Below are 57,671 nucleotides of genomic sequence, written 5' to 3'. Positions count from 1 at the left end.
AGCTTACATTATACAACGTGTTGGGAGCCCAGGTAGCGGATCACACCCTAGATCGAAACGAACGAAAAGTCCGGATTATTACCCGGGATATGAACTCCGGCCTGTATTTCTATCAGCTATCACTCGACGGCAAAAAGATTGTCACGAAAAAGCTGATGGTTAGTCACCAATAAAAAGATTACCTTTACAACAAGCAGTAGACAGGGCTCTGTTTACTGCTTCTTTTTTGCACACGATCTTCCGCTGATTCTGCACTATTTAAGCGTAGTAATCGTTACTCTTAGAGAGATTTTTATTAATTTTGCAATCTATGCAGTATAGTTGGAAAGCAGGTCTTTGGGTAGTTGCGTTGCTGATGTTTTTTGCATCATGCAGTCCGTTTCAGAAATTACAGAAAACGGGCACGGACGAACAAAAATACCAGGCGGCCGTAGCCTATTTCAAGAAAGGTGAATTTTACAAGGCAGGCTTGTTGTTTGAAGAGTTGATTCCTATTCTGAAAGGAAGTACAGAGTCTGAAATGGCCCAGTTCTACCGGGCTCACTGCGAATACCAGCAGCAGAACTATCAGCTTTCGGCGTTTCATTTCAAGCAATTTTACGAAACTTTTGCGCGGAGCGATTATGCCCACGAAGCGATGTATTTTTATGCGCTTTCCCTGTATAAGGATTCGCCCAACTATAACTTAGATCAGTCCAATACGCTGACGGCGATGGCCGCCCTTCAAGATTTTATCAATGCCAACCCGCAGAGCCCTTTCCGTCAGGAATGTACGCAGTATATTACCGACCTGCGCAACAAACTCGAACTGAAGGCATACGACAAGGCGAAACTGTATTACAAAACCAGCGCAGCCAACATTGCCAATTACCGTTCTTCGGTGGTGTCGATTACCAACTTCCTGCGCGAATACCCAGACTCGAAATTCAATCAGGAACTGGCCTATCTCCGGGTTGATGCTCAATATAATCTGGCCAAAAACAGTTTTGCAGATAAGTTAAAGGAACGCCACCAGGAAGTGGTCACGTATTACCTAGCGTTGGTCGATAAATTCCCGCAAAGTCCGGACATTAAAAAAGCCGAACGGATGTATGAAGACAGCCGGAAAGAGCTGGAAAAAATCGCCGAGCAGGAAAAAGAAAAACAAAATCAACAACAAAAGCCCGCAAAAGTTACTGCAACAGCCGCTAACTAAACAATCTGTACAGCTAGCAGGCGCGTCTGTAACGAACGGCATTCGTTCATAAAACAAAGAAAACTATGGCAAGTAATCCTTCTCTCATCACCCGCGATACCGATAAGATTGCGGCAGCAACGGGTAATCTGTATGAATCCGTGTCGATTATTTCGAAGCGGGCCCGGCAGATTTCGAGTAAAATGAAAGAAGAACTCAGCAATAAATTATCGGAATTTGCTTCGGCAGTCGACAATTTAGAAGAAGTGTTTGAAAACCGGGAGCAGATCGAAATTTCGAAGTATTACGAGCGTCTTCCCAAACCGACAACCGTAGCTACGGACGAGTTTCTGGAGGGTAAACTGCAATGGCGGACGGTCGACGAAGAGGCCTCTAACACCCTGTAATTCTATCGTAATACCAGGAACCGGGGAAGCACAGAGCTCACGGAGAAACGCCATCAGCGCCCTCTCTTTGTGATCTTTGCGCTTCCCCGGTTCGTTTTGTGTCTCTATCGATCGAAAGGATGTCTACTTTAAGCGGAAAAAAAATTCTTCTGGGTGTTACCGGAAGTATTGCGGCTTACAAATCGGCCTTGTTAATCCGATTGTTAGTCAAACTCGGAGCGGAGGTTCAGGTCGTCATGACCCCGGCCGCCAGGGATTTTATTACTCCGCTGACACTGGCAACCTTATCAAAACGGCCGGTTTATTCAAACTTTTTTAACACCGGTTCGAGTAGCCAGGGCGACGGCCAGTGGAACAACCATGTCGAACTGGCCCTTTGGGCCGATTTGATCGTAATCGCCCCCGCATCGGCGCATACACTGGCCAAACTGGCCCACGGTTTTTGCGATGATCTGTTGTCAGCCGTTTACCTATCGGCCAAATGCCCGGTTTTTCTGGCTCCGGCGATGGACCTGGATATGTACCGCCATCCCACTACACTGGAAAATCTTCGCCGGCTTGAATCGTTCGGCAACCAGCTTATTCAGGCCGAACACGGCGAATTGGCAAGCGGTCTGGTGGGAGAAGGACGATTGGCTGAGCCGGAGCATATTATCCAGGATTTAGAACGGCATTTGTCCCAGCGCCCTCTCTTCAGGCATAAGCGTGTACTCATCACCGCTGGTCCGACGCAGGAAGCCATTGACCCCGTTCGGTTTATTAGCAATCATTCCAGTGGTAAAATGGGCTACGCAATTGCCCGCGCATTTGCTCACGCTGGCGCTGAAGTGACGCTTGTAAGCGGTCCTACGGTATTGCCCCTCCCCGACCCAACCGTTCGGCGGGTTTCGGTGCGCTCGGCCCAGGAAATGTACGAAGCAACCGCGAAGGAATTTAGCCGGGCCCATGTGGTCATTCTGGCTGCTGCCGTGGCCGACTACACGCCCTTGCGCCCGGCCAACCAGAAAATAAAAAAGAAAGAAACGGCTTTTGCGCTGGAAATGACCCGGACGGTTGATATTGCCGCTACACTGGGACACCAGAAACGACCAGACCAGATTACGGTGGGTTTCGCCCTGGAAACCAATGATGAGTTGGCCAATGCTACGGCAAAACTTCAGGCGAAGAACTTCGATTTTATTGTTCTGAATTCTTTGCGTGATCAGGGGGCTGGGTTCGGACACGATACCAACAAAATTACCGTTATTGATAAAGAGGAACGGGTTTATGAGTTTGATCTGAAATCCAAGGACAAAGTGGCCGAAGATTTGCTAAACCTCGTTCAGGAACAGCTCTCGATGGTATGAAATTTCGAATAATAATTCTGATTTTGGTGGTTATAAGCGGCTTCTCGCCCCGGGTCGGTCTGGCGCAGGAACTCAACTGCCAGGTAACCGTTAATTTTAACCAGGCCCAGTCGACCCAGGTAACCGACCGCCAGATTTTTCCGCAGCTCCAGGCGTTTATTACTGATTTTTTGAATAACCGGCGCTGGACCAGTGACGCCTTTAATCCGGAAGAACGCATCAACTGCAAACTGATCATTGATATTCTGAAAGTACCCGCTCAGAATTATTATGAAGGACGCGCTCAGGTAATCGTTACCCGCCCGGTTTACGGCAGTAATTATGAGACGGTTACGCTTCGATACATTGATAATGCCTTTAATTTCCCGTATCGGCTGAGTGACCCCATGTATTTCAATGAGAACTCGTATTCAAACGAACTCACTTCGCTGCTGGCTTTCCACGCGCTGATTATGCTGGGCGTCGATTACGATTCGTTTAGCAAACAGGGCGGCAAGCTCTTTTTCCAGCGAGCCTACAACATCATGTCGCTGGCGAATCAGAGCGCCGTTGGTGGGGGCGCCTGGGGGGCGCAGGGAGACATCCGGAATCGATACTGGTTGATTGAGAATCTTCAAAGTCAGCAATTTGTTCCTTATCACGAAGCGTTGTATACTTACCACCGTCAGGCGCTGGATAACTTTACGGCCAATCCCGCCAACTCGCGGCAACAGGTTCTGGACGTTTTGACGACGATCCGGCAGGTCAGCCAACAGCGGCCTAATTCGGTGGTTATCAATACTTTTTTTGACGCGAAAGGAGAAGAATTGTTCAACATCATGAACGAAGGCTCCCGCGAAGATCGGCAAAAGGCCTTCACCCTGTTGTCGACACTTGATCCGGCTAAAACCGAAGTGTATCGAAAGCTACTCCGATAACTCATGGGGAAACGTTTAATTCGCGTTCGGGCGACGGAAATTCTAAACGATCGGTTGGCCGAACGAGTTACCAAATTAGTAAATGCCGAAGTAGATGTTGTTTTCATCGACGGCCGGACGCTCCACGGTCGACTCCTCGGTATTCAGGGCGTTGAGTTGTCGGTGCGTGACAATCGAGGGCACGGGCATACCGTTCCGATTGAAACCGTCGACGAAGTCATTCTGGACGAAAAAGCTCCTTTTTAGAACGTTGTTATGCTTTCGCATTTATTGATAAAAAATTACGCCCTGATCGAGCAGCTGGAAATGGATCCCGATACCGCGTTGAACATCATCACAGGTGAGACGGGGGCCGGAAAGTCCATTATGCTCGGCGCCATTGGTTTGCTGATGGGGAATCGGGCGGATACCAAAGTACTGTATAACCCGGCTGAAAAATGCGTTATCGAAGGCATGTTCGACGTGTCGGGCTACGTTATTGAAAATTTATTTGAGGAGATTGACCTCGATTACGATACAACCTGCGTGGTCCGGCGGGAAATCAGTCCCAGTGGCAAATCCCGCTCATTCGTCAATGATACCCCCGTCACGCTCGATCTTCTCCGGCGGGTTACGAGTCAGTTGATGGATATTCACTCGCAGCACGATACTATTTTGCTGGGTTCTAACGAGTACCAGTTACAAATTGTTGACACCTACGCCCAGAACGACAACCTGCTGCGTCAATACCGTACCGATTACCGGGAATACCGGCTTCAGCAGGAAACGTATGAGCAACTGCTGAAGGAGACAGCCAGCATGAAAAAGGAGTTTGACTACAACAGCTTTCTGTATGAAGAACTTCATAAACTCGAATTGCAGGCCGACGAACAGGAGTTACTGGAGCAGGAACTGACGATTCTGGAGAATGCCGAGGACATTAAAGAACGACTCCAGTTGTCGTCAGATTACCTGGACAACGCCGAACAGTCGGTGGTAGTGTACCTCAAGAACGTCGTTAATAATCTGAATTACGTCACGCGTCTGGCCGAACGATTTAATCAGCTTCGTGACCGGGCTCAGAGTTCCCTCATCGAATTGCGGGACCTAGCCAATGAAATCAGTAGTGAAGAAGATAGCATCGAGACCAACGATTTGCGGGCCGAAACCATCCGCGAACGCTTGAACCTGATCTATCAGCTTCAGACCAAACACGCCGTCAAAACCGTTGCCGAATTGCTGGAGATTCAGGCAGACCTGGAGAAGAAAGTCAGTAAAATCCTGAACTCGGACGAAGAACTGGCCACGGCCAAAGCCGCCAGCGAAGCCGCCCTGCAACAACTGATGCAAAGCGCTCAGGCCCTGTCGGAGTCTCGTCAGACCGTGCTTGTCCAGATCGAAAAACAAATCGACGGGTTACTGACCGACCTCGGTATGCCCAATGCTTCACTGAAAATTAACCTGGAGACTGGCAAGCCCACGAGCACCGGCATTGACACGGTGTCATTCCTGTTCAGCGCCAACAAGGGTGTGAAGCCGCAGCAGTTGAAAAATGTTGCTTCGGGGGGTGAGTTTTCCCGTCTGATGATGGCGATCAAATACATTCTGGCCAGCAAGCGCTCGCTACCCACAATCATTTTTGATGAAATCGATACGGGCGTTTCGGGCGAAATCGCGATTAAGATGGGAAATATGATGCGAGACATGGCTCATAATCACCAGATTATCGCCATTACGCACCTCCACCAGATTGCTGCCCAGGGTAAGGCCCACTATTTTGTTTACAAAGACCACTCGGGCAACCGTACCGTCAGCCGGGTTAAAAAGCTTAGCCAAAGCGAGCGGATTCAGGAAATTGCCCAGATGATTGGCGGTAACAACCCGTCGGCCAGCGTACTGAAAAACGCGAAAGAGCTTCTGTCGCAGAAAGCCTAGTAAAGAATAAGATCAATGTAGTATTGCCTATTTCCACAAACATTCATGAAAAGCAACCTCCTCTCCACCGTACTAGTTAGTTTACTTGTTACTGCCTGCCAGCAGTCCGACGACAAAAAGGAAATCCAGCAGATTCAGGATCAGGTGATGGCTGTTCACGACGAAGTGATGCCCCATTCGGACGAATTGATGGACTTGAAAGAGAAGATAAGCAAACAAATTGATAGTCTGTCGAAGGTTACGCCCGCAACGGCCAGCCTGAAAAGCCGTCAGCAGGAAGGAATCGCTATTAATCAATCACTGACCGAAGCGGATAGTCTGATGTACGACTGGATGAATCACTACCGGGCTGATACCTTAACCGGGATGGATGCCGCACAGGCGAAAATATACCTGGATCGGGAGCTGGCAAAAATTACCGTCGTGAAAGAGAAAATAAACAGCGGAATTACAGAAGCCAAGAAATTCTTAGGCCGGTAGGCGTGTTGAATACGTAGAAGAAACTATTCAATAAACGCGTTTCAATTCTTTGATTTCCTCTTAAAAAGTATGCATTCCGTTCTTAAAAATAGTGTTTGGGTCACGGTACTGGCCCTTTTTGCCGCTTGTTCTTCATCCGAAAACCGCTTGCCCATTTTCGGCGAACGCGACACCGTAACCAAAGTCGTCGACGGAAAAACCGTAACCGACACGGTTTACTATAAAATACCGCCATTTCAGTTTGTCAATCAGGATAGTTTGCCCGTTAGCGACAAAACCTACGACGGTAAAATTTATGTAACCGACTTCTTTTTCGTTACCTGCCCGACAATTTGTCCAAAAATGAAAACCCAGATGAAACGGGTTTACGATAAATTCAAGGGCAATCCAGATGTAATGTTTCTGTCTCACACGATTGATCCCCGGCACGATACGCCCGCCGTTCTAAAAGAATTTGCGAGCAGTCTGGGCGTTACTGGCACCCAATGGCAGTTTGCCACCGGCCCCAAGGAAGAAGTCTTCAAGACCGGAAAAAGCTACATGGTGGTTGCGCAGGAAGATGCCGGTGCGCCGGGCGGATTGCTCCATAGCGGGCACTTTGTTCTGGTGGACAAGGAAAAGCACGTCCGGGGTATGTACGACGGCACAACGGAAGAAGGAGCGGATAAACTCATGGCCGACATTGACCGGCTGCTGGCTGAATATAAAAAGCAATGAAAAGAGTATTGATCGGACTGGCGGTATTGTTTCTGTTTTTTCAGACGGCCTGCCAGAGCCAGGAAGAGCTAAAAAAGGAGAAGTATTTTGTAGAAGGATATCAGCTTTACACCGAACACTGCGCGAATTGTCATCAAACCGACGGTAAAGGACTTGAAGCGCTTTATCCACCGATCAACGGTTCTGACTACCTGAAGAATAAAGAAAAAGTGATTTGTCTGATTCGCTTTGGGCAGAACGAACCCATTACCGTAAATGGAAAACGGTTTTCACGGCCCATGCCGGCCAACCCCCAACTGACGGATATTGACGTGGCCGCCATTACGACGTACATTTACAACAAATGGGGTGACGAAACCGTCATTTCTGACGTGAAAGAAGTCAGCAGAGTGCTGGACGTGTGCCGGGATCAGCAGAAACCGTAACGCTTACGGATTCCCTTCAGCCAGACGGAAAATGCCCGTAGGCTTACGAATGAAATAGTGTGAGAACGACTGATCGGTATCCAGTCCGATTCCTTCCAACCGCTCGTTGGTGGCTTTGCTAAGGATTTTAACCGGCTTTTCGGTATAAACCTTCTTGGTAGTCGGGTTCCAGTTAAGTTCCGGCGTGTATAGGTCCTGATTCTTTTTCTTGTTCACTACGACCACATTGCCCATTACGCGGTAGAAGTTCTGGGCGTGCACGTAGCGTCCGGAGTCCGCCCGTAATGTAGTTTCCACCTGACCGTCAGGCCCGTAAAACTCAATGTTGACGGTTTTGGGATAAACCCGGTCGTTGGTCTGGTATTTATACTGCAACGGCGTGGTCATTCGGACCTTCAACTGAGCCGCTTCGCTGTACAGCACCTGCACGTCGTTGATTTCCTCTAATGGACCGGTATACGGTTGTGAGTTTTTAGCCGCTGGCTCATCCTTACAACCGCTCAAGCCTATGCTGATCAAGCCAAGGCATAAAACCGCAGTAATACGCTTACGAATCATTGTTTTGTTGTGTACCATTCTGACGTTAGAACACCAGTCTAAACGACCTGGTTCACCCGTTTGAGTAAACGGTAACGAAATGGGCCAGCCAGCACTAATCAACCTTGTACCGTACGAACCATTGCTGATTGAGCGAAAAGCCAAGTCCTATTTTAAAATACCGCTCACGAATTTGCCCTTCCGTGACGGTTCCACGCTGTCCGCCGATCAGGGAGAGTGTCATTGAATTAACAAATTGTCCAACGGGCAGAGAAAGACCAAGACTGACATTCATATCGGTCGGCTGTTTCCCACCAATTGAGTACGGCAACGTAGCGTAGTTAAAACCCAGCCGGTAAGGAATCAAATCAATATAGCGGCTCGAACGGATTTTTGGCGTATACTCCAGCCCCGCCCCAATGGAATAACTGTCTTTCAAACCGCCCGACGTGCCACCCAGATTGGTAAACTTTGACCAGGGTTGGTAGCCGAATTCAACTCCGACAGCCAGCTTTTGTGATTTTTCAAGCACGATACCACCCCGGAACTGCGTCGGCAAGGTAATCGAACCCTTACTCTGGGTACTCACCGTGTCCGGGTTTGAGATCAGGGTGCCCCCCGCGTCGATTTGCTGATACGTATCGACCGAACTTCCGCTGAGCTTCGTCATGGGATCGATCGTTGCACCAATGTTGAGGAACCAGTCTTTGTTTAGTTTAGGCCGCCAGGCTGCTCCCAGGCGCCATAGAACGTCGCCATAACTATTCAGCGTCGAACGCTTGACCGTAATATCGTCGCCACCAATCAGCAAGCGCGAGTCCGAATCGTTGGTGATGTTACCGAAAATAAAAGAGGCATCCACACCGACAAAAAGGTTTTTGGTCAGGCTAAACCCGTTCGTCAATGTTGCTTTGTTGAGCCCACCCCGTCCGTGGTAGATGTATTCAGCTTCATAAATTGTACCGGGTATACGCTGATACTGCGTCGTCTGGTAGTCAACGTAGCTATAAGGCCGTAAGCCGATGCCCGCCGACCAGAATTTCGTAACCGGAAACGCCAGCGTCAGGTAACTCAGGTTTCCACCGAAATCCTGCTGGTTCTGGCCACGGTTATCCGACAGCTTTTTGCTTTGTCCCAACAAGCCCACTTCAAAAATGGTAAACCGGTTCCGAACCAGTAAGGCCGGGTTGGCGCTGTTGAGAAAAAAACCGTTGGCATAGGCTGTTCCCAGTCCCCCCATCCCCAGGTTGGTGATATTATTGTTTCCGTGGACTTCGCCAATACCGAGCGACGAATAAGGAGAATTGCCTAAACCCTGTGCCTGAGCAGTTAATTGGGCTACGCCCAGGAGTAAAAGGCCGGTAAATAAGACGGATTTGAGTCCGTTACGAGAGGTAGACATTATGTTGTAAAATACGATTCAATCCAATCAGCACTAGTTCCGGAACTACAAAGATGGGAGGTTTCAGGCTACTTTCAAAAAAAGGAGCGTCCCCCCCACATATTAACACCTTTATGTTGGGGCGTTCCCGGCGGTGTGCGTCGATAATTCCGTTTAACTCAGCCAGTAATCCGTTGATAACTCCCGATTGCATGGCCTGTCGGGTATTTTTCCCTAACAACGTGGGCCGGGGTTCTTCGGGTTCAACCAACGGTAGTCTTTCTGTAAACGAATGCATGGCCCGGAATCGCATACGAAAGCCGGGAGAAATCATCCCGCCGTGAAAAACGGAATCCGCATCGACGTAATCGTAGGTCACGCAGGTACCCATGTCAATCACCAGACAATCTTCCACCGGAAAACGAACCGTGGCTCCTACCGCAGCCGCAATCCGGTCCGTACCGAGGGTATGGGGGGTATCATACCGTTTTTCCATCGGCAGCGGAGTATAGCCATCCACCGTCAGCCAATAGGTTTCGGGCTTCAGCGGAAGCTGGTCCCGCAGCTGCTCTGCCGGGCGGCTGGTCGACGAAATGACGACGGCGTCGGGCGGTTGTTTCCGGACCCGGTCATGCAGGGCCTCAATGGATAGATGGGCGTGCACTTCGATCAACGCCCCGTTTTCAAAAAATCCGGCTTTAATCGCGCTATTACCCCAGTCGATAGCGATGTTCATTAATGCAAAAATTGCAAATAGAGGCCAGATTCCTCAATTTTGGGTGTTAAAAATGCTTAAAATGCAGCATGGAATCATTGGAACGATGGCTTAAGCAGGAATTATTGGGTAATTCTGTGGGTAATCTGATTGCTTTCGCCATCCTTATTTTATTGGCGTTAATGCTCAAACGGGTGTTATCGATGGTGCTGAGCCGGTTCTTTTACCGACTGGTAAAACCCGACTCCGGTTCTATACCCGTCGGCGACTTTATTCGGCTGATGCGGCAACCCATCGAGTTTCTGATCCTGCTGCTCATGCTCTTTCTGGCCTTCGACCGCCTGAATGTACCCAAAGAATGGGGGCTGACTCCGCCTACCGAATTTGGCTACCGTTTTATCCTGATCCGGCTGTACCAGACCATTCTGATGATTACGCTGGCCTGGATCGCCATTCGGTTCGTGAAATTTATTGGGCTGATCTTCCAGAAGCGGGCCGAATTGACCGAAACCAAACTCGACGACCAACTGGTACCGTTCGTTCGGGACCTGATGATCATGGCCGTGTCTGCCATCGCTTTTTTTGCTACCCTGAGTATAGTCTTCGACATTAACGTCATTGCCCTGGTAACCAGCCTGGGGATCGGCGGTCTGGCCATTGCCCTGGCGGCTCGCGAAACCCTGGAAAATTTGTTTGCCTCCTTTGCGATTCTGCTCGACCGTCCATTTATCACGGGCGATACCGTTACCGCCGGAACCGGCCCCAACCAGGTCACGGGAACGGTCGAAAAAATCGGTTTTCGCAGCACCCGACTTCGGACCGACGACGGTAGTCAGATTGCCGTCCCGAACCGGTTGATGATTTCGCAGTCGCTCGATAACATGACCCAGCGCAGCCAGCGACGGGCGAAATTTTTCCTCCGTCTCACGCTCGACACACCCGCGGAAACGCTCCGGGCCATTGTGGACGATATCCGGCAGTATCTTGACAGCCAGCCCGAAACCAGTCAAAGCCCGGCCCTCATTCAGTTTGATGCGTTCGGAGAAAGTTCGCTCGACATTCTGGTTCAGTTTTACGTGGCGACCGGCGACTGGCGGGAGTACAATAAGATTAAAGAAACGGTGAACTATCGGTTGCTGGAGATTGTTAAAACTCATAGCGGGGAATTCGCTTTCCCTTCAAGAACGTTGTATGTAAGATCGCCGACTGCGTATCCATTGGATAGATAAAAAGAAAAATACTCAGTATTTTCGATTATTTATCAAAACATTTGCAGGTTTTGCGCGTTCTTATTGACAAAACGGGATTAATAGCTTAACATTGTGGTCACAATAGGTTCTGACACCGGTTCTCGGGTGCTCTGCCTTTTATCCATGTAATCTGAGGCTGCCAGCCAAATTCACCTGATCAGACTGTCCTGTTAAACCGCACACGCATTCGCGTTGTTGTGTCTGTATACCGAAACAGTTGCGGCAAGTGTATAGGTCAAGCAATTCATCTGACTTGTAGTTATCGAAAACATTTAAGCACGATTTTCCCCGTTTTGATTCATTCACCCCCGTTCACCGTAACGACGGTTCAACTAGCGACATTATCTCACACTTATCAAGTAAAGCCCTCTTTGCTTACTCTGGCTTTTTATGTATAATAAGGAAGAACTCGAACTGAAACTCTTATCAGAATTGAGAGTGATTGCTGAATCATTCAGCATTCGCGACATTGGTAAATTAAACAAAAAGGATCTGGTTTACAAGATATTAGGCCAGCAAGCCTTACAACCGGACCCGGTACTGGATGCTGCTGCTGAAAACGGCGTATCAGAAGCCGCCCCGGCGGCCCGTCGTGGCCGCCGTACCCGCCAGGAACCGGCAGAACCAACCCCGGCGGTAGCCGTAGCTGAACCAGCACCGGCGGCTGCCGAGGAGATTACACCATCTGCCCCTGCCCTGGCTCCTGAACAGCCGGAAGCGCAGGCTCCTGTCCAACTCAACCGGCCCGAAGAACGCCGAACTCCGGCCAACCGCCCTACCCGGGAAAATGCACCGAGAAACGGACGGGCCACCGAAATGACGAATAACCGCCCGCAAAACCGGCGCGGACCCGAACAGACTGGCCCCCGTCCGGCCCGTAATGAACAGGCTGATACGCAGGACGCCCGCCGGGTTCGGCAGCGCATCCGCAAAGATGATGGCATGACGGAAGAAACCCCTGCGGCATCGGCCAATTTAAACCCGATTGATAGAAAACCCGGCCCAGACCGGATGGCTCGCCCGGAGCAACCACGAAATCGGAAGAACGAACTCGAACAACCGGCGCTGGATCTGTCCATCGAACCGGATGTAGATGATTTCTACACCGCTCCGGTCGAAACACCGGCTGGTGAACCCGAAATTCCGACGGTCAGCCCCGAGGTTTCGGAAGCACCCGCTCAGGTTGCTCAGCCCGAACCAACGGTTTCTGCTCCTCAGCCTTCGGTGCAGGCCGAACGCCAGCAGCGCGACCTGACGCGCCCGGATGATTATACCAACCGCATTCGCCGGCAGTATAATCAGCACGTCCGGGAGTTCGACGGAATTATCGAAAACGAAGGCGTTCTGGAAATTATGTCCGACGGCGGCTACGGCTTCCTACGGTCGGCGGATTACAACTACCTCGCCAGCCCGGACGACATATATGTATCACCGTCACAAATTAAACTCTTCGGTCTGAAAACCGGAGACACGGTACGGGGACAGATTCGGCCACCGAAAGAAGGAGAAAAATACTTCGCCCTGCTGCGCGTGTCGTCAGTGAATGGTAAAACTACCGAGGAAATCCGTGACCGGATTCCGTTTGAGTACCTGACTCCGCTGTTCCCGGAAGAAAAACTGAACCTGAGCTACCGTGCCGATCAGTATTCTACCCGGATTGTTGACCTGTTTGCCCCCATCGGTAAAGGCCAGCGCGGAATGATTGTGGCCCAGCCAAAAACCGGTAAAACGGTGTTGCTGAAGGACATCGCCAACGCCATTACGAAAAACCACCCGGAAGTATACCTGATCATTCTGCTGATTGACGAACGTCCGGAAGAGGTAACCGATATGGCCCGCAGCGTTAACGCGGAGGTTATTTCGTCTACGTTCGACGAACAAGCCGAACGACACGTAAAAGTATCGTCGATGGTTCTGGAAAAAGCCAAACGGATGGTCGAATGTGGTCATGATGTAGTGATTTTGCTCGACTCGATTACGCGTTTGGCGCGTGCCTACAATACCGTTGTACCGTCGTCGGGTAAAATCCTGTCGGGTGGTGTTGATGCCAATGCGCTGCACAAACCCAAACGGTTCTTCGGGGCAGCCCGCAACGTTGAAAACGGCGGTTCTCTGACCATCATTGCCACGGCTCTGATTGATACGGGTTCTAAAATGGACGAAGTGATCTTTGAAGAATTCAAGGGAACGGGTAACATGGAACTTCAGCTCGACCGGAAACTGTCCAACAAACGTGTTTACCCGGCTGTCGATGTGCAGGCTTCCGGTACGCGTCGCGAGGATCTGCTGCTCGACAAAGAAAGCTTGCAACGTATCTGGATTCTTCGCAAACACATGGCCGATATGAACCCGATGGAGTCAATGGATTTCCTGCTCGACCGGATGCGCGGCACCCGCAACAACGACGAGTTTCTGGTTTCCATGAATCGTTAAAATCGGTTTATTCGCTTAAATCCAATTAAAAAGCCCTATCAGCGTTTACATAGACGCTGGTAGGGCTTTTTGGTAGGTGTTGACAAAAAGGGAGGAATTTGAATGACTTTCCGCAACCTCATCCGTCATAAGGATAGAATGGAACCTTCAAAGCCTCCTTTATTTCATGCTCACCACAAAAACTCCCTGGGTTGTCTTACTCCTTCTTTGGATGGGTGGTTCAACCTACTGGCACGTTTGCCGCATTAAACAGTTATGCCTGGACGATGCCACGCCTTCCACACCGGTGTCCGTTGCTACTCCAACCCGGCCTTTTACGGTTCCCGGATTACAATTTAGCGATGGCACTTCCACCACTTTTCGTTCACCCGGCCATTTAGCCTTTGCAAAATCTGGCGCTGATGCCAACCTCAACGGTATTCGTCCCTTACTCGACTCCCTGGCGTTATACCTGAAATCGAATCCCGATAAGCAACTGCAATTGACAGGCTTTTACGATGTCAACGAGCAAAATTCGTCGTCTGAATCCAATCTGGGTGTGGGCCGGGCCAACAGCATCCGCGCTTATTTAATGAGCCTGGGAATTCCCGAAGGCCAGTTTCAGGTCGTTGGCGCAGAGAAACCCGATCTGTCATTTACGCCCGCTGGCGACTCGTTGTACGGAGGTGTCCAGTTTGCTTTTTTAGACGAAGTTCTGGTAAAAGAGCAAAAGTCGACCGAAGAGGAGTTGGCCAACGGCGAAACGTTTGCATCCATCTTCGAGCCGATGGACCTTTACTTTAACACCGGAAAGATTGACTACATCAGGACCGCCGAAACTGTGAAGTTTCTTGAAAAAACAAAGGCTTACCTGAAGGAGCATCCAGAGCAGAAACTGCTGGTTACCGGCCATACCGATAATAGCGGCCCTGACGCACTTAACCTAACTCTCTCCAGAAAGCGGGCGGACGCCGTAAAAATGCAATTTGTCAAAGCCGGTATTGCCGCCAGCCAGATTGAAGTCGAAGGCAAAGGCGAAATCCTGCCGATTGCCTCGAACAACACCGAAGAGGGTCGTCGGGCCAATCGCCGAACCTCCGTCGTCGTGAAAAAGTAACCACACCCATTTCGTTCACCTTAATTTGTTACCACCATGTTTGAAATGAATCCCTATCAACTGCCGGATGCCGACTTACAGCACTGGATCATGTTGCTGGTTGCTGGCGTGCTGGGTTTTATCATCGGTTACATTATCCGGCAAGCAACGATTCGTCAACTCGAAGCGCAGCTTTATACAACGGAAAACCTTGTAGAAGACTGCCTAAAAGCCAACTTGAATAGAGAGGAAACTGTCATTCTGCAACGAATTTCCGCCCGGGCTCACGAATTAAATTTCACCCGGATTGGCCTGGCGACCCGCGCCGAAGCCGACGATCTCAAGGAAATCAACGGCATCGGTCCGTTTTTCGAGAAAAAACTGCACAGCCTGCGCATTTATACCTTTCGCCAACTGGCCAGTTTCACAACGGAAGATGTGCAGAAACTCAGTGATATTATTGAGCTTTTCCCCGATCGCATCGAACGCGAAAACTGGATTGGTCAGGCTCGAGCTTTGTACCGCCAGAAATACAGCGTCTAAACACTACCGTTTGACTTAAAACTTCTCATACTATGTTTAATCTGGATCCTTTCAGCCGGGGCGTCGCCATTTCTGAAATACTGCTTTTGTTAGCCTTTGCCGCTCTGGTTGGGTATCTACTGGCCCGGTTGCTAACCAACGGCCGCATTCATAACGTACGGGCTCAAATAGCCGAACAGGAAGCGGCTTTGGCCGAATGCCAGCGTAACCGGAGTGCAACCGCTTGGGCACATTCTCCCCTACTAACCCCAAAACCGGTTGGTGAAAAAGGGGTGACTGGTGAAGACGCTACGTTGCGAAAAATTGCATTCCGGGCGTCGGAATTAAACTTTAACCGCATCGGTTACGCTACATTAGATGAGGCCGATGACTTAAAAGAGATTGTAGGCGTTGGGCCTTTCTTTGAACGTCAGTTAAACACACTAGGCATCTACAGCTTCCGGCAACTGGCCAACTTCACAGCCGAAGATGTGGAAAAGCTTAGCGACATCATCGAATTCTTCCCCGACCGCATCGAACGGGAGGACTGGGTCGGACAGTCTAAAAAACTGTATATGACCAAATACGGACGGCCTGTTCAGTAAACGGTTTAAATAAAAACGGACGGCCTCGGAAAGGCCGTCCGTTTTTATTTAAACCGTTTACACAACGGCCATGCCTTACAGCGTCTCAACCGTCCGGCGGATAAACGCCGTCAGGTCAGTACCGGAAAGCATTCCCTGCGACAGTTTCGCCAGATCCAGGCTTTGCTTGATTAGCACTTTCTGCTCGTCGGTATCGCTTACTTTCAGAATGCGGTCGGCCAGCGGGTGATTGGCGTTTACGGCCACGTTATAGCTATCCGGCATCGGGCCAAACATGCTGCGTTCTCCGCTCAGGGCCGACATATCTTTCATTCGACGGAAAAATTCCGGCAACGTAATGATGACCGGTAGCTCGTCGGTCGGCATGGCTTCGACAGAAACCGCTGCGGTTTTATTGTCCAGCACTTCTTCAAACAACGATTTCAGTTTGTTCCGGTCGTCTTCCGATAAAACACTTTCGTTGCTCAGTCCTTTATCAATCAGCTTGTCGAACGTATCGGAGTCGACCCGCTTCAAACTGGTTTTTTCGAGCTTGTATTCCAGCGTATTAATAAAGTGGCTATCGATGACGGTATCAAACAGCAGGACTTCGTACCCCCGCTTTTTGGCCGAATCGATAAAACCATCCTGTTTCTGACGATCGTTTGTATACAGCCAGACAGCGGTACCATTTTTGTCCGTCTGATTTTCTTTAACGGCTTCGCTAAATTCGTCAAACGTAAAATACTTGCCGTCTACGTTTTTCACCAGACAGAAATCCTTCGCTTTTTCGTAGAATTTGTCATCGCTGATGATACCGTATTTTATAAACAGTCCGATGTCATCGAATTTCTGCTCAAAGCCAGCGCGGTCATTCCGGAAAATCTCGGAGAGCTTATCCGCCACCTTGCGTGTAATGTAACCGTTGATTTTTTTAACGTTGCTGTCGGCTTGCAGGAAGCTCCGGGAAACGTTGAGCGGAATGTCCGGCGAGTCAATCACGCCGTGCAGCATCATCAGGAAGTCGGGCACGATGTCTTTTACTTCGTCGGTAATAAACACCTGACGGCTGTACAACTGAATTTTTTCGCGCCGGATCTGGAAATCGTTTTTAAGCCGTGGGAAGTAAAGTACACCTGTCAGGTTGAACGGATAATCAACGTTCAGGTGAATCCAGAACAACGGCTCTTCCGACATCGGATAGAGTTCTTTGTAGAAATTCTGGTAATCCTCATCCGTCAGTTCGGACGGTGACTTGGTCCAGATGGGGGCGGTATTGTTGATCGTCGTGCCGTCAAATTCGATGGACACTGGCAGGAAACGACCGTATTTTTCAAGAATGGTCCGCAGCCGGTTTTTATCCAGAAACTCTTCTGAATCCGGGGCAATGTGCAGAATCACGTCAGTACCGTGTTCGGCACGCTCGGCTTCCGTAATTTCAAATTCGGTGGAGCCGTCGCAAATCCAGCGGGCAGCCGCCGAACCTTCGCGGTAGGATTTGGTAATGATTTCAACCTGTTGCGCCACCATGAAAGCCGAGTAGAACCCTAAGCCAAAATGTCCGATGATGGCACCCTTTTCGTCGAGTTTATCCTTGTATTTCTCCAGAAATTCCGAAGCTCCCGAAAAGGCAATCTGGTTGATATACTTTTTAATTTCTTCCGCCGTCATCCCGATACCCCGGTCACTGACGGTAATCGTTTTAGCTTCTTCGTTAAGGGTTACGGTTACTTTCTGCTCGCCCAACTCCCCGTTAAACTCACCGAAACCGGCCAGTTTTTTCAGTTTCTGGGAAGCATCAACGGCATTGGAAACCAGTTCTCGCAGAAAAATCTCGTGATCAGAATAAAGAAACTTTTTAATGATCGGAAAGATGTTTTCCGTATGAATCGAAATTTGACCTTTTTCCTGAATGGTCGAGTTCATGACAATAGAAATTAGTATGATTGACGGAAATAATCTGACGTCGACACGACACCAAGAACTGTTCCAGAGCCGTCGGATGTGACAAGTTGGCAGATTTTTTGACGGAACCTTTACTATATGGTTTCCGTTGCCAACCATTAGGCAACTGGTTTTACTACGACCCGAAAATGCTTATATAGCCCGACCATAATTCTCAGACACAGCTAAACACCCTCCGCATTTTTTGTGTTACTTAATTCAGTAAGTCGGATAATCTACATCAATCCTGATACCGTGAGCCAGAAAACGTATACCGACATTACAACGGAAGAAATGGAGTCGTTAGTGATGCAGCCGGAAACCGTCATTGTCGATGTCCGTGATGAGTGGGAGTTTGAAGAGTTTAATATCGGTGGGCTAAACATTCCGCTGGCCGAAATCCGAGACAAACGGCATTATCTGCTCCCCTACGACAATGTCATTGTCGTCTGCACAAACGGAATCCGAAGCCGGGTGGCTGCCAAGGATTTCTGCCGCCACCCCGAACTGGAAGCCAAAAATATGTATCACCTGAAAGGCGGCATCCTGGGCGTGGACGAATAAAACCGTCAGGCGTCAATGGAACCGCTATAAACCCGAACGGCGGGACCAATCAGATAAAGTTCGCTGAAATGATCCTGGTCGTGGGCTACAAAGGAAACGCGCAGATTTCCGCCCAGCGTCCGGATCGACACGGGACTCTGCATACCGAGCTGGCGGTGTGCCACCAGGGCCGATGCCGTCACCCCTGTTCCGCAGGAATACGTTTCGTCCTCCACACCCCGTTCATACGTCCGGACAAACAGGGCGTTCTCTCCAATCGGTTCAATGAAGTTGGCGTTGGTTCCTCCGGGAGCAAACCGTTCGCTGTACCGAACCGGGCGGCCTTCAGCAACAACATCCATCGACTCGACATCCTCCACCACTTTCACATAGTGCGGAGAACCCGTGTTCAGGAACGCATAATCAGCGTGCTGATCAATCCCGGAAATCTCGTTCATCTTCAGCGAAACCTCTCCGCCATTGACCACGGCCCGGTGTTCGCCATCGACGGCCAGAAAACGCGTTTCTTTTTCAAACAGTCCCAGATCGTGCGCAAACCGGACGATGCACCGCCCACCGTTGCCGCACATACTGCCCTCTGCCCCGTCGGAGTTGAAATAAATCATCTGAAAATCGAACTCCGGATGATTACGGAGCAGAATCAGACCGTCAGCACCAATTCCAAACCGCCGGTGACAAAGCCGGGCGATACGTTCCTGGGAGATGGGAAACGTTTCGGCGCGGTCGTCGATGAGAATAAAATCGTTGCCGGTTCCCTGGTATTTGAAGAAATCGATCATGGTCAGGAAGTGAGCGTGATGAGTTACGAAGTCTGAATTAAGAGTCGCTTCGCGAGTAGAATGCGTCAGTCAATTCATACTTTTTAATACATCACTCCTAATTTTTTGGTACAAAAAAAGCCGTCTTTCCAGACAGCTTCTTATTCGTAAGTCATACAGTGCTTATGCCTGTGGCTGCCGACTTTTTGCTTTCCGCTCCTTAATACGTGCAGCTTTGCCCTGACGGCCACGTAGATAGAACAGACGAGCGCGACGAACTTTACCCAGACGAACCACTTCAACTTTGTCGATGTTTGGTGACAGAACCGGGAAAATCCGCTCTACACCCACACCGTTTGAAATTTTACGTACCGTAAATGTCTCTCCATTGGTGTTCGGATTCCGGCGTTGAATCACCGTACCCGAGTAAACCTGAATCCGCTCTTTGTTTCCTTCGCGGATTTTAACGTGTACATTGACTGTGTCGCCTGATTGAAAGACCGGAAAACCTTCCCGGCGGCTTGCGTTGTCAGCTTCGACCAGTTTAATTAATTCACTCATGACCGTAGATATCTTCGGGGGTATGAAATTTCTTTATAAGCCGCAAATGTAGGAATTAATTTCCGTTTTATAAAGGGCTAGGCTGAAATAAATTGATGGACGAACGGTTGGATGCTGACGAGGTTTTTAGCTATTTCGCCACCACAACCCCTTATCCCGTCAATTTCTCGCTGATGAAGATTCTCAACGTTGAACAAACCCGCGCGCTCGATCAATATACCATCGAACATGAACCCGTTGCCCCCATTAACCTCATGGAGAGGGCTGCACAGGCGTTTACGGACTGGTATACGGCCCGTTTTGACAAAGATCGTCCGGTTCGGGTCTTCTGCGGGTTGGGCAACAACGGTGGCGACGGTCTGGCCATTGCCCGGCTGTTGACACAACTGGAATACAAGGTTCAGACGTATGTGGTCCGGTACGCCCCCCGCGAATCGGAAGACTTCATGCATAATCACCGGCGCCTGAAACTAATTGCCCCCATTAGTTACATCGAAAACGAACGCGACATCCCGGTCATCCGCAACCGCGAGGTTGTTATTGACGCCATTCTGGGTTCCGGTTTGTCGCGAACGACGGAGGGCATTGTGCAGTCAGCCATCGACGCCATCAACCACAGCCCGGCCACGGTGGTCGCCGTTGACATTGCCAGCGGCCTTTTTGCCGACGCGGCTAACGGCCCCAACGCGACGATTATCCAGCCCGATTATACCGTTACCTTCCAATTGCCCAAGCTGGCCTTTATGCTCCCTTCTCAAAGCCAGTACGTGGGAGAATGGCATGTGGTAGACATTAACCTGAGCCGAACCTTTATGGACCGGACGCCCACCACGTATTTTTACACGACCGAAAGAGAGATCCGGCATCTGCTCCGTCCCCGAAACCGCTTTTCCCACAAAGGCTCGTTTGGGCATGCCCTGCTGTTTGCGGGTAGTTATGGGAAAATGGGGGCTGCCGTGCTGGCTTCGCGGGCGTGCCTGCGGTCGGGCGTTGGCCTGCTGTCGGTTCAGGTGCCCCGCTGCGGCTATGATATCATCCAGACCACGGTTCCGGAAGCCATGTGCCAGCCCGACGGGCATCAGCATATCCTGACGGGTCAGTCGGAACTGGAAGAGATTGACCTGAGCAAATACGCAGCTATCGGGGTTGGTCCCGGTATTGGCACGGCACCCGAAACCCTTGCGATGCTCACCAAACTGCTTTCCGATGCCCAGAAACCGCTGGTCATTGACGCGGATGCTCTTAACCTGATCGCGCAAAACCGTGAGTTAATTGCCAAAATCCCCAAGAACAGTATTCTGACTCCGCATCCGAAAGAGTTTGAACGACTAACCCGGCGCTGGACCAGCGACTATGATAAACTGGGCCTTCTGCGCGATTTCGCCCAGCGAAACCGTTTAGTGGTGGTTTTAAAAGGCGCTCACTCTGCCATCGCCACCGCCGACGGAACCACCCACTTTAATTCTACGGGTAACCCCGGCATGAGTACAGGCGGTACTGGCGATGTGCTGACGGGCATCCTGACGGGTTTGCTGGCACAGGGATATGATCCGGTGGAAGCCGCCGTGCTGGGTGTCTTCGAACACGGACGCGCAGGCGACCGGGTGGCCAACCAACGTGGGCAAATCGGCCTGACGGCACAGGACATTATTGAGTCGCTGCGCTGGGATTAACTCTCCTTTTCTTGCTACAGCACCGGCTTTTTCTGACGGTTTAGCCCGCCAGAACCAGATAGATAGCCGTTATTCCAGAAAATATTTTCTTACTCCATTCAAGCTACTTCCAACTCCCATACACAATACGGGGTCATTAGTTGTGTAAGGGATTCCCGGGGAGTGTAGAAACTATTCCACAAACAAGCTCTGTCCCGCATTGGTGACATAGTATGACGATGGGATTTTACGCATATGTCAAAATGTAACTACTTAATAGCCAGTAGTATACTTATTGACTCCCGGCAGACCGGTTATTGAAACCAAAATGGAATAGAATTTGAAAATAGTTAAGTAAATCAGCATAAACCGAGACGGGAAAACTACTTGAATTTAAAATCACGTAGTTGTACGTATAACCGAATCAGGCTGATTGTTCAAATTTGCACTATATCCAACACCGAAGTATACCACACCATAATTTGTAAGTTACCATGAGAAACAGTGTCCCCAAAGAATGGAAAGTAAGTCGCCCAGGGCGTCGGGTCCGTTTTGAAATCGATCAGATCTCATTACTTGGCGTATTGACAGTCATGATCTTTGCCTACATTCTTTTTCACTTTGTCTATCCGATCATATCGAAAGGGTTGCTCTGGTAACGGACAAAACCGTAAAGAATTAATACCTAAGAAACAGATTTCATGTAGAGATGCAGCCGTAAAAGCCTGCTGCTCTTTTTGAAATCTGTTTTTTTTATTTCATCAATTGGTACACCAGGAAAGCGGAAACATAAGCCAGTACACTCATATACCCCAATTGGATCAGCGGCCACTTCCAGCCTTTTGTTTCGCGGTACACGGTGGCAATGGTGCTCATACACATCATCGCAAAGACATAAAACACCAGCAGCGAAAAAGCCACCGCCGGGGTATACATGGGCCCGCCCGTCTCCGGATTTACCTCCGTTGCCAGTTTCTCCCGAACCGTGCTGTCATCTTCCCCGTCGGCACTGCCAATGCTGTAAATCGTCGCAATCGTTCCGACAAACACTTCGCGGGCGGCAAACGAACTGATGAGCGCAATGCCAATTTTCCAGTCGTAGCCCAGCGGCTTAATAGCGGGTTCGAGAATTTTCCCAAACCGTCCGGCATACGATGCTTCCAGCCGTTCGGAAGCCACCCGGTTTTCGATCTGTTCCGTCGGTATATTGGCCGATTGATGTCTCACCCGGTTCTCGGCCTGCTCCATGTCATCACCGGGGCCGTAGGAAGCCAGCACCCATAGCACAATAGAAATAGCAACAATAACCCGCCCGGCCTGCCAGACAAATGATTTGACGCTATCCCAAACCGTAATACCGACGTGATTCCAGCGAGGCCATTTGTACGTTGGCAACTCCATGATGAATAAGCCTTTATCGCGCGCTTTCACCAGTTTTTTAAAGACGTAAGCCGCAACCAGTGCAGCCGCCAGCCCCAGCAGATACAGGGCCATCATCACCAGTCCCTGCATATTGAGAAAACCCAGTATGGTTTTTTCCGGCACGACCAGGGCAATCAGAATGGTATAAATGGGCAAGCGGGCCGAGCAGCTCATCAGTGGTGTCACCAGAATGGTAATCAGCCGTTCGCGCCAGGAACCGATGCTGCGGGTCGCCATAATGGCCGGAACCGCGCAGGCTACGCCCGAAATCAACGGCACAACGCTCCGCCCGTTCAGACCAAATTGCCGCATGATGCGGTCCATCAGAACCATCACGCGCGACATATAACCCGATTCTTCCAGCAGCGAAATCAGAAAAAACAGAAAGGCGATCTGCGGAATAAATACCACCACGCCCCCGATACCGGCCAGAATACCGTCGGTCAGCAAATCCGTCAGCGGACCTTCGGGCAGCCGTTCGTGCAGGGTGTTGTTAATCCAGGTAACGCCTTCGTCAATCCCATCGACGAACGGTTGCGCCCAGGCAAAAATGGCCTGGAAGATCAGCAGCAGGATGGTCAGAAAGATGGCGTATCCCCAGAACGGGTGCAGCAGGATCCGGTCGATGCGCTGGCTCCAGGTAGGCTGGTCGAGCGGGCGGTTATTGGTTACCGCTTCCCGGGCCACTTCACCGATCCGTTGGTAGCGTCCGATGGTTTCTTTCGTCTGGAAATCCAGTTCGTTAAAACCGTATTTATCGATCAGGCCGTCCAGCCGGACCCGTTGCGGCTGGTCCAGAAACGTAAAACCGTCGTGTTGAATGAGGTATTGCAGGGCAACGTAGTTGTTGTCGAGCCGGTAGTTTTCCCGAACGTCCGAAATAAGGCCCTTCATATCCAGTCCGGCAGAAGCGCCTGCCAGCGCCGGATCAAAAAAAAGTTTGTCGGCCACCACCGGTTCGCTCAGTTGCTGTTCAACGGCTTTTTTCAGCCGGTCGAGCCCCTCGCCCACCCGCGCATTGATTTTCACGACCGGTACGCCCAGCTGCATCGACAACCGGACGGCATTGATTTCCACCTGCTGCTGCCGGGCAATGTCCAGCATGTTCAGCGCCATGATTACGGGTACGCCCAGATCCTGAATCTGGCTAAAAAGCAGGAGATTCCGGTTCAGGTTGGAGGCATCCACCACCACAATGGCCACGTCGGGGTAATCCGGATGGTCAGGATTGGCCAGAATATCGGTGACCACCTGCTCATCCAGCGATTTGGGATAAATGCTGTAAACACCCGGCAGATCGACCACCACCACTTCGGTGGTCTCGTTCAGAAAAGCCGTACCCGACTTTTTATCGACCGTCACACCGGGGAAGTTGCCCACTTTCTGGCGCAGACCGGTCAATTGGTTAAACAGCGATGATTTTCCGGAATTCGGATTGCCCACCAGGGCGATAACGGGTTTTGATTTCAATGATTCAGTAAAATATTAATAGTCGATACCGGCGGGCCGTTCCAACTATATAGTTCCTATTAGTCGACCAATATGGTAGCGGCTTCGACCTTCCGCATCGAGAGACAGTACCCGGAAACGTTCAGGCAAATCGGATCGCCCAGGGGTGCTTTGCAATGCAACGAAACTTCTGTACCGGGCAAACATCCCATTTCCAGCAATTTCAATGACATCCACTGGTCACGAAACGACCGAATCACGGCTTTTTCTCCGATTTTCAAATCTGCGACGCTCCGTGTATTCTCTTTCGGCTGGTCCATAGACGCTCCAAAATTATTTAGAATTATTAAAAATTAACGAAAGTTAAGCCTTATCCATTCGCTTTCATAAAGAATTCTTGAAAAAATACTGGCTACAGGAACGGCAAAGCTGAAACGACAAAAATAGTTAAAACAGACAGAATCCTAAAACTTGGTCAGTGAATACCGGCTTCTGGCAGAGTTCTTGAAAAAACCGGGTTTCTTATCAAGCGGAACTGGGGTTTGTGTTGTAATTTTGTAGAATCTGGTATAAATAACTAGTAGTACGTAAACCAAAAACCAACTCATTGATGGGCTGACGCCCGAGGCTAGTCATGCAACAGATTGGTGTCCTGATCGGCAAAGAATTTCGGCTGGAGTGGCGGCAACGCTACGCCCTGAACGGGATGCTGCTTTATATCGTAAGTACGGTTTTCGTTTGTTTTTTGAGCTTTAGTCTACGCCGGAACCAACTGACCCCAATGGTCTGGAACGCCCTGTTCTGGATTATTCTGCTCTTTACGGCCATCAATGCCATTGCAAAGAGTTTTGTGCAGGAACGGTCCGGACGGCTTTTGTACTATTATACACTGATCAGTCCGCAGAAAATTATCCTGTCCAAAATTCTGTACAATACGCTGCTGATGCTGGTACTGGCCGGACTGGGGTTCGGCATTTATACGCTGGTGATGGGCGTACCCGGGCAGGACATGGATATGCCGCTGTTTTTGCTCAACCTGCTTTTGGGAGCTATCGGGTTTGCGGCTTCGCTGACGCTGGTGGCCGGTATTGCATCAAAAGCCGAGAACAGCGCAACCCTGATGGCGGTGCTGAGCTTCCCGGTGGTGCTTCCGCTGCTGCTGATGCTGATTCGTGTCTCAAAAAATGCACTTGATGGATTAGACCGTAGCGTTAGTCTGGACGAAATCGGTACTTTACTGGCAATCGACGCCATTGTTCTGGCGTTATCGGTGATGTTATTTCCCTACTTGTGGAGAAGTTAAAAAGACTATGAAAAAACATTGGTGGAAAGCCTTAGCCGTCGTCATCATGACGTACGTGATCTGGGTCGGCCTGATGGGCGACGTTCCCCGGCAACCCATTCTGAACGAGAGCATTCGCAACGTTTACTTCCACGTACCGCTGTGGTTTTCGATGGTGATTCTGATGCTGACTTCTATGATCTTTGCCATTCGCTACCTGCGGAAAGGCCGTCTGAACGATGATCATGTTTCGGTAGAATTTGCCAACACCGCCATCCTGTACGGTATTCTGGGCTGCGCCACCGGCTCACTCTGGGCCAGCGTGACCTGGGGCGACCCCTGGCCCAACGACCCCAAGCTGAACAGCGTGGCCGTGGGGATGCTGATGTATTTCGCCTACCTGATTCTCCGGAATTCGTTTGACGATGAACTCCGGCGCGCCCGGGTTTCGGCGATTTATAACATTTTTGCCTTTGCGGTTTTTGTGCCGCTCATCTTTGTCCTGCCCCGCCTGACCGACTCCCTGCACCCCGGCAACGGCGGTAACCCGGCTTTCGGGCAGTATGACATGGACAACGGGATGCGGCTGGTCCTGTATCCGAGCGTGATCGGAATGACGCTGATCGGGGTCTGGATTACCCAGTTACGCGTCCGGCTCCGTCGGCTGCGCGACCGGCTCGACAATGTCAACGATTCCCTGCCTAAAGCCCATTCCACTGCGGAATGATTACCGGTTCAAACTTGTTATCACTTTACACTACTCACTGTATGCTACATAGATTTCTGGTTCTTTGCTTTTTACTGTTGCTGTCGTTCAGCAGTCAGGCTCAGGAGATTGAGATGGCCGACCGGCTGCGGGCCGACGGTAAAATCTGGGTTGTGGTGGCCGTATTTCTGGTCACGTTTGCGGGGGTAATTATTTACCTCATCCGACTGGACACGAAGATCAGTAAGCTGGAAAAAGAGATTAAGTAAAGCCCTGACAAACGAAAAAGGAGAAACAAAATCGGAAAAGCTGACATTCGTCATTCGCATTTCAGCGATTATTTCCAATCTTTCTCCCTCTTATTACACGAATGTATCATCATGAAAAAAACACATATTTTCGGGATTATCATCATTGCACTGGCGATCGGTATTATTATCTCAACAGCCGGTGATGCCAGTTCGTACGTTTCCTTCACCCAGGCAGCCGAAATGGCCCAGAGTGGTGAAAAAGACGGTGTTCACGTGGTTGGTAAGCTGACCAAAGACGCTCAGGGGCAAATTACGAACATGGTGTATCAACCCCAGATTGACCCCAATCACTTTGAGTTTACGCTGGTCGATAATGAAAACCGGACACAGAAAGTGGTGTACAACGCCCCGAAACCGCAGGATTTTGATCGTTCGGAGCAGGTGGTCGTTATCGGCACCATGAACGGTGATCATTTTCAGGCCGACAAAATTCTCTTGAAATGCCCGTCGAAATACCAGGAAAACAAACTGGAAACAAAGGAGTACGAAGCGAAAAAAGCAACTATCTAAGATGGCTGTAATGGCTGCATGGCTAATTGGGTAGATAGCTGCACAGCGGTTGGATGGTTTTCGGGCCATTTACCCCGACAGCGATCTGACCACTTAGCCATTCAAACCATCAAGTTCACCCCTCTAGTCATTCAATCATGATTCATACGACTGTTGGTCAAATCGGCCACCTTTTTGTTATTCTTTCTTTTGTAACCGCCCTGATGGCGACGGTTGCCTACCTGCGGATTTCGCTGGCGGGTAACGATCTTCTCCAGAACAAACGCGAGCTTACGCAATGGCGCTGGCTGGCCCGGGGGGCATTCTACGTCCACGGTCTGACCATTCTGGGAGTTGTCGGCAGCCTTTTCTATATCATTTTTAACAACTACTACGAATACCACTACGCCTGGAATTACTCGTCACGGGCCTTACCGGCGGAATACGTGATTTCGAGCTTCTGGCACGGGCAGGAAGGTAGCTTTCTGCTCTGGCTGTTCTGGAATGCAATTTTAGGCGTTGTTCTGATCCAGACCAACCGGGATGATCGCACCAACGGCACCCGCCAGTGGGAAGCGCCCATGATGACGGTTTTTGCGCTCGTACAGGCGTTTCTGGCTTCCATGATTCTGGGCGTTGTCTTTGGCGACACGTTCAAGATCGGGAGTTCGCCGTTTCTGCTGCTGCGGGAGGCTATGCCCGATGCCCCGATTTTTACCAGCAATCCCAATTACGTTCCGGAAGATGGCAAGGGGATGAACCCCCTGTTGCAGAACTACTGGATGGTGATTCACCCGCCAACCCTCTTCCTGGGTTATGCCACTACACTGATTCCCTTTGCGTTCTGTATTGCCGGTTTGTGGAAAAACGAGCCGAAAGAATGGATGCGTCCCGCCCTGCCCTGGGCCCTGTTCTCAGCGATGGTGTTGGGCGTCGGCATTCTGATGGGCGGCTACTGGGCTTACGAAACCCTCAACTTTGGTGGTTACTGGAACTGGGATCCGGTCGAAAACTCGGTATTGGTTCCCTGGCTGGTGCTGGTAGCGGCCATCCACGCCATGCTCATTGGCAAAAAAAGCTCAACGGGTTTAAAAACAGCCATTATTCTCTCGGTTTCCTCGTTCCTGCTGATTCTGTATTCGACCTTCCTGACCCGTAGCGGTATTCTGGGCAATTCATCGGTCCACTCGTTCACCGATCTGGGATTATCCGGCCAGTTGCTGATTTACATGCTGGCTTTTATGGCCATCGCCATTGTGCTGATCGCAGCAAAGTGGAAACTGATCGAAAAAGACGAGGAAGAAACCTCCGTTTACTCGAAGGAATTCTGGGTTTTTATTGGTGCAATTGTGCTTTGCCTGGCCAGTTTTCAGGTGTTAAACACAACCTCATTCCCGGTTTACAACAAAATTGGCGAAGCGTTTGGCTTCAACCCCAATATTGCGATGCCCGCCGATCAGGTAGCGCACTTCAACAAATTCCAGGTCTGGTTTTTCGCGGTAATTGCGGTTCTGACGGGAATTGGGCAATACATCTGGTGGCGTAAAACCGCTAAAAATAACCTGAACGCCCTGATTACCCCCGCCATCATTTCGCTCGTCATCAGCGGTGCGCTGATTGCCTACGGTAACATCACCAAACCGGCGTTTATGGCGCTGCTGACCGCTTCCGTCTTTGCAATCGTGGCCAATTCGAGCATTCTGATAGGGGTTGTCCGGGGTAATTACAAGCTTTCTGGCGGTGCCGTAACGCACATTGGGGCGGCCCTGATGCTGCTCGGCGTTCTGTTTTCGTCGGGTTATTCGAAAATCGTGTCCATCAACAACACCGGTCTGCTGATTTCGAAAAGCGAGGATTTCACGAAAAACGATAACAAGGAAAATAAAGAAAACGTCATTCTGTGGCTGAATCAACCCCAGAAAATGAGCGGCTATCTGCTGACGTACCGTGGAAAACGGATTGAGATCCGGGGTGTGCCCGATTACGTTCCCCGCGACTGGGTTGAACCGCTCGTAGGAGCCAGCCCGGAATTCAGCTATCACGGTATTGCCCTGCACGACATTGAACAGAACGGAAAGCTTTATCATAAAAAAGGCGATACCGTGGCGCTGCATCCCGAAAACACCTATTACGAAGTTGAATACCGTGAACCGGGAGGAAAAGTCTTTACCCTGTTCCCGCGCGGTCAGATCAACGAGCAGATGGGTGAAGGCGGTTTTCTGCCATCGCCGGACATTCGCCGGATGCCGGGGAAAGACCTCTATACTTACGTAGCCACGGTTCCGGATCCGAACAGCGAAGGCACCTGGAGCCCCGCCGAAACGTACCGGATTGCTCCGCGTGATACGTTCTTTGTCAACGATTACGTAGCTGTTTTTGACAACATTGAGCAAACCCGCGAGATTGATGGGACTCCGCTCGGCCCCAACGATGCGGCTGTAAAGGCCGTGGTTCGGGTACTGGATAAAGAACGGGAATATGTTCTGAAACCGGCGTTCATTATTAAAGACCGGCTGGTGGGCCGAAAAGCCGAAACAAACGACGAACTCGGTCTGCGGCTTCAACTGGATGAAATTGATCCGCGCACGGGCTTGTTTACCTTCTCGGCCAACACCACCCAGCGCGACTACATTGTGATGAAAGCGAAAGAAATGCCGCTCATCAACCTGCTCTGGATCGGGACGTTTGTGCTGGTGATTGGCTTTTCGATGGCCGCCGTCCGGCGTTACCGGGAGTTTACCAAGATGCGGGATAAGGATAAAAAGAAACCGGTCGTGGTTGCGAAACAGCCTACCGTAAACCGCATATGAAGATTTCTGAAACCGTTCTTGGTGCTCTCTCCCTCGGCTGTCTCATTCTCTGGGTGCTGGAGTTCCGGCGGACGGGCACGTTTGGCGAACATTACTGGCTCTTGATGCTATGTCTGGCCTTTTTGCTTGCTTTTATGTATGTTCGTGGGGTACACCTGAACCGGCCCGAACAAAAACCGCCGGTTGCAGTTAAAGCGAACAAACGAAAAAAAAAGAAGTCCTGAACGGGGCTGTTTAAACCGGGATTCCACGGACGAAGCGATTTACTACGATTATAGGCGGGTAAATTCGTTCATCCGTGGAATCCTGGTTCAAGACGGTTTTGCTTCAGATGATCGTGTATGGAATCATACAGTATTCTGCTCGGTGCTTTAATCGCCCTCATACTGGCCGGGTTTTTCTCGGCGGTCGAGATGGCCTACCAATCCGTCAACCGGCTTTATTTTGATCTGCACAGCAAACAGGGGCCCCTGGGTGAGAAACTGGTTTCGGCTTTTCTGAAACAACCCATTCTGTTTGTGGGTACGACCCTGACGGGCAATACGCTGTTTCTGGTCTTATACGGTGTTCTGGGCGTAACGGTTCTGAACCCTTTTCTGGCCACGTACCTCCCCGAATCCCTCCGGCATCCGGTTACACTCATTGTAATCGAAACCTTCATCCTTACGCTGCTATTCATGCCGTTCGGCGATTATGTGCCCAAAAGTCTGGCACTGATTCATCCCGACGCTCTCATGGAACGGCTGGCGATTCCAATATGGATTATTTACAAGGCCATTGCTCCCATCGTCCGGCTGATGGTCTGGCTGACCAAGGGCATCGTTAAAATTATTCCGGGCAGCAAATATTCCGAGATTCGGCCGGTTTTTGGGTTGATCGACCTGAACCACTACCTCCAGCAATTCAACCAGCAGAAACAACCCGACCAGAACGACAACGAAGAGATTGATATCGATACCGAAATCCTGAACAATGCCATCGACTTTCGGAACGTGTCGGTACGCGACTGCATGATTCCCCGGACGGATATTACGGCCATTGAGGTAGATGACAGCATCGAGAAACTCAAACATTGTTTCCAGGAGAGCGGCCACTCCAAAATTGTGGTCTACCGCGACAACATCGACGATGTGATTGGCTACTGCCACGCCCTGTCGCTGTTTCAAAAACCGCAGACCATCGAGAGCATTCTGACCCCCATCCGGGTGGTTCCGGATAGTATGCCAGCCCGGCTCCTGCTTGAAAAATTCCTGGCCGAACGTAAAAGTCTGGCGCTGGTGGTCGATGAGTTTGGCGGCACCTCGGGGCTGGTCAGTGTGGAAGATCTGGTCGAACAAATTTTTGGTGAGATTCAGGATGAATATGACACCAACGAAGACTGGGATGAACGCCAGCTTGACGATAACACCTGGCTGCTAAGTGCCCGGCACGAAATCGAAAATCTAAACGAGAAATACGACTGGAATATTCCTGAAGGCGATTATGATACGCTGGGCGGCCTGATTTTAGCCGTTAATGGCGAAATCCCGAACGTAAACGACGTGATCCAAATGCCGCCCTTCCGGTTCACCATCCTGTCGATGGACGAAGCGCGGATTAACCTGGTCAAGGTATCGACGAACGCCGATGATACAGATCAGCAGAACGATCAGGACGAAGCGTAAACCAGCCTTATTTGTGTAGTTCACTCGGCGGCCTATTAAAATACCGCTTATAAGCCGCCGTAGAATGAGCGTGATTTTGTAGCCGATCGGATGCGCAACCCCTCCGAGCTTCCTGAATTTTCCCGAAATCTTTTCAGGGCAATGGCCTGAAAACCGTCCGAATTGATCTGTTCAAGCTGGAGCATCAGCAATTCAATTACTTTCGCTTCCAGAAACAACTTTTTCAGATCACCGCTCCGCTGACACATCCGGATATCCTCAATAATACCCTTCATGACCGGTGTTACTGGCCATGTCTTTTTTATACGTACTCACCCCATCAAATCGCCGAAACGGGGTAAACATTTGTCCGAAAGATCCGTTTTAAAAACAAACCTTAAACCCCATAAAGATGATTTCGAACGAAGAAATCGTTGACTCGCTCAACGAGCTGGTTAAAATTAATAACGACCGCATTCAGGGATACGAGAAAGCCGTTGAAGACACTAAAGATGCCAACCTCGACGACATTTTTCGCCACAACGTCATTCAGAGCCAGCAGTTTCGGAGCGAACTGGCCGACCACATCGTCCGGATTGATGGCTCGGCGGTATCCAACGCCACCTCAACCGACGTTTCGAGTAAAATTCACCGTGCCTGGATTGACATCAAAGCAGCCCTAACCGGTAAAGACGAGCAGACGGTGTTAAGCTCCGTCGAATTTGGCGAAAATGCCGCCGTCGAAGCGTACGAAGAGGCTATCGAGAAAGACCACATACCGGCCTATATTCGTGAGGTACTGCAAAAGCAACTCGAGCAGTTGAAAATTGCCCGCGATCGCGTGGTTGCTCTGCATAAATAATTGATTAGTAACGAAAATGAGTTGAAAACAGGTGGAGTGCGCTTGTTTTCTTTATGCGAATACGTCTTACTTCCCAATCACCATGACAAACGACGAAATTGTTGATTCTTTAAATGACCTGGTCAAAATTAACAACGACCGCATTAATGGATTTGAAAAAGCGGCCGCCGATATTGAAGACTCCGAACTGGCTTCTTTATTCAAGAATCTGACATCGCAAAGCCGGAAATTCCGGAGCGAACTGGCCGACAGCATCGTCCGCATGGGCGGTGAAGTGCCGGGCATCGAAGAAACCAGCACGGGCAGCAAAATTCACCGCGCCTGGATTGACATCAAATCGGCCTTTACGGGCAAAGACCGTCATACGGTTCTTGAATCCTGCGTTTTTGGCGAAAATGTCGCCGTTGAAGAATACGAAGAAGTACTGGAAGACGAAGAAATTCCGGCTTACATCCGCCAGACCCTCAGTACGCAACTCGATGAACTCCGCCAGACCCGCGATCAGATCGTAACCCTGCGCAACGTGACCGAGTGATTACTACATTATGGACCATACCCGCTGTACAGATGTTGCGGGTATGATCCATTTCGTTTATTTTCCCTTTCTTCCCAAGCTCGTCGACAGCGTGTCCAGCGTATCGGCCAGTTCCTGTAACTTGTCCTTTACGCCATCAGCGGCACCGTCCAGACTTTTGCGGGTTAGTTTAGCGAGCGAATGCAACGACTCGGCAATCTGGAGATTTTTTCCCGCTGCCAGAGCCGCCTTCAACTGCTCCAGTTCATCCGAGATGTCGTCCAGTACCAGGTGGCCCGATCCGAGCGCCCGAACCCATTGATCAATAAAACTGTTCGCCATCGGCTGCAAATGAACCGGATCGGTGGTCAGCTGCCGAACGGTGATGTCCAGAAGCTGGTCTGCATTGTTTGCTTGGGTCATAGCATTTTGAATGATTGTTGAACAGCCACAAGGTACAACGATTGCCTATTACTTTCACTTTTAAGGGTTCATTTTTCACTAAGCCAAGGAAAGCCGCCCGCGAAACAGCCCATCACCCTCTATTTGTCACCCGGTCCTGTCATTCCGGCCAGCGTTTCAGGAAGTGGGTTGTAACAAAAAAGGCAATCCAAGCTGGATTACCTTTTCAACTATCATTTCATAGTAAGCAATTAGTATTCATACCGTACGACGCCCGCGACCATTGCACACAACAGCGGATTGATCACCTTGGTTTCTTCGGTCGAAAGCCGTCCTTTCTTGTCATACGTTTTTTCGATCAGCGCCACCTGTTCCTCGTTCCTGGGCATCCGTTCACTGATTTGCCGACGGTTTCCCGCGAAGGAGTGAGCAAAATACCGGGACATTTTATCGGTGCTCGAATACCAGGTTTCCCGTATCAGCACATCACCTTTGTATTCATAAACCACCCGATAGCTCAACTGGTGATTGGTGTCATATCCCCTCTCCTCTATTTTTTTTCCGTTCTTAAACTCGTATTCCACCGTACCCGTCAGCACGCGCTGCTCCGGATCGCGCTGGTTAAAATAATTCCGCTCGGCTTTCAGCACTCCGTTTTCGTAGTCGTATTCCGACTCGTTATAAGCCGTCCAACCCGCACCATTGCCGTACCGACCGTAACGGATTTTGCCAACCAGGTTACCGTGCTTATTGTACACCTGCTCCACATAAGACTGAAGCTCCAGCTTTCCGCCCGCAACCAGGCCCAGGTAATCAATCCGGATCAGCTTCCCGTCTTTGTTGTAGGTATACTGCTCCGTATTTGTTGGATTTTCGCAGTTACCCGAAAAGCAGAACACTTTCCGGAGCGGAGACGCATCATCATTGTAGGTGTTCCCGCCCGGCTCAATACCAAATTCAGAAGATTCGTTCTGGCAGGCAAACCAGACTAACGCAGAAAACAAAAGGAGTAATCGGTTCTTCATAGATGCACAGGATTTAGTCGTCAGCAAACTAGACTCCAATCCCGCCCAAACCGTTGGAACCGTCAATCCATCAAATCAAAAAATAACAAATCAACAACTCGATTTAACCGATAATGGAATTTCCGTAAACATTTCGCCTATTATTTATCTATACTTGACGACAAGAATCGCTTTTTACCATGAGTCAACCCCTGCAATCCCAGCTCAGCGACGTTCTTCAGAAACTGGAGTCTCTGCTGGAGCGTGTTCCCGAAACCGTAGCGAAAGAAGTCCGTCAGCAAATCCGCGAATTCCGTCAGATTCTGGTCGATACCCGTGCTCCGCGTTTTGCGCTCGTCGGTCGGCGGGGTAGCGGAAAATCGTCGCTGATCAACGCTATTTTTGGTCAGAAAGTGGCCGAAGTGGGGCACGAAAAAGCGCAAACCGGTGAAGCAACCTGGTGGCCATACTCCGGTGAACTGGGCTCCATCGACATCCTGGATACGCGCGGATTGCAGGAAGGCTCGCGCCCCAGTGAAGCGGATACCGCCACCTCTCCCGTTGAATCGATTCTGGCGGCCTTACGCGAAAAAGCGCCGGACATAATGCTGTTTCTGATCAAAGCCACGGAAGCCGATGCCGGAATCGACAACGACCTCGATGCCCTGAAAACAATCAGTCAAACCATTGAGCAAGTCCATAATTACCGTCCGCCAGTCATGGTGGTGGCAACCCACTGCGACACGCTCGAACCCAAAAATGTCCGCTTGCACAAACCGGAGGAAGAAAATCCGGACGATGTGCAGGAGAAACTGGAACGTGTGACCGTAATCGAAAACCTCTTGCGGGCGAAATTCGAAGCGGACCCGTATCTGAAAGAATCCCTGATTACGGTATTGGGGGTGTCGTCGTACCAATCCTGGAAAAACGACCGGCTCCGCTCCGACGAACGCTGGCGCATCGACACGCTGCTGGATTACATTTTCAATGAATTGCCGAAAGAAGGGAAACTGGCCTTTGCCCGATTGAGCCAGATCCAAACCCTGCAGGAGTCGATTGCCAACCGCCTGACACAGATTGTGGCGGCTATTTGCGGGGGCATTGCCGCCGTGCCCATTCCGTTTGGCGACATTGTGCCCATCACGGCCTTGCAGATTTCCCTCATTAGCGCCATTGCCTACGTGGCCGGGCGGCAACTGAGCCCGGAAACCGCCCGGGAATTTCTGACGGCCATTGGGGCCACCATCAGCGCCGGGCTGGTGCTGCGGGAAGTCGCCCGGGCTTCAATCAAGTTTCTGTTTCCGGGCGGGGGCAGCGTGATCTCCGCCGGAATTGCCACCTCCGCGACACTGGGTATCGGCAAAGCCGCCACGGCATATTTCATTCAAAACCTCAGTCTAGAAAAAGCCCGGCAGATTTTTGAGGGCGAACGAAAAAAAGCGAAGTCGTAAGAAGGCCGAAACAGTTTCAGACCGGATGGACTGACAAAACCCCATCCGGTCTGAACGTTTATTTCCGGTCAATTCCCTCCAACACCCGCCGAATCTGGTTGGCGCGGGCCATAAACTCCGAGGAATCTTTCAGGTTCTGCTCATCGATCAGGACTTTAAACTGCTTCAGAAACTCGATATAATCGCCCAGCGCCTGCGAAACGTTCGTTCGGTTCTGGTCGAAAATGGGCGCCCACATCTGCGGAGAACTTTTTGCCAGCCGGACCGTCGAACTGAAACCCGTACTCGCCATGTCGAAAATCGCCTGTTCGTCTTTTTCCTTTTCCAACACCGTCAAACCCAGCGCAAAAGAGCTGATGTGACTCAGGTGCGACACGTAAGCCAGGTGCAGATCGTGCTCCTGCGGATTCATGTAGAACAGCTTCATACCGATGTCGCTAAACAGGGCTTCGACCAGTTTCAGGCTGTCAGGACGGCTTTTTTCCCGGTCGCAGATAATGAGGTTTTTGCCGGGCAGCAACTCCCGGAAAGCCGCCCCCGGACCGGAGTTCTCAGTACCCGCCATCGGGTGAACGGCCACAAACTGCGCCCGTTTCGGATGGGCATCGGCCAGTTGACAGATCAACCCTTTCGTCGAGCCTAAATCCGTTACCGTGGCCCCTTCCGGCAGGTGGTCCAGCACCCGCGGTAGTAAATCCAGAATGGTATTGACCGGCGTGGCCAGGACCACCAGCGTACTGACGGCCACGGCTTCGTCCAGCGGTTTCATCTGGTCAACGATGCCTTTGGCGAGCGCCAGTTGCCCGTGGACGGGGGAAGCATCGACGCCCACAAACGTCGCCTTCGGGTATTTTTCCCGAACGGCCAGGGCAAACGACCCACCTAATAACCCAACTCCTACAATCGTAATGGTCATATCTTTCTTCTCTGATTACCTCTGATTATCCCTGATTAGCTCTGATTTACAGCTATTAATCAGGGTTGATCAGAGAACATCAGAGCTAATCAGAGGTTATTTTGAGATTCGGTGTACGGCTTCCCAGATGCGTTCTTTCGGCATACAGAGCGACAACCGGATGTAGCGGTTGCCTTTCGGGCCGAAGATAAAACCGGGGGCAATGAAAATGTGCTTGTTGTAGAGCAGATCGTCCACCAGTTGCTCGGCAGACTGGACCTCATCGGGCAATTTAGCCCAGAAGAACATGCCTTCCTGGTCGTCGGCGTAGGTGCAATCCAGCGCGTCCAGAAAAGCCGTTGCGGCTTCCAGCCGGCCTTCATAAACGGCGTTTCGCTCCTGGTGCCAGGCGTCGGGATTCCCCAGTGCTTCGGCAGCCGCGTCCATAACGGGTTTGAACATGCCGGAATCCACGTTGCTTTTGATCGACAAAACTGCATCGATGTACGGTTTCGACGAAGCCATCCAGCCAACCCGCCAACCCGCCATGTTGTGCGACTTGCTCATTGAGTTCAATTCAATCGCTACGTCTTTTGCGCCGTCGATGGAAAGCAGACTAAGGGGCGGTTTCTTGTTCAGAATCAGGCTGTACGGATTGTCGTGGCAAAGCAGAATCCGGTGATCGTTGGCAAACCGGACGGCTTTTTCAAACAATTCGCGCGTAGCCGGGGCACCCGTCGGCATGTGGGGATAATTGAGCCAGATGATTTTGGTTCGGTCGGAAACCAGCCCTTTCATCGCCTGCCAGTCCGGTTGCCAGCCCTGATTTTCGAGCAGTGGATATTCCTTCACATTGGCCCCCACCATCTTGCTCACGGCGCGGTAGGCCGGGTAGCCCAGTTCTGGCACCAGTACCTCGTCACCGTCGTTCAGAAACGTCAGTGAAATGTGCGTAATGCCTTCTTTGGAGCCCAGCAGCGGCAGAACTTCCGTTTCAGGATCGAGCGAAACCTGGTACATATGCGCGTAATATCGAGCAATGGCATTCCGGAGGTCGGGCGTGCCTTTATAATTTTGATAACCGTGGGCGTTGGCTTGCGCAGCCGATTGGCTTAACGCCTGAAGGGTGTTGGCAGACGGCATCATGTCGGGATTGCCGATGCCCATGTTAATCACGTCGTGCCCGGCCGCCAGCAGTTTACGCACTTCGGCCAGCTTGACCGAAAAGTAGTATTCCTGCGTTTGTCCGGCGCGGTGAGCTACTGGAATTATCATTGCTTGATCGAGTCGCCGAAGCGACGAATTACACGGATTAAATAACGGAGCCGCAAAGGTACGGTATTTCCGTGTAATTCGTTTTGAACTGGGATTACGCCGATTCAAAGATTACGGAGATGGCTGCCGCAATGCTTTTTTCTTTTAATCCCTTCATCCGCGGAATCCCGATTCAGGACAATTCATTCACTCCGCAAGCTCTTCACCGGATCCAGCAAAGCCGCACGGATACTCTGGAAACTGATGGTAACGAGTGCAATGCCAATAGCCAGCAAACCCGCCAGCGCAAACACCCACCACTCGATATCGACTTTGTAGGCAAAGTCTTTCAGCCATTCGGTCATGGCCCACCACGCAATGGGAGCCGCCAGCAACAGGGCGATAAAAACCAGTTTCAGGAAATCTCTGGACAAAAGGGCGACAATTCCGGCCACCGACGCGCCCAGCACTTTCCGGATGCTGATTTCTTTGGTGCGCTGTTCCGCCGTAAAGGTGGCCAGCCCAAACAGACCCATGCACGAAATCAGGATGGCAACAGCCGTGGCAATAGTGACCAGTCGGCTGGTTTTCTGTTCTTTTTCGTACAGGTTGGCAATCCGCTCGTCCAGAAAATCGTAAGTAAATTTTTTGTCGGGGTGTACGGCTTTCCATTGTTCCTCGATGCGGGCCAGGGTCGCTTTCAGCTCCTCCGCCGATTTGCCCTGCAACTTGACGCCGAGGTTGCGGGCCTGCGGTAGTATTCCGATAAAGGCCGGATCAATTTTGGAGTGGAAAGACTGTTCGTGAAAATCGGCCACGACGCCCACAATCGGGTATTTCGTCCCGTCAAATTCTACCATCTTATTCAGCGCATCCGCCGGTTTCCGGAAACCCAGGCGTTTGGCGAAGGTTGAATTGATGACCAGTTCCCGAAGTGAATCGCTCTTCTGAAAATTCCGACCGGCCAGCAAACGAATGTTGTAAAGCGGAATAAAATGCTCGTCGCCCACTTTCGCCGATACGTCGAGTTCAATCTCCTTTTTGCCGTAATACTTCATTTTGGTCATCATGTAGCTCATGCCCATCGGCGGAAACCATTGTTTAGCAACCCGTTCGACGCCGGATAGCTGTTTAATTTTCTCGGCCAGAAGCTCGGTTTTCCCGGCTCGCCCGGAGTGAACTTCAATAATGGCATCGGTCGTAAAACCCAGGTCTTTGTTCCGGATGTAATTGAGTTGCCGCTCCACGATCAGCGTTCCAATAATAAAAATGAGGGACACCGTAAACTGAAACACAATCAGGGCCTTGCGCAGATACCCTTTCTGTCCACCCAGCAGCGTGCTCTGGCCTTTGAGCGTCAGAGCGGGCAGGTACGACGACAGCACCAGGGAGGGATAAAAACCGGCCAGCAAAGCCGTACAGACCGTTAAGCCCAGCAGAAACAGACCGGTTTCGACGCTAAACAAATTAAACGTTAAACCTGTGGGAGTCAGCGATTGAGATGCCGAGAGGATAGGATTAACCAGCATCAGCGCCACACTAACCGCCAGCAATGTCAGCAGAGCCGTTTCGCTCAGGAACTGAAAAACCAGACTTTTCCGACTGCTGCCCAGCACTTTCCGCACGCCCACCTCTTTAGCCCGCTGTACCGATTGGGCCGTCGACAGATTGACGAAGTTAATGGCCGCAATCAGCAGGATAAACACTGCTACGCCCATCATACCGTATAGCGTCGGCAGGTGGGCTTTTCGGGAATAGTTATCCACGTAATCGCCGTCGAAATGCAGATCGGCCAGGGGTTGCAGCCCCGGCGTAAACTTAAATTCTTTCTGAAAATGCTTCCGGGAAAACTGCTGAAAAGCCGCGTTGAACTGCTCGGGTTTGGCCCCCTCCGGCAACTTGACAAACGCCTGCGACGACGACCAGATATCATCCCACTGATCGAGATTAATGCTTTGTTTCATCCGGCTGCTGCGGACCGTCGCTATCGAAATAAAGTCGGTAAACGTCAAATCCGTTGGCTTGCCCCACTCTTTCACAATACCGCTCACACTGACCTGAACGGAATCCCAGTAAATGACCTGTTTGCCCAGGATTTGCACGAGCGGCAGATTACCAAAGTATTTACGGGCCTTGCGCTCCGACAGCACCAGTTGAAACGGTTCGTTCAGGGCGGTTTTCGGATTTCCGGCCAGCCACTGGTACTGAAAAATATCAAAATACTGGGGATCGGCTACGATGATTTCTTCACTTCGGATATCACTTTCTTCAAACCGCTCCGGTTTTTCCGAACCGTTGGGAATCAATACCGTCGAACGGATATTGTGAAAAGCCGCTACGGTGCCCAGCCCGGCCACCTCCTCCCGAACAGCCGCCGGAACGGCATTGGGAACAAAACCGGCGGGATGGCTGTCAGCCCTCGGATTGAATTTTTCGATGCCCACCAGCCGGTAAATCCGTTCCCGATCCGGATGAAAGGTATCAAAACTCAGCTCGTAGTTCGTAATCAGGTAGATCACCAGACAGGCCGTTACACCCAGACTCAGCCCAAAAAGGTTGATCAGCGCACTGACCTTGTATTTAGTCAGGTTTCGAAACGAGGTTTTGAGGTAATTGCGAATCATGACAGGATGCAGAAAAGAAGGGGTTGAATCGTCCGCTGTCCGGCGTTTCAGCGCAAACGGCTTTATAAATTTCAGTACATTCAGCAGGTAACGGCGATTGGCTCCGGCCACACCGGCCCGCAGCACATCCCGCCCGTAGCGTTCGTGCAAATCACCCAGGATTTCCTCCCGCAAGTGCGGAGCGCAGAACAGTTCCAGCAGACGGACGGCCCAGCGGGGCGGATTTTTCATAGTGAAGCGTGAAGAATTACGAGTGATGAGCTAAACGTAATGGCGAACCAGGCTGAACAATAGGGCGATGACTTCATACGCTACGTTGATTTCTTTTTAACTCATCATTCGCTCCGCAGCGACTTCACCGGGTTCATCAGGGCGGCTTTGATGCTCTGGAAACTGATGGTGAGCAGGGCAATCCCGATGGCCAGCAAACCCGCCAGCGCGAACACCCACCATTCCATGCCGATCTTATAAACGTATGTCTGCAACCACCGGCTCATCGTATACCAGGCAATGGGTGAGGAAACGACGATGGCCAGCAGCACCAGTTTGAGAAAATCCTGGGAAAGCAGACCGACAATGCTCGGAACCGATGCACCCAGCACCTTCCGAACCCCGATCTCTTTCGTGCGTTGCTCAGCCGTGAAAGCCGCCAGCCCGAACAAACCCAGACAGGAGATAAAAATCGCCAGAAATGCAAAGTAATTAGCCAGCGTCCCGACCACCGTTTCGCTGTGGTAAAGTTTCTGAAAGGCATCATCTCCAAACGTGTAGGAAAACGGGAACTTCGGGTTCAGTTGCTTCCAGACGGTTTCCAGACTCGCCAGCGCCTGCCGGGTCTGGCCGGGCTGCGTACGGACAATGATGTTTTTCCTGGCCGCGTTCGGACTTAGCTTGGCAATGAACGGTTCGATGGCGATGTGCATCGAACTCTGGTGGAAGTCCTCCACCACGCCGATGATGGTACCGGCTTTACCCCACATCGTCAGCGGTTTACCGATCGGTTGCTGGTAGCCAATCCGGCGGGCCGCCGTTTCGTTGATCAGGTAACTAACCGAATCCGTGCTGAACTCTTTCGAGAAATCCCGGCCAGACACCTTCACTTTCAGCGTCTTTGTAAAATCGTAATCGACCTGCGAAAACTGAAACTGGATGCTGGTGCTGGGGTCTTTGCCCGGCCACTGCACGTTGCCGGTGCTGCCAAAGCTGGCCGTTGGCGTGCCGTCCATGAAGGTCATGGTCTGAATACCGGGCATTCGGAGCACTTCCTGTTTGAAGGTCGCGTATTTTTCGGCCAGATCTCCTTCGGCTGACAAATAAATCAGGCCCTCCCGGTCGAAACCCAGGTTTTTGGTCTGGATAAAATCAATTTGCCGGTACACCACGATGGTGCCGATGATGAGCAGCATGGATAAAACAAATTGAAATACCACCAGTCCCTGCCGGAACAGCCGGGCACCGGAGCCAAACCGGATGCTCCCTTTCAGGACCCGAATCGGATTAAGCGACGACAGAAAGAGCGCGGGGTAACTTCCGGCAATGAGGCCCGTAACGAGCGTCATGCCCAGCAACGTGAGCCAGAACGAAAGCCGCGTGAACTGAAACGTAATATGCTTGTCGGTCAGTTCGTTGAAAAGGGGCAGCAGCAGCCAGACCACCAGCACGGCCCCGATCAGGGCCATTGATGCCAGCACCAGCGCTTCGCCGATAAACTGCCCGATGAGCAGGCTCCGCCCGGCCCCGACCACTTTCCGAACCCCTACCTCGCGGGCCCGTTTGACCGAGCGTGCCGTGGCCAGATTCATGAAATTGATGCAGGCAATCAGCAGAATAAATACCGCTACGATGCCAAACAACCGGACGTATTCGATGCGGCCGCCGTCCTGATACCCGTGTTTGAAATTCGAATACAGATACGCTTCCTGAAACGGTTGCAGAAAGAGCTGAATGTCCAGTCCTTTTTGCACCATACCGGGATTCCGGCTTTTCAGGAACGACTTCATTTTGGCTTCCAGCCGGGCCGGATCGGCCGGTACCCCGTTGCGGTCGGTGCGGAGCATGATGCGGGTTTCCGGAGCGTTGGTGCCCCAGTCTTTCAGCCACTTATTGCGTTTCAGAAAGTCCTGCCAGGCCAGCAGGTAATCGTATTGATCGGAACTGTTTCGGGGAATATCTTCAAAAACCGCACTGACCTGATAATCGTCTTTGTTGTCGAGCCGGATGCTTTTGCCAAGGGCTTCCTGCGGGCTGCCAAAATAGTTTTGGGCCATCTTTCGCGAAATGGCGATGTGGGTGGGTCCGCTCAATGCCGTTTCGGCGGTTCCGGCCAGCAGCGGCAGGCTGTACATTCTGAACCAGTCGGCGCCGACAAAACGCCCTTTTTCTTTGTTCAGCTTGTCGCCCACTGCGAACGTATGCTGATCCTCCCACGAATACCCCGCAGCATAGGCAATCTCCGGAAACTCTTTTTTGAGTTCATCGGCCAGCAAACCGGGCGTTCCGGAACCGGCTTCCACTTTCCCGTCGTAGAACTGGCGCTCCATGACATTGTACAACTGCGGCCCGTTGGCGTGGTAGGCATCCACGCTGAGTTCATCCTGAATCCAGAGGCCGATGAGCAGGCTACACGCCATGCCGAGGGACAGACCGAGGATGTTGATCGTTGAAAACGATTTGTTGTGTGCGATGTTCCGCCAGGCGATTTTCAGGTAATTCCGAATCATACTCGTGTTCATCAGATAAGTTGTTGGAAAGTTTTCGGATTGGCGTTTGAAGAAGAACGGCCCTCCAGCCCGGGGCTTCAAAAAACTCAGGACTTCGCGCCCATACTGCCGCCGGGCATACGGTATTCCGAACAGCCGCGCATTCCGCAGAAACCGTTCGTACAGATCGCCCTGCACCTCCTCCAGCAAGTGCGGAGCGCAAAACCACTCCAGCAATCGGGCGGCCCAGCGGGGCGGCAGAACGGTTTTCATAAACTAACAGCGGGTAATCCATTCGGGGCAATCGAATCCCAGAGTTGCTTGCGAACCGCCCGGATGTCGTGCAGCGTGCGGCTGCCCAGCACCGTAACCGTAAAAAGCCGTTTGCGCCGACCACCCCGTTCGGCGGTGGCCTCGCCCAGGTGTGACTTCAGCATCCCCTTTTCTTCGAGTCGGTGTAAAGCCGCGTGAACCGCGCTGATGCTGACCGACCGGCCCGTTTGCCGCTCCAGTTCGTCGGTGATGGCAACACCGTAGGCTCCCTCGGCCAGAACCGCCACGGTGAGCAGCACTACTTCTTCAAATTCACCAAGGTATGATCGTCTCATGGCCGGGAGATATAATTAACTTCTGTAGAACAAATCTGCTGCCAGAAACAAAAAATAGCCATTCCAGCCCATTTAGCGGAGTTTCACAAAAAATGCTGTCCGAATTCGTACAGTTTGAATGTCCGAACGCGAACAGCAAAAATCGTTTTTACGGATTTACTCACCGGGTTTCAGGGCATACTGCCGGTTAGGTTTGTCACGATCACGAACGCCTTAAGAGACACCTGCTATCCGTAACCGTACCCCATACCGCCGGAGTCTGTCATCGGATTGCCCGAAGCTGGTAGGAACGGGGATTGTCTTGAATGATCAACTGGTAGGTATGGTCTTTCTGGGAGCCGTCGACCTCCAGCCGGAACCGGCCCTCCGGTAGTTGCGTCAGATTCAGCGTTCGATTGAAGTTCAGCAGCGATGTTTTTTCTTTATAAACATACCGCCCCTGATCGTCCTGCAACGTTACCAGAATAGGTTCTTCCCGTATGTTCAACGTATGGATTTTCAATCTGCCGATGTTGCTGAGCGCCACATCCGAACGCAACGGGCTAAGTCCCGCTGGCTTTTCTGGGTAATCCAGGATGAAGGAGGTGGATACCGGCCTTTCCAAATACGTTGAAACCGCCTGCCGGGGCACATTGGTACTGCTGGCAACTAACTCGTGGCTTTTTACCTGTGCCGACACCAACTGGTTGGTAACCAACCGTTGCAGCATTTGATCAAACAGGCGGATGTTGCGCGGAGTCAGTTTTACATACCGGCCCGATAAGGTTTCCTGATAGACCGGTTCGTGGCGGTGGTTAAAAAAACGGATCAGCGTTTTCTGACTCGCGGCATCGGTCTGAAGTTTCCAGTAGGCTTTCGTCGAGTCGGTTCGGGCGTAATAATCGGATTGGGCGCTGGCCGCCAGACTGGTCATGACCAAACAGGCGATCAGCAGGCGTTGCAGACCGTGAAAGAAGGGCTGGGGAAGCGTTTTGATGTCCATTGTGCTTGTTGTTTACGAAAGTTGGATATAGAAATAAATTAGTTCAACCTTTGCAGAACAAATGTTCTGCCAAATTCAGAAACTGGGGCGTTTAGGTTGAAATCGGGGATTTTGCGCTTAGGTTACCAAGAATTCGTCCATTACTGGACACCGGACGTCCCGGAATGGACAGTGCAGCAACTCAACGGGGCTGATGCTGAGAAGATGCTTAATTGACAAGACCTGACCTGCCAATGTTGCATCCGCTGGACAAAAAATCTGGAAACTAAAAATCGGTCGAAAACTGGCAGGAAACGTACAACCGGTCGATCCGGATAGGAAAGCCGGAAAACCGTTTGCCCACGATCAGGTTTAGGCAGACAGGAGACTGTCGGAGCCCCATCTGCCCGGTTTTTCTCTTTTTCGGAGTTATGTTTACGGTATGAAAATTTTGTCACTGACTGAGCTGGATTCAGAACAGCAACTAGCCGCCCAGGCTCTGGAAATCCTCTGTAAATCCGAAGGTGGGTTGAAAGGCAGTATGCACTGGGACAAATCCATGAACTTTTTCCCGACCATGCGCCACTGGTTTCTGCTGTACAACGATGGGGTGCTGATCGCCGTTCTGTCGGCCTTTGCTCCCTCCACCAGCCAGGTCGAATACAGTGGGTACACCCTCCCCAAAGCCCGGCGTAAAGGCTGTTTTTCGCTGCTGCTCGACGTGGCCGCCGAGGAAGTCCGCACGTTTGGCTACCAGCACGCCCTGCTGATTACCGAGCGGGCGTCGGAGTCCGGCCAGGCGTTTGTCCGACACCTGGGCGCCGTTTACTCCAATACCGAATACCAACTGGTCTGGCAGCCTTCAACCTGGCTTCCGTCGGCCCCTATCCCCTCACTCAAACTCACCGAAGCCACGCTGGACGAACTGGAACCTCTAATCGAACTAAGCCGTTCTATTTTTGGAGGCACCACCGACGAAGCCCGCCAGATACTGGAAACGACCATTTATACGCCCCACCTGACGCAATACATTGCCACGCTCGACGGTCAGACGGTGGGCATGGTAGCCGTTAATTTTGAACGGACAACGGCCTGGATCATCGGTCTGGGCGTGTGTCCTGATCAGCAGGGCAAAGGTTTTGGGAAACGCATTCTGCATCAGACGCTGGAGCTGCTCCGGCACGACACCCGGGCCGAAACCATCATGATCGAAGTGGATTCCTCCAACGAAGTGGCCCTGCACCTCTATGAGAAAGCCGGGTTCGTTATTCAGATGGGACAAGATTATTTTAAATTACCGTTGTGAAGACGTTGTAGCGCGGAGCAATAATGAGTTAAGCGGAGCCACCGCTACCTTCTTTTTACGCTGCGAAACAATTCTTTTCAGATTTACCCAACATGGAAGAACCTATTAAACCGCATCAGGCCGAACGGGGGCAAAAAACCACCCTGGTCGGCATTGCGGTCAATGTCGGGCTGGTACTGATTAAAGGAATGGCCGGCTGGCTGGGCAACTCCTACGCGCTGATTGCGGATGCGATGGAGTCGGCCACCGACATTATAACGTCTGTTTTTGTCTGGGTCGGTCTGCGGACAGCCGCCCGGGCTCCGGACCAAAACCACCCTTTCGGCCACGGCAAAGCCGAACCGCTGGCGGCCCTGGTGGTGTCGATGGCGCTGCTGGCTGCCGCCATTCTGATTGCTATACAAAGCATTGAAAATATCCGGACTCCCCACGAAACCCCGGCTCCGTTTACGCTGATTGTACTGGCGGTGGTCGTTATTGTGAAGGAAATACTATTTCGGCGCGTGGCGCAGGTCGGTGCCGAAGTAGAAAGCAGTGCTGTAAAAGCCGACGCCTGGCATCACCGCAGCGACGCCATCACCTCCCTGACGGCTTTTGTGGGCATTAGCATTGCCTTGATTGGCGGTCCGGGTTACGAGAGTGCCGACGACTGGGCTGCCCTGCTGGCGTCCGCATTTATCGTTTACAACGCTTACCACATTTTCCGGCCCTCATTCGGAGAAATCATGGACGAAGCGCCCGCTGGCGACTGGAAACGCGAACTGGAAACCGTAGCGATGGCTGTTCCGGGCGTCAAAGGAATTGAAAAATACCGGGTTCGTAAAACCGGTTTTGAATATTTTATTGATCTGCACGTACAAGTTGCCGGCGAATTAACCGTCAGCCAGGGCCACGACATTGCACACGCTGTCAAAGACGCCATTCTGGAAGCCAAACCAGCGGTGTATGATGTACTGGTACATATTGAACCGGTCTAAGAGGTTAGTTATTTCGCGGAGTTGAGCGGAGTAAAAGAGAGTTAAGCGGAACCTCTGCTAAGCTCTGAAAACTCCGCTCAACTCCGCGAAATAACATTTCTAAATTTCATTCCAGTGCCTGCCGCTCGACCAGCCGCCCGGCCATGGGGAGCAGCGTTTCTTCCAGCGGCAGACGACGTTTCGACTCTACCATGTATGTGGCCGGATTAGGTAAGTAAGGTCGCTGGCGAATCAGCTCGAGCTTCAGGGTTTCATACGTCGTTCCGATTCCTTTCCGCACGGAGTCGATGTAGCGCGTCCGGATGGTCTGCGACTGGCTCAACGTCAAACCCGGCAGGGCCAGCCCAGGCCAGTTCACGGTGAAATAATAAATATGCGTTTGCGCGTGCGAAGTCCAGTGCAGAAATAGATAGCCTTCATTCCGGCGCAGCGGCAGCATCCCGATGGGTGTCAGCGTCAGGGCCGCTTCGAGCTCCTCAACCATTTGCTGTCCTTTCGTCAGCATCTGGCCAAATTGGGGCAGCGCAAAATTGATAATGGAATCAATTTCGGTCATCAGCTCATCATCTTCCTGCCGGGGCTGGTACCGTACCGTAAGACTTTCGGGGTTAATACCGGTAGCGTCCTTGGGAAACGAGGCCGAAAGCTTACCTTTATGATTCTGAAACCGCAGTCCCGACTCATAATGCTCGCGTAATTCCGGCAAATCCGGGTAAAACTTTTTGTCAGAGAAGTGCCGCTGAACGTGTTGCAGATATGCCAGAACGACAAACTTTTTGTACTCGAAATCAATCAAACCTTGCGTTAACCAGTCCTTCTGAAGTTTTTTCATAGCCACTCTATCAAGAAAAACACTCAAACTTGTTATCTAGTAAGTTAATGAAAAATCAAAATCTGCCAAATAGTGTTTGGTAGATTTTTGCAGGAACAAAAAGGTCTACGCTATAACGTATTGATTTCCAAACTGACACCTAAAACCGGAAATTTTGTCAGTCTTTTTGGAAAAAGAGCTTCTGGCACAATAAGTGACCAGTGACGTGCGTCAGTTCGACAATAAACGGTTCGCCGTTGGGATCGAGCCTTTATTAACCAAAACACAATTTAAACTTCTTAAACACAAGCCCAATTATGGAAGCAGTAACGGAAAGTAAAGTAAACGTAAGACCGTTGGCTGACCGGGTGCTGGTTGAACCAGCTCCTGCTGAAGAAAAAACCGCATTTGGTATCATCATCCCTGATACGGCCAAAGAAAAACCCCAGCGCGGAACGATTGTAGCCGTTGGTACGGGTAAAAAGGATGAGCCGCTGACCGTTCAGGTAGGCGACACGGTGCTGTACGGCAAATATGCCGGTACGGAAATCACCGTGGAAGGCAAAGAATACCTCATTATGCGTGAGTCAGACATTTTTGCCATTGTTTAATGGCAAACCGTCATCCGTTGCCACCACAAACCGGCAACCGGCTGACTGTTAAACCGTTTACTCTTATTACGTTAACTCATTAATTCATTAAAGAAATGGCTAAGAAAATATTTTTCGACACCGAAGCCCGCGATAAGATCAAGAAGGGCGTCGATACGCTGGCGGATGCCGTGAAAGTAACGTTGGGTCCTAAGGGCCGGAACGTTATTCTGGATAAAAAATTTGGCTCACCGGCCATCACCAAAGATGGTGTAACGGTAGCGAAAGAAATTGAACTGAAAGACGCCATGGAAAACATGGGCGCTCAATTGGTGAAAGAAGTTGCTTCCAAAACGGCCGATTCAGCCGGTGACGGTACGACGACTGCTACGGTTCTGGCCCAGGCGATCTACTCAATCGGGGTGAAAAACGTAGCTGCCGGTGCTAACCCGATGGACCTCAAACGCGGTATCGACAAAGCCGTAACGGTTGTGGTTGAAAACCTGCGTCAACAATCCCGCGCCATCGAAACGTCGAAAGAAATCGCTCAGGTAGCGACGATCTCGGCCAACAGCGACGAAGAAATCGGTAACATGATTGCCGACGCCATGGAAAAAGTTGGTAAAGAAGGTGTGATCACGGTTGAAGAAGCACGTGGTACCGAAACGGAAGTTAAAACCGTAGAAGGTATGCAGTTCGACCGCGGTTACCTGTCACCGTACTTTGTAACCAACACCGAGAAAATGGAAGCTGAACTGGAGCGTCCGTTCATCCTGATCTCGGAGAAAAAGGTTTCGTCGATGAAAGAACTGCTGCCGGTGCTGGAGCAGGTGGCTCAGACGGGCCGTCCGCTGCTGATCATCGCAGAAGACGTTGATGGAGAAGCCCTGGCTACGCTGGTGGTGAACAAAATCCGGGGTGCGCTGAAAGTAGCCGCCGTAAAAGCTCCGGGCTTTGGTGATCGCCGGAAAGCCATGCTGGAAGATATCGCCATCCTGACAGGCGGACAGGTTATTAGTGAAGAGCGTGGTTTCAAACTGGAAAACACCTCGATCGAATTCCTGGGTCAGGCTGAAAAAATCATCATCGACAAAGACAACACAACTGTTGTCAACGGTGTTGGACAGAAAGAAGACATTATGGGTCGTGTGAACCAGATCAAATCGCAGATCGAAAACACGACTTCAGACTACGACCGTGAGAAACTCCAGGAGCGTCTGGCCAAACTGTCAGGTGGTGTTGCCATCCTGTACATCGGTGCCGCTACGGAAGTAGAAATGAAAGAGAAGAAAGACCGCGTTGACGATGCGCTGCACGCAACCCGCGCTGCCGTTGAAGAAGGTATCGTTGCCGGTGGTGGTGTTGCCCTGATCCGGGCCATCCAGTCGCTGGAAAGCGTTAACACGATCAACGAAGACGAGAAAACGGGTGTACAAATCATCCGGACTGCGCTGGAATCTCCGCTGCGCACGATCGTTGCCAACGCCGGTGGTGAAGGTTCGGTGATCGTTAACAAAGTAAAAGAAGGCGAAGCCGATTTCGGTTACAACGCCCGCGAAGACAAGTTCGAAAACATGATCGGTGTGGGTATTATCGACCCGACGAAAGTAACGCGTCTGGCGCTGGAAAATGCCGCTTCAATTGCTGGTCTGTTGCTGACAACCGAGTGTGTTGTTGCCGACGAACCGGAAGAAGCACCTGCTGGTGGTGCCGGACACGGCCACCCCGGCGGCATGGGCGGCATGATGTAATCATCAACCGCTTCACTTCGAATCAAAAGCCCCGGCCATACGTCCGGGGCTTTTATTTTTGTTACCACATGGGAAATATTTTCCACAATTGGGAACTGGATTGTCCCATCTTTCGGTACAACTTTTTTCATAAAACTACTATTTTAGCCTAAAAACGACCCTTTTGGGCTTTGGCACGCATTTTTCTCTATATCTGGACGTACACAAGTATCATTCACCAAAACTAGGAAACGTCATGGGAAATTTGCTTTATGTCATTGCGGTGGTCTTGATCATCCTTTGGTTAGTCGGATTGTTAGGTTTTAGCAGCTTTGGTATGGGCAACATCATTCACGTTCTGTTAGTGATTGCCGTTATTGCCATTATCTTACGATTGATTCGAGGAGATCGGGTTGTATAGCCGGACGTAATCAACTACTATAATTAAAAAGCCCCCGGACCTTCCGGGGGCTTTTTAATTATGTTTTAGGTCAATTTTCGGGTTGTCGTTAAACCTTTGCTCCGACGAGTGATCCAAAACACATCAACCAACAATGGATACGAACATGAAAAAGATAATGATTCTGGTAGCGGCTACGGGCCTGATGATTGGCGGCTGTACCACGCAGAAGGCCACAACCAGTGATCGGTATGACCGGCGCGATAATCGCTACGGCCGGTACGACAATCCTAACGTCCGGGAAATTCCGCTGGAGAACAAGCTGGAACGCTGGCAGAACGAACTGAAATTAACCAACCGCCAGAAACGCCAGATCAGAGATATTCAGGAACGGTACGAACGCCGGGGCCTGACCCGTACGGAACGCAGTGACCGCCGGGAATTTCGGGAACTACAAAGACAAAAACGGCGCGACCTGCTTTCCGTCCTGACATCACGCCAGCGCGACCGGCTTCAGGAACTGGAGCGCAGCCGGGGCTACAACGACCGGCGAAGCTAATGAACACAGGGCACCCACAAGGTGCCTTTTTTCTTTCTTTCGGGAAATGAATACCTTGTCAGCCAAAGCCTATTCCCGAACCATCATGATCCTGTATCGCTCGCTTCTGCTGACCCTGCTCACCGGTTTCCTGTTTTTTCATTCCACGGTTTACGGGCAAAAAATAAAACCGCCCAGGCGAAAAACGACGGTTTCCATCGTGGGCGATCAGTTCTACATCAACGGAAAACCGACGTTTCAGGGCCGTAGCTGGAACGGCTACAGGATTGAGGGTTTACTGCCTAATGCGCGTCTGGTGCAGGGGATTTTCGATGACCAAAACACCGAAAGCCGTTCCCGGTGGGCGTATCCCGACACCAAAACCTGGGACGCCAACCGCAATACCGACGAATTCATAGCCGCCATGCCCGTCTGGAAAGCCCACGGTTTGCTGGCCTTTACCCTCAACTTGCAGGGTGGCAGTCCGGAAGGCTATTCTGTCGAACACCAACCGTGGGTCAACTCCATGTTTAACCCCGATGGCACCTGGAATCCACATTATTATAATCGGTTGAAAAAGATTCTGGACAAAGCCGACGAACTGGGCATGGTCGTAATCGTAGGGCTGTTTTATTTCGGGCAGGATCAATACCTGAAAAACGAAGCCGCTATCATCCGCTCCGTTGACAATATTATCGAAACGCTGGCCGACCTAGGTTACCGCAATGTCCTGATCGAAATTAACAACGAGTGCGACATCCGGTACGACCACGACATTCTGAAACCGGAGCGCGTACACGAACTCATTCAACGGGTGAAAGCCAAAAAAATCCGGGGCCACCGGTTTCTGGTCAGTACCAGCTATAGCGGAGGCAAGATTCCTCGGGAGAACGTCGTGCACGAAGCCGACTTTCTGCTCCTCCACGGTAATGGCGTGAAAGATCCGGCCCGGATTGCGGAAATGGTGCAGCAGACCCGCGCCGTAGCCGGTTACCGCCCCATGCCCATTGTGTTTAACGAAGACGACCATTTCGACTTCGACAAACCGGCTAACAACTTTCAGGCTGCCACCAGTGCCTACGCATCCTGGGGCCTTTTCGATTACCGCATGAAGGACGAAGGCTTCAACGACGGTTATCAATCCCCGCCGATCAACTGGCAGATCAGCTCCCCGCGCAAAAAAGCCTTCTTCGATTACCTGAAGGAAATAACCGGTGGCTTGCCCTGAAAACCGGTTTACTCATACCGTAAATCAACCGACCGCACCGAGCCGCTACCTTGCTGTTCGCCCGAAACACTCAGGCCCACCCGCGGAGCCCGGTCCCAGCGGGGCAGAAAAGCCCCATCGACCGGCGAGGAGGTGAATGGTTTGGGTTTGTCTCCTCCCAGTATCCAGTAAAAATCGTAAAACTGGCCGAAACGGCTTTTGAGTTGCAGCGTAACCGGAGCCGAAGTAGCGGGCAACGGCTGGGATTTCAGCACCTGCCGCACCCCGTCCTTCACCTGCCAGAGTTCCAGCGTTCCCTCGCGGACACCCAGCCCCAGGGCGTTTTTGGCGTCGCCGTACAAACTGACGCTTTGCAGCACATCGGGTTTGGGGTCCACCGTAGCCGAGAGTAAATACGTGCCGTTTTTGATTACCAGCCCCAGAAAACTCCCGGCGGGTTGTGAGCCGGTATTTTGCAGTTGTAGCGCCCCGGATTCGACAGCAAATGCTGGTTTCGGCTGGCTAACGTCCCACACCCAGGGCACGTCCGTCGTCTGGTTGGCAAAATCGACGGTTACATCCCGTTTGTTTTTCTGAACGGTTTTGGCGGGCGATTCGGCCTGGGCGGGCGTGGCGGTTCCGTAGCGAAAAACTGGCCAGCCTGTCTGGTTGTTCCAGACCAGTTCACTTAAAACGCCCTGCCGACCAGTCTGGGTAAAATCAACCCCGTTGTAGGCGTGATGCAGGTAAAAATAGCGGTTATCGGGCGTGGAAACCACGGTTCCGTGGCCGGGGCATTTCCAGGTATCGTCGCCGACCAGCACCGGATTCCCGGCAAATTTCTCCCACGGTCCCTGAAGCTTTTCGGCCCGCGCCAGCCCGACCTGATAATTACAGTTGGCTCCGCAACACGCGTTGCCCGAATACGTCATATAAAAATACCGGCCCCGTTTAAAAATAGCCTGTCCTTCGGCTCCGCCCGCTTCCCAATTGTTCGGTTCGGCGGTCAGCAGGGTAAAGGCTTTGCCGGTCACCTTCAGACCATCGGGCGACAACTCGGCCCCCAGCAGTTCAATAGCCTTGCCTTTGTCCAGGCCGTAGGCTTTCCAGGTGATGTACAGTTTGCCCTGATCTTCAATGATAAAAGCGTCAATGGCTTCCGATGTCCATTCGAGCAGCAAACCGTGGTCCGTGAAGCCTTTACGCAGGTCGCGTGTGGTGGCTACGCCGATGTACGAACGTTTGTCCGACTTTCGGCGGGCCGTATAATAAACATAAAAAATACCGTTGCGGTGGAATAGCTCCGGCGCCCAGTAACTTCCCATCGTCCACTCGGGCAGCGAGGCAAAAACCGGCCCGACATACGACCAGTTCACCAGATCGGTCGAGGTATAAATCGGGTAGGCCGGTCCCCACTCAGAAGAGGTTCCCACCGCATAATACGTAGTTCCGACACGAATCACCGACGGATCGGCAAAATCGCCCGCAATAACCGGATTGCGGTACGTAACCGTTGGGGCTTGCGGCTTAGAAGGCTGGGCCATGCACGGCGGCAGCAACAAGCTCAGAAGCAAACCAATGTAGACAAACTTCATGCGTTTTTTAAGGTTCGGTAACGTGAACAAAAGTAGTAGCTGTGAAGTATATTCGTATAGAAGAAACGTAAATGGGACGGGTTGACGACATTTTACCCCGACCCGGAAAGAGAAAAGTCCGTTTTCGGCTTCTGTACCTAAATCCGTTACTAAGATGAGCAGCTTTTATCTGATCTGCCTGGCGGGTGTCCTGCTGGTTTCTCCCGGCGATGAAACGAAGAAAAGCCGTCGATTAAAAAAACGCTTTGAACGGCAGGAATACCTTAATTCCGTTCAGGAAATTACGTACCACGACCGCTGGAAAAAAATGGCGACCGTGCAGACGTTCGACAAAGCCAACCGGCGGCTGTCGGAAGAGCATTACCGGGATTATCAGCAGCGCATCCGGCACGGACGCACCCGGGCCTGGTTTCCAAACGGACAACTCCACTGGACCTGCGATTTCAAGGATAATCACATTAACGGCGCCTTTTTCTCGTATTACGAAGACGGTACGCTCAAACGGCGGGAACTCTACCGGCTGGGGCAGGTCCGGAAGGGGGGTGAATGCTTCACACCGGACGGCGATCCGACTCCCTGCCAGCCCCTCGTGCAGCAGGCGGAATTTGAGGGCGGGCCCAAGAAATTCGTGCAGTTTCTGCGAGGGCGGCTTCAGCAGCTTCAATCGCCCGAACCATCGGTGTTTATTACACTGGAAGGCTCCTTGTCAGAGAACGGTATTCTGTATAATCTCCGGCCAATGGCTTATATAAAAAACCGTCCGGAACCGGAACAGAAATTAGCTCGACAACTCATTGAATCCCTGCGGGATATGCCCCCGTGGCGGCCGCTTGTGATCGACGATAAGGCTACCCGCAGCGATCTGCTCATCAGTATTCACCTCAACGGCGGCCGGGTCTACAGCGCGAATTACGGCTACTCGACAATGTAACGCGTTTTCTTAATACGTTTTCTCCAGCAGAACGTCCACTTTTCTGGCGTCCTTCATGAACTGGTTGTACGAAATGCCCAACTGCGGCAGGGGCTGACCGGCACAATTAAAAATGTTGCTCATGGGCGATGACAGGGTAGGATTTGCAAAGACCAGATACTCCTCACCCTGGTAGGCATATACCACAACACTCAGCGGACCCGCTTTTGGTCGTTGAAAACCCGACAAATGTTGCTTTACCCAGGGTGTACTTTCCAGCGAAGTCTTTGTAAAGCACCGTTCTTTCAGGTCTGATTTTTCGCAGGAAATAAACAGCCACAGACTGGTCATGAGCCAGCCCGCACGTAGGGCGTGAATGGTTCTCGAAAACGATTTCATACCGGTGTCGCTCAATGGTTTATCAATTGATTCAGAAAAGACCCAAACGGTTGGAATCTAGCGTTGTCGAAGGCGGGTTTGCGGAAATATTTACAAAACGGCCTATCTTCCGGGGCCTTTCGCTGGTTAGTAGAGAATGAATCTCAAAAAGCTTAGCTGGCTTACGGTATTCGGGCTGGTGTCGCTCTCCGGCTTTGGGCAGCAAAAACGCATTCTGGACCACAACCGGATTGGCTGGTTTGTCTACAACGGCGATCATGAACTGAGCAAAAAGTGGTCGCTGCACACGGAATACCAATGGCGACGGATCGATTACATCCGCACCTGGCAGCAGTCGCTGGCCCGGCTGGGCGTCAAGTACAAACTAACGGAGAAGGTCCAGCTCGGCGGAGGGTATACCTATTTCGTGACGTTTCCGTACGGCGATCATCCCGTGGCCGACCAGGGCGTTCCGACGCCGGAACACCGGTTGTATCAGGACCTGGAACTGGCCGATACCGCCGGTCGGTTTGTGCTCAGTCACCGGTTTCGGCTGGAGGAACGCTGGCTCAGCGAACAAACTCCGGGAGACCCGCGCCGAATCAGCGGCTGGTCGTACGAAAACCGGGTGCGGTACCAGATCACCGTCAATTATCCGTTGAAGGGCGCTACCATCGACAATGGCGAGTTTTACCTGACCTTTTTCGATGAACTGTTTATCAGCTTTGGAAAAAATGCGGGCGCGAACATCTACAATCAGAACCGGATTCTGGGCGGTTTGGGCTACCAGTTTCGGGACAATTTTCAGCTTGAACTTGGGTTCCTAAACCAGATCACGCAGCACGCTGAGACCGATCCCACGACGGGCAACCCGGTTTTTGAGTTCAATAACGGTTTTCGGTTAAATGTCGCCTTTGGATTTTAAAACCATTTGGTAGAGTTGAGCAGGGTCTCCGCTCAACTCCACCAAATAGCTCTGTATTCTATATTACTTAACTGGAGCAGAAATTACGCCCAGATACCGTCCCAGCCAGTAGGGCAGCAGCCAGATGTCGCCCGCGCTATGCTCCGAGCCGCCATTTCGTCCCTTCCGGTCGAGGTTGAACATATTGCCGTTATGCCGCTGGATGGGCCGTTCGTCGGGCGGCAGGACCTCCCTGGTCGTTTGACGGCGGAAGTTTTCCGGCAACCGTTCAATGTCTTTGCGGTGGCTGTTCTGGATATTCCAGTCGATCAGGTCGAGCGGGTGTTCCTGCAAATACCAGACGGCTTCTTTCAAGTCAAAGTCTTTCACCCCGGTTATGGCCGTAAACAGGTTCCAGGCTCCCTCCTTCTCGGGGCGCTCGGCCTGCCAGTGGTCCAGAATCTGCTGCTTGTAGCGGGTTTTCAGGGTATCATTGAAGGCATAGCGGTAGAGGCCCCAGTAGCCCACAAAGTACATCTCGTCGTCGGAGTGGTTCCAGCCATCCGACATATGCTTGCTGTGCTCGTCGGCATCCTCGCCAGCCCGTCCGATCTCCTTCATGGACCGCATCATGTTGGCGTAATAACCGTGTTTCTGCATCAGTTCAAACGCCTTCTTCTTGTACTTTTCCTTTTTGGTGAAGTGATACGCGGTTTGCAGCATGGCCACAATGTTCGACGAGTTCAGTTTTCGGTCGCCCACGTTCGTCGGAAATGAGTTGACGTAAGACGGGTGCCACTTGCCCCATTGCGTCGGTTTTCCGTCAAAATCAATCAGGTACATATCGTTTTTGACGATGTGACTCATCAGCGTATCCATCAGCATAATGGCCCGGCTTTTCAGGTCTTTATCGGGAATCAGTTCGGCCATGGCGCCAAAGGCAAAGATGTGTCCGATGGCTTCGTCGCTACTCGTGGTCGATTTCCAGTCCCACTCCGGATTACTGGCGTGCTGCCAGCGTTCAGGATCAGAAAGTTCTTTTATATGGCCGCTGCGCTCAAACGACCGGGCCGGAAAACCGGGGACCGGATTGATGGTATACAACCGTTCCATCGCATCCAGCGATTCGCGGCAGTTTTGCAGGGCTTCAGGGTCTTTCGTTACGGCATACCGGAAAATCTCCCCGCCCAGGTACATGGAAGTCCACAGACCGTCATTGTCCGAATCGTCCAGATAGCCGGTCGAAATATCGCCCTTGTCCATTCCACTCAAGGTAGCGTTAAACCCAACCCGAATGTGGCGGCTGCGCACCTGTTTGTCGAAAAAGACGGCTTTATCGTGCAGCGTCATCTGCTTGAAAACGATCTGGCCCAAACCGGCTTTGGTCAGAATCAGGACCGATTTTTTGGGCCCTTCCGCGATGTGAACCACCTCGTCGCCGGGTAGCCAGCGTTCGCCGTTGTAGTAATCAAATTTACCATCCGGGCGCAGGGCAAACGCGCCTTTCGTAGAGCCAAACCAGAGCTTGCCGTCTACCTCGGCCACTGCCGTGATCTCGGTCCAGGGAAGCTTTCTGCGCACCT

57 protein-coding genes (2 of these 57 cut by a window edge) are annotated in these 57,671 nt (G+C 51.4%); 36 read left to right on the top strand and 21 right to left on the bottom strand.

Annotation, left to right across the window (positions count from 1 at the left end; genetic code table 11):
* The 10 genes from LX87_RS07545 to LX87_RS07500 form a co-directional block, all read left to right on the top strand.
* On the top strand, positions 1–173 hold the 3' end of the coding sequence (locus LX87_RS07545; protein WP_111627613.1) for a T9SS type A sorting domain-containing protein. The gene continues 472 nt to the left of window position 1, outside the view; 173 of the gene's 645 nt are visible here — the last part of the coding sequence; the start codon falls outside the window, past its left edge; its stop codon occupies positions 171–173.
* Positions 174–310: 137 nt separating this feature from the next.
* Positions 311–1,195 (top strand): outer membrane protein assembly factor BamD, encoded by an 885-nt coding sequence (locus LX87_RS07540; RefSeq protein WP_111627612.1) that lies wholly within the window; start codon positions 311–313, stop codon positions 1,193–1,195.
* A gap of 65 nt (positions 1,196–1,260) precedes the next feature.
* Positions 1,261–1,581, top strand: coding sequence for a DNA-directed RNA polymerase subunit omega (locus LX87_RS07535; RefSeq protein WP_111627611.1), 321 nt, complete (start codon positions 1,261–1,263; stop codon positions 1,579–1,581).
* Between the two features lie 119 nt (positions 1,582–1,700).
* Positions 1,701–2,927 carry a bifunctional phosphopantothenoylcysteine decarboxylase/phosphopantothenate--cysteine ligase CoaBC gene (gene coaBC / locus LX87_RS07530; RefSeq protein WP_111627610.1) on the top strand — a complete coding sequence of 409 codons (1,227 nt, stop codon included), beginning with the start codon at positions 1,701–1,703 and terminating at the stop codon, positions 2,925–2,927.
* Positions 2,924–3,844: a type IX secretion system protein PorD gene (gene porD, locus LX87_RS07525; RefSeq protein WP_111627609.1), complete on the top strand. Its 921-nt coding sequence runs from the start codon at positions 2,924–2,926 to the stop codon at positions 3,842–3,844. Before coaBC ends, porD begins: the two co-directional genes overlap by 4 nt.
* Positions 3,845–3,847: 3 nt before the next feature.
* On the top strand, positions 3,848–4,090 hold the full coding sequence (locus LX87_RS07520; protein ID WP_111627608.1) for a hypothetical protein: 243 nt from the start codon (positions 3,848–3,850) through the stop codon (positions 4,088–4,090).
* Between the two features lie 9 nt (positions 4,091–4,099).
* Positions 4,100–5,758 carry a DNA repair protein RecN gene (gene recN, locus LX87_RS07515; protein WP_111627607.1) on the top strand — a complete coding sequence of 553 codons (1,659 nt, stop codon included), beginning with the start codon at positions 4,100–4,102 and terminating at the stop codon, positions 5,756–5,758.
* A 45-nt stretch (positions 5,759–5,803) separates the two neighbouring features.
* Entirely contained in the window at positions 5,804–6,238 is a 435-nt protein-coding gene (locus tag LX87_RS07510) for a hypothetical protein (protein ID WP_111627606.1), read from the top strand.
* A 69-nt stretch (positions 6,239–6,307) separates the two neighbouring features.
* Positions 6,308–6,955 carry an SCO family protein gene (locus LX87_RS07505; protein WP_111627605.1) on the top strand — a complete coding sequence of 216 codons (648 nt, stop codon included), beginning with the start codon at positions 6,308–6,310 and terminating at the stop codon, positions 6,953–6,955.
* Positions 6,952–7,380 carry a c-type cytochrome gene (locus LX87_RS07500; protein ID WP_111627604.1) on the top strand — a complete coding sequence of 143 codons (429 nt, stop codon included), beginning with the start codon at positions 6,952–6,954 and terminating at the stop codon, positions 7,378–7,380. Before LX87_RS07505 ends, LX87_RS07500 begins: the two co-directional genes overlap by 4 nt.
* A gap of 3 nt (positions 7,381–7,383) precedes the next feature.
* Here the strand turns inward: LX87_RS07500 and lptC are convergent, their stop codons facing one another.
* From lptC to LX87_RS07485, 3 genes are all read right to left on the bottom strand, one after another.
* Positions 7,384–7,938: an LPS export ABC transporter periplasmic protein LptC gene (gene lptC, locus LX87_RS07495; RefSeq protein WP_229310582.1), complete on the bottom strand. Its 555-nt coding sequence runs from the start codon at positions 7,936–7,938 to the stop codon at positions 7,384–7,386.
* Positions 7,939–8,032: 94 nt separating this feature from the next.
* Positions 8,033–9,319: a BamG family beta-barrel-assembly machinery protein gene (gene bamG, locus LX87_RS07490; RefSeq protein WP_229310581.1), complete on the bottom strand. Its 1,287-nt coding sequence runs from the start codon at positions 9,317–9,319 to the stop codon at positions 8,033–8,035.
* Positions 9,303–10,034, bottom strand: coding sequence for a type III pantothenate kinase (locus LX87_RS07485; protein ID WP_111627602.1), 732 nt, complete (start codon positions 10,032–10,034; stop codon positions 9,303–9,305). Before LX87_RS07485 ends, bamG begins: the two co-directional genes overlap by 17 nt.
* 68 nt (positions 10,035–10,102) lie before the next feature.
* Between LX87_RS07485 and LX87_RS07480 the strand changes: the two genes are divergently transcribed.
* From LX87_RS07480 to LX87_RS07460, 5 genes are all read left to right on the top strand, one after another.
* Positions 10,103–11,242: a mechanosensitive ion channel family protein gene (locus tag LX87_RS07480; protein ID WP_111627601.1), complete on the top strand. Its 1,140-nt coding sequence runs from the start codon at positions 10,103–10,105 to the stop codon at positions 11,240–11,242.
* Positions 11,243–11,653: 411 nt separating this feature from the next.
* A complete protein-coding gene (rho, locus tag LX87_RS07475; protein ID WP_111627600.1) occupies positions 11,654–13,696 on the top strand; it encodes a transcription termination factor Rho in 2,043 nt (680 codons plus the stop codon).
* 166 nt (positions 13,697–13,862) lie between these two features.
* Entirely contained in the window at positions 13,863–14,792 is a 930-nt protein-coding gene (locus tag LX87_RS07470) for an OmpA family protein (protein ID WP_111627599.1), read from the top strand.
* 45 nt (positions 14,793–14,837) lie between these two features.
* Positions 14,838–15,314 carry a helix-hairpin-helix domain-containing protein gene (locus LX87_RS07465; protein WP_310587896.1) on the top strand — a complete coding sequence of 159 codons (477 nt, stop codon included), beginning with the start codon at positions 14,838–14,840 and terminating at the stop codon, positions 15,312–15,314.
* A gap of 32 nt (positions 15,315–15,346) precedes the next feature.
* Positions 15,347–15,898 (top strand): helix-hairpin-helix domain-containing protein, encoded by a 552-nt coding sequence (locus LX87_RS07460; RefSeq protein ID WP_111627597.1) that lies wholly within the window; start codon positions 15,347–15,349, stop codon positions 15,896–15,898.
* Positions 15,899–15,973: 75 nt separating this feature from the next.
* Here the strand turns inward: LX87_RS07460 and htpG are convergent, their stop codons facing one another.
* Entirely contained in the window at positions 15,974–17,803 is a 1,830-nt protein-coding gene (htpG, locus tag LX87_RS07455) for a molecular chaperone HtpG (RefSeq protein ID WP_111627596.1), read from the bottom strand.
* 273 nt (positions 17,804–18,076) lie between these two features.
* Between htpG and LX87_RS07450 the strand changes: the two genes are divergently transcribed.
* Positions 18,077–18,385, top strand: a complete 309-nt coding sequence (locus tag LX87_RS07450; protein ID WP_170139321.1) for a rhodanese-like domain-containing protein — start codon at positions 18,077–18,079, stop codon at positions 18,383–18,385.
* A 5-nt stretch (positions 18,386–18,390) separates the two neighbouring features.
* On the opposite strand, the gene dapF is transcribed toward LX87_RS07450, so the two are convergent.
* Complete coding sequence (gene dapF, locus LX87_RS07445) at positions 18,391–19,161, bottom strand: diaminopimelate epimerase (protein WP_111628318.1); 771 nt, start codon at positions 19,159–19,161, stop codon at positions 18,391–18,393.
* Between the two features lie 165 nt (positions 19,162–19,326).
* Positions 19,327–19,704, bottom strand: coding sequence for a 50S ribosomal protein L19 (gene rplS / locus LX87_RS07440; protein ID WP_111627595.1), 378 nt, complete (start codon positions 19,702–19,704; stop codon positions 19,327–19,329).
* A gap of 173 nt (positions 19,705–19,877) precedes the next feature.
* Here rplS and LX87_RS07435 point away from each other — a divergent pair, with 173 nt between their 5' ends.
* Positions 19,878–21,377 carry an NAD(P)H-hydrate dehydratase gene (locus tag LX87_RS07435; RefSeq protein WP_111628317.1) on the top strand — a complete coding sequence of 500 codons (1,500 nt, stop codon included), beginning with the start codon at positions 19,878–19,880 and terminating at the stop codon, positions 21,375–21,377.
* A gap of 732 nt (positions 21,378–22,109) precedes the next feature.
* Here the strand turns inward: LX87_RS07435 and feoB are convergent.
* Both feoB and LX87_RS07425 read right to left on the bottom strand, forming a co-directional pair.
* Entirely contained in the window at positions 22,110–24,248 is a 2,139-nt protein-coding gene (gene feoB, locus LX87_RS07430; RefSeq protein ID WP_111627594.1) for a ferrous iron transport protein B, read from the bottom strand.
* 59 nt (positions 24,249–24,307) lie between these two features.
* The gene (locus LX87_RS07425; RefSeq protein ID WP_111627593.1) at positions 24,308–24,547 is read right to left on the bottom strand and encodes a FeoA family protein; all 240 of its coding nucleotides are present in this window, start codon (positions 24,545–24,547) and stop codon (positions 24,308–24,310) included.
* Positions 24,548–24,861: 314 nt separating this feature from the next.
* Between LX87_RS07425 and LX87_RS07420 the strand changes: the two genes are divergently transcribed.
* The 7 genes from LX87_RS07420 (at position 24,862) to LX87_RS07390 (ending at position 31,489) form a co-directional block, all read left to right on the top strand.
* A complete protein-coding gene (locus LX87_RS07420) occupies positions 24,862–25,530 on the top strand; it encodes a heme exporter protein CcmB (RefSeq protein ID WP_111627592.1) in 669 nt (222 codons plus the stop codon).
* Between the two features lie 7 nt (positions 25,531–25,537).
* The gene (gene ccsA / locus LX87_RS07415; protein WP_111627591.1) at positions 25,538–26,236 is read left to right on the top strand and encodes a cytochrome c biogenesis protein CcsA; all 699 of its coding nucleotides are present in this window, start codon (positions 25,538–25,540) and stop codon (positions 26,234–26,236) included.
* Between the two features lie 41 nt (positions 26,237–26,277).
* A complete protein-coding gene (locus tag LX87_RS07410) occupies positions 26,278–26,484 on the top strand; it encodes a CcmD family protein (protein WP_111627590.1) in 207 nt (68 codons plus the stop codon).
* 111 nt (positions 26,485–26,595) lie between these two features.
* Positions 26,596–27,036 (top strand): cytochrome c maturation protein CcmE domain-containing protein, encoded by a 441-nt coding sequence (locus LX87_RS07405; RefSeq protein WP_111627589.1) that lies wholly within the window; start codon positions 26,596–26,598, stop codon positions 27,034–27,036.
* A gap of 137 nt (positions 27,037–27,173) precedes the next feature.
* Positions 27,174–29,825 (top strand): heme lyase CcmF/NrfE family subunit, encoded by a 2,652-nt coding sequence (locus LX87_RS07400; protein WP_111627588.1) that lies wholly within the window; start codon positions 27,174–27,176, stop codon positions 29,823–29,825.
* On the top strand, positions 29,822–30,049 hold the full coding sequence (locus LX87_RS07395; protein ID WP_111627587.1) for a hypothetical protein: 228 nt from the start codon (positions 29,822–29,824) through the stop codon (positions 30,047–30,049). Before LX87_RS07400 ends, LX87_RS07395 begins: the two co-directional genes overlap by 4 nt.
* A 117-nt stretch (positions 30,050–30,166) precedes the next feature.
* Complete coding sequence (locus tag LX87_RS07390; protein WP_111627586.1) at positions 30,167–31,489, top strand: hemolysin family protein; 1,323 nt, start codon at positions 30,167–30,169, stop codon at positions 31,487–31,489.
* A 47-nt stretch (positions 31,490–31,536) separates the two neighbouring features.
* Here LX87_RS07390 and LX87_RS07385 read toward each other — a convergent pair whose 3' ends face one another.
* A complete protein-coding gene (locus tag LX87_RS07385) occupies positions 31,537–31,794 on the bottom strand; it encodes a hypothetical protein (protein WP_510186289.1) in 258 nt (85 codons plus the stop codon).
* Between the two features lie 86 nt (positions 31,795–31,880).
* Here LX87_RS07385 and LX87_RS07380 point away from each other — a divergent pair, with 86 nt between their 5' ends.
* Positions 31,881–32,330, top strand: a complete 450-nt coding sequence (locus LX87_RS07380; RefSeq protein ID WP_111627584.1) for a ferritin-like domain-containing protein — start codon at positions 31,881–31,883, stop codon at positions 32,328–32,330.
* 82 nt (positions 32,331–32,412) lie between these two features.
* Positions 32,413–32,865 carry a ferritin-like domain-containing protein gene (locus tag LX87_RS07375; protein WP_111627583.1) on the top strand — a complete coding sequence of 151 codons (453 nt, stop codon included), beginning with the start codon at positions 32,413–32,415 and terminating at the stop codon, positions 32,863–32,865.
* Positions 32,866–32,922: 57 nt separating this feature from the next.
* On the opposite strand, the gene LX87_RS07370 is transcribed toward LX87_RS07375, so the two are convergent.
* Together LX87_RS07370 and LX87_RS07365 are read right to left on the bottom strand one after the other, a co-directional pair.
* Positions 32,923–33,267 (bottom strand): hypothetical protein, encoded by a 345-nt coding sequence (locus tag LX87_RS07370; protein WP_111627582.1) that lies wholly within the window; start codon positions 33,265–33,267, stop codon positions 32,923–32,925.
* Between the two features lie 230 nt (positions 33,268–33,497).
* Complete coding sequence (locus LX87_RS07365; protein WP_146624441.1) at positions 33,498–34,271, bottom strand: hypothetical protein; 774 nt, start codon at positions 34,269–34,271, stop codon at positions 33,498–33,500.
* 179 nt (positions 34,272–34,450) lie between these two features.
* Between LX87_RS07365 and LX87_RS07360 the strand changes: the two genes are divergently transcribed.
* Positions 34,451–35,701, top strand: a complete 1,251-nt coding sequence (locus tag LX87_RS07360) for a GTPase family protein (protein ID WP_111627580.1) — start codon at positions 34,451–34,453, stop codon at positions 35,699–35,701.
* A 58-nt stretch (positions 35,702–35,759) separates the two neighbouring features.
* Here LX87_RS07360 and LX87_RS07355 read toward each other — a convergent pair whose 3' ends face one another.
* The 6 genes from LX87_RS07355 to LX87_RS07330 all read right to left on the bottom strand — a co-directional run bounded on the left by LX87_RS07355 (position 35,760) and on the right by LX87_RS07330 (position 44,763).
* Complete coding sequence (locus tag LX87_RS07355; RefSeq protein WP_111627579.1) at positions 35,760–36,617, bottom strand: prephenate dehydrogenase; 858 nt, start codon at positions 36,615–36,617, stop codon at positions 35,760–35,762.
* A gap of 96 nt (positions 36,618–36,713) precedes the next feature.
* A complete protein-coding gene (locus LX87_RS07350) occupies positions 36,714–37,871 on the bottom strand; it encodes a pyridoxal phosphate-dependent aminotransferase (RefSeq protein ID WP_111627578.1) in 1,158 nt (385 codons plus the stop codon).
* 182 nt (positions 37,872–38,053) lie between these two features.
* On the bottom strand, positions 38,054–40,705 hold the full coding sequence (locus LX87_RS07345; RefSeq protein WP_111627577.1) for an ABC transporter permease: 2,652 nt from the start codon (positions 40,703–40,705) through the stop codon (positions 38,054–38,056).
* A 104-nt stretch (positions 40,706–40,809) separates the two neighbouring features.
* On the bottom strand, positions 40,810–43,446 hold the full coding sequence (locus LX87_RS07340) for an ABC transporter permease (protein WP_229310580.1): 2,637 nt from the start codon (positions 43,444–43,446) through the stop codon (positions 40,810–40,812).
* On the bottom strand, positions 43,443–43,781 hold the full coding sequence (locus LX87_RS07335) for a PadR family transcriptional regulator (protein ID WP_111627576.1): 339 nt from the start codon (positions 43,779–43,781) through the stop codon (positions 43,443–43,445). The genes LX87_RS07340 and LX87_RS07335 overlap by 4 nt, the downstream gene beginning before the upstream one ends.
* A 262-nt stretch (positions 43,782–44,043) precedes the next feature.
* A complete protein-coding gene (locus LX87_RS07330; RefSeq protein ID WP_111627575.1) occupies positions 44,044–44,763 on the bottom strand; it encodes a hypothetical protein in 720 nt (239 codons plus the stop codon).
* Between the two features lie 421 nt (positions 44,764–45,184).
* Here LX87_RS07330 and LX87_RS07325 point away from each other — a divergent pair, with 421 nt between their 5' ends.
* Both LX87_RS07325 and LX87_RS07320 read left to right on the top strand, forming a co-directional pair.
* Positions 45,185–46,048 carry a GNAT family N-acetyltransferase gene (locus LX87_RS07325; RefSeq protein WP_111627574.1) on the top strand — a complete coding sequence of 288 codons (864 nt, stop codon included), beginning with the start codon at positions 45,185–45,187 and terminating at the stop codon, positions 46,046–46,048.
* Positions 46,049–46,140: 92 nt separating this feature from the next.
* Complete coding sequence (locus tag LX87_RS07320; RefSeq protein WP_111627573.1) at positions 46,141–47,025, top strand: cation diffusion facilitator family transporter; 885 nt, start codon at positions 46,141–46,143, stop codon at positions 47,023–47,025.
* Between the two features lie 106 nt (positions 47,026–47,131).
* Here LX87_RS07320 and LX87_RS07315 read toward each other — a convergent pair whose 3' ends face one another.
* Positions 47,132–47,857 carry a hypothetical protein gene (locus LX87_RS07315; RefSeq protein ID WP_111627572.1) on the bottom strand — a complete coding sequence of 242 codons (726 nt, stop codon included), beginning with the start codon at positions 47,855–47,857 and terminating at the stop codon, positions 47,132–47,134.
* Positions 47,858–48,153: 296 nt separating this feature from the next.
* Between LX87_RS07315 and LX87_RS07310 the strand changes: the two genes are divergently transcribed.
* The 5 genes from LX87_RS07310 to LX87_RS07290 all read left to right on the top strand — a co-directional run bounded on the left by LX87_RS07310 (position 48,154) and on the right by LX87_RS07290 (position 52,322).
* Positions 48,154–48,447, top strand: coding sequence for a co-chaperone GroES (locus LX87_RS07310; protein ID WP_111627571.1), 294 nt, complete (start codon positions 48,154–48,156; stop codon positions 48,445–48,447).
* A gap of 95 nt (positions 48,448–48,542) precedes the next feature.
* Entirely contained in the window at positions 48,543–50,177 is a 1,635-nt protein-coding gene (gene groL / locus LX87_RS07305; RefSeq protein ID WP_111627570.1) for a chaperonin GroEL, read from the top strand.
* A 235-nt stretch (positions 50,178–50,412) separates the two neighbouring features.
* Positions 50,413–50,577 (top strand): lmo0937 family membrane protein, encoded by a 165-nt coding sequence (locus tag LX87_RS07300; RefSeq protein WP_111627569.1) that lies wholly within the window; start codon positions 50,413–50,415, stop codon positions 50,575–50,577.
* Between the two features lie 145 nt (positions 50,578–50,722).
* The gene (locus tag LX87_RS07295; RefSeq protein WP_146624440.1) at positions 50,723–51,115 is read left to right on the top strand and encodes a splicing factor U2AF large subunit; all 393 of its coding nucleotides are present in this window, start codon (positions 50,723–50,725) and stop codon (positions 51,113–51,115) included.
* Positions 51,116–51,161: 46 nt separating this feature from the next.
* Positions 51,162–52,322: a glycoside hydrolase family protein gene (locus LX87_RS07290; RefSeq protein ID WP_229310579.1), complete on the top strand. Its 1,161-nt coding sequence runs from the start codon at positions 51,162–51,164 to the stop codon at positions 52,320–52,322.
* Between the two features lie 8 nt (positions 52,323–52,330).
* Here the strand turns inward: LX87_RS07290 and LX87_RS07285 are convergent, their stop codons facing one another.
* Positions 52,331–53,896: a glycoside hydrolase family 43 protein gene (locus LX87_RS07285; protein WP_111627566.1), complete on the bottom strand. Its 1,566-nt coding sequence runs from the start codon at positions 53,894–53,896 to the stop codon at positions 52,331–52,333.
* A gap of 154 nt (positions 53,897–54,050) precedes the next feature.
* Here LX87_RS07285 and LX87_RS07280 point away from each other — a divergent pair, with 154 nt between their 5' ends.
* Positions 54,051–54,827 carry a toxin-antitoxin system YwqK family antitoxin gene (locus LX87_RS07280; protein ID WP_111627565.1) on the top strand — a complete coding sequence of 259 codons (777 nt, stop codon included), beginning with the start codon at positions 54,051–54,053 and terminating at the stop codon, positions 54,825–54,827.
* 9 nt (positions 54,828–54,836) lie between these two features.
* Here the strand turns inward: LX87_RS07280 and LX87_RS07275 are convergent, their stop codons facing one another.
* Complete coding sequence (locus LX87_RS07275; protein ID WP_111627564.1) at positions 54,837–55,205, bottom strand: hypothetical protein; 369 nt, start codon at positions 55,203–55,205, stop codon at positions 54,837–54,839.
* A gap of 136 nt (positions 55,206–55,341) precedes the next feature.
* On the opposite strand from LX87_RS07275, the gene LX87_RS07270 reads away from it, so the two are divergent.
* Entirely contained in the window at positions 55,342–56,109 is a 768-nt protein-coding gene (locus tag LX87_RS07270; RefSeq protein WP_111627563.1) for a DUF2490 domain-containing protein, read from the top strand.
* Positions 56,110–56,172: 63 nt separating this feature from the next.
* On the opposite strand, the gene LX87_RS07265 is transcribed toward LX87_RS07270, so the two are convergent.
* Positions 56,173–57,671: the 3' portion of a hypothetical protein gene (locus LX87_RS07265; RefSeq protein WP_111627562.1), read on the bottom strand. The gene runs 715 nt beyond the window's last position; 1,499 of the gene's 2,214 nt are visible here — the last part of the coding sequence; its start codon lies beyond the right edge, outside the window — the gene reads right to left on this strand; its stop codon occupies positions 56,173–56,175.

Origin of the sequence: Larkinella arboricola (assembly GCF_003259745.1) — a bacterium.
GTDB classification, from domain to species: Bacteria; Bacteroidota; Bacteroidia; order Cytophagales; family Spirosomataceae; genus Larkinella; species Larkinella arboricola.
This window is presented reverse-complemented; position numbering and strand designations above follow the sequence as displayed.

Bases quoted from the DNA above. Each gene is read 5' to 3' on its own strand.
- LX87_RS07500 (WP_111627604.1), top strand. From the start codon at position 6,952: ATGAAAAGAGTATTGATCGGACTGGCGGTATTGTTTCTGTTTTTTCAG.
- LX87_RS07460 (WP_111627597.1), top strand. From the start codon at position 15,347: ATGTTTAATCTGGATCCTTTCAGCCGGGGCGTCGCCATTTCTGAAATA.
- LX87_RS07340 (WP_229310580.1), bottom strand. From the start codon at position 43,446: ATGAAAACCGTTCTGCCGCCCCGCTGGGCCGCCCGATTGCTGGAGTGG.
- LX87_RS07465 (WP_310587896.1), top strand. From the start codon at position 14,838: ATGAATCCCTATCAACTGCCGGATGCCGACTTACAGCACTGGATCATG.
- LX87_RS07410 (WP_111627590.1), top strand. From the start codon at position 26,278: ATGCTACATAGATTTCTGGTTCTTTGCTTTTTACTGTTGCTGTCGTTC.
- groL (WP_111627570.1), top strand. From the start codon at position 48,543: ATGGCTAAGAAAATATTTTTCGACACCGAAGCCCGCGATAAGATCAAG.
- rho (WP_111627600.1), top strand. From the start codon at position 11,654: ATGTATAATAAGGAAGAACTCGAACTGAAACTCTTATCAGAATTGAGA.
- LX87_RS07300 (WP_111627569.1), top strand. From the start codon at position 50,413: ATGGGAAATTTGCTTTATGTCATTGCGGTGGTCTTGATCATCCTTTGG.
- LX87_RS07360 (WP_111627580.1), top strand. From the start codon at position 34,451: ATGAGTCAACCCCTGCAATCCCAGCTCAGCGACGTTCTTCAGAAACTG.
- LX87_RS07270 (WP_111627563.1), top strand. From the start codon at position 55,342: ATGAATCTCAAAAAGCTTAGCTGGCTTACGGTATTCGGGCTGGTGTCG.
- LX87_RS07405 (WP_111627589.1), top strand. From the start codon at position 26,596: ATGAAAAAAACACATATTTTCGGGATTATCATCATTGCACTGGCGATC.
- LX87_RS07350 (WP_111627578.1), bottom strand. From the start codon at position 37,871: ATGATAATTCCAGTAGCTCACCGCGCCGGACAAACGCAGGAATACTAC.
- LX87_RS07370 (WP_111627582.1), bottom strand. From the start codon at position 33,267: ATGACCCAAGCAAACAATGCAGACCAGCTTCTGGACATCACCGTTCGG.
- LX87_RS07320 (WP_111627573.1), top strand. From the start codon at position 46,141: ATGGAAGAACCTATTAAACCGCATCAGGCCGAACGGGGGCAAAAAACC.
- LX87_RS07395 (WP_111627587.1), top strand. From the start codon at position 29,822: ATGAAGATTTCTGAAACCGTTCTTGGTGCTCTCTCCCTCGGCTGTCTC.
- rplS (WP_111627595.1), bottom strand. From the start codon at position 19,704: ATGAGTGAATTAATTAAACTGGTCGAAGCTGACAACGCAAGCCGCCGG.
- LX87_RS07375 (WP_111627583.1), top strand. From the start codon at position 32,413: ATGACAAACGACGAAATTGTTGATTCTTTAAATGACCTGGTCAAAATT.
- LX87_RS07315 (WP_111627572.1), bottom strand. From the start codon at position 47,857: ATGAAAAAACTTCAGAAGGACTGGTTAACGCAAGGTTTGATTGATTTC.
- LX87_RS07355 (WP_111627579.1), bottom strand. From the start codon at position 36,617: ATGACCATTACGATTGTAGGAGTTGGGTTATTAGGTGGGTCGTTTGCC.
- ccsA (WP_111627591.1), top strand. From the start codon at position 25,538: ATGAAAAAACATTGGTGGAAAGCCTTAGCCGTCGTCATCATGACGTAC.
- LX87_RS07335 (WP_111627576.1), bottom strand. From the start codon at position 43,781: ATGAGACGATCATACCTTGGTGAATTTGAAGAAGTAGTGCTGCTCACC.
- LX87_RS07480 (WP_111627601.1), top strand. From the start codon at position 10,103: ATGGAATCATTGGAACGATGGCTTAAGCAGGAATTATTGGGTAATTCT.
- LX87_RS07365 (WP_146624441.1), bottom strand. From the start codon at position 34,271: ATGAAGAACCGATTACTCCTTTTGTTTTCTGCGTTAGTCTGGTTTGCC.
- LX87_RS07285 (WP_111627566.1), bottom strand. From the start codon at position 53,896: ATGAAGTTTGTCTACATTGGTTTGCTTCTGAGCTTGTTGCTGCCGCCG.
- LX87_RS07520 (WP_111627608.1), top strand. From the start codon at position 3,848: ATGGGGAAACGTTTAATTCGCGTTCGGGCGACGGAAATTCTAAACGAT.
- LX87_RS07325 (WP_111627574.1), top strand. From the start codon at position 45,185: ATGAAAATTTTGTCACTGACTGAGCTGGATTCAGAACAGCAACTAGCC.
- lptC (WP_229310582.1), bottom strand. From the start codon at position 7,938: ATGATTCGTAAGCGTATTACTGCGGTTTTATGCCTTGGCTTGATCAGC.
- LX87_RS07540 (WP_111627612.1), top strand. From the start codon at position 311: ATGCAGTATAGTTGGAAAGCAGGTCTTTGGGTAGTTGCGTTGCTGATG.
- porD (WP_111627609.1), top strand. From the start codon at position 2,924: ATGAAATTTCGAATAATAATTCTGATTTTGGTGGTTATAAGCGGCTTC.
- LX87_RS07380 (WP_111627584.1), top strand. From the start codon at position 31,881: ATGATTTCGAACGAAGAAATCGTTGACTCGCTCAACGAGCTGGTTAAA.
- htpG (WP_111627596.1), bottom strand. From the start codon at position 17,803: ATGAACTCGACCATTCAGGAAAAAGGTCAAATTTCGATTCATACGGAA.
- LX87_RS07505 (WP_111627605.1), top strand. From the start codon at position 6,308: ATGCATTCCGTTCTTAAAAATAGTGTTTGGGTCACGGTACTGGCCCTT.
- coaBC (WP_111627610.1), top strand. From the start codon at position 1,701: ATGTCTACTTTAAGCGGAAAAAAAATTCTTCTGGGTGTTACCGGAAGT.
- LX87_RS07510 (WP_111627606.1), top strand. From the start codon at position 5,804: ATGAAAAGCAACCTCCTCTCCACCGTACTAGTTAGTTTACTTGTTACT.
- LX87_RS07535 (WP_111627611.1), top strand. From the start codon at position 1,261: ATGGCAAGTAATCCTTCTCTCATCACCCGCGATACCGATAAGATTGCG.
- recN (WP_111627607.1), top strand. From the start codon at position 4,100: ATGCTTTCGCATTTATTGATAAAAAATTACGCCCTGATCGAGCAGCTG.
- LX87_RS07310 (WP_111627571.1), top strand. From the start codon at position 48,154: ATGGAAGCAGTAACGGAAAGTAAAGTAAACGTAAGACCGTTGGCTGAC.
- LX87_RS07345 (WP_111627577.1), bottom strand. From the start codon at position 40,705: ATGAAAAATCCGCCCCGCTGGGCCGTCCGTCTGCTGGAACTGTTCTGC.
- LX87_RS07390 (WP_111627586.1), top strand. From the start codon at position 30,167: ATGGAATCATACAGTATTCTGCTCGGTGCTTTAATCGCCCTCATACTG.
- LX87_RS07425 (WP_111627593.1), bottom strand. From the start codon at position 24,547: ATGGACCAGCCGAAAGAGAATACACGGAGCGTCGCAGATTTGAAAATC.
- LX87_RS07280 (WP_111627565.1), top strand. From the start codon at position 54,051: ATGAGCAGCTTTTATCTGATCTGCCTGGCGGGTGTCCTGCTGGTTTCT.
- LX87_RS07400 (WP_111627588.1), top strand. From the start codon at position 27,174: ATGATTCATACGACTGTTGGTCAAATCGGCCACCTTTTTGTTATTCTT.
- LX87_RS07470 (WP_111627599.1), top strand. From the start codon at position 13,863: ATGCTCACCACAAAAACTCCCTGGGTTGTCTTACTCCTTCTTTGGATG.
- LX87_RS07295 (WP_146624440.1), top strand. From the start codon at position 50,723: ATGAAAAAGATAATGATTCTGGTAGCGGCTACGGGCCTGATGATTGGC.
- LX87_RS07290 (WP_229310579.1), top strand. From the start codon at position 51,162: ATGAATACCTTGTCAGCCAAAGCCTATTCCCGAACCATCATGATCCTG.
- LX87_RS07330 (WP_111627575.1), bottom strand. From the start codon at position 44,763: ATGGACATCAAAACGCTTCCCCAGCCCTTCTTTCACGGTCTGCAACGC.
- LX87_RS07435 (WP_111628317.1), top strand. From the start codon at position 19,878: ATGAAGATTCTCAACGTTGAACAAACCCGCGCGCTCGATCAATATACC.
- LX87_RS07420 (WP_111627592.1), top strand. From the start codon at position 24,862: ATGCAACAGATTGGTGTCCTGATCGGCAAAGAATTTCGGCTGGAGTGG.
- LX87_RS07485 (WP_111627602.1), bottom strand. From the start codon at position 10,034: ATGAACATCGCTATCGACTGGGGTAATAGCGCGATTAAAGCCGGATTT.
- bamG (WP_229310581.1), bottom strand. From the start codon at position 9,319: ATGTCTACCTCTCGTAACGGACTCAAATCCGTCTTATTTACCGGCCTT.
- LX87_RS07275 (WP_111627564.1), bottom strand. From the start codon at position 55,205: ATGAAATCGTTTTCGAGAACCATTCACGCCCTACGTGCGGGCTGGCTC.